Raw genomic sequence first — 57,671 nt, 5'->3', positions numbered from 1 at the left:
CGGAGTCTGCCGCTGGGAGGCGTCAAGCAGAGAGCGGTGCTCGGACTGCTGCTCCTGCGTGCCAACCAGGTGGTCGCCACCAGTCAGCTCCTCGACGCACTGTGGCCCGAGGAGTCGCGGCCCGTCACGGCACGCAAGATGGTGCAGAACGCGGTGTGGGGGCTGCGCGCCCTGCTGGAGACCGGTGACGGGGAGCGGCCCGACGGTTCGATGCCGCCGCAACTGCTCACCCGGGCGCCGGGCTATGTCCTGCGCGTCGATCCCGAGCGGCTCGACGCGACCCGTTTCGAGCGCGCAGTCACCGCGGGCCGGGCGCGCCTCGACGCGGGTGAACCGGCCGAGGCCGCCGTGCTGCTGGGTGAGGCCCTCGCGGAGTGGCGTGGCTCCGCCCTGTCGGATCTGGCCGAAGAGGGCATGGAGTGGGCCGAGCTGACCGCGCTGCGGCAGCTGCGACTGGACGCGATGGAGGACCGCTTCGAGGCCGAGCTGGCGTGCGGCCGGCACCATGCGGTGCTGGGCGAACTCACCTCCCTGGCCGAGGCCGAGCCGCTGCGGGAGCGTCTGTGCGGGCAGTTGATGCTCGCCCTGTACCGCTGCGGTCGGCAGGCGGAGGCGCTGAGCGTGTTCAGCAGGGTGCGTCTGGCGCTGGTGGAGGAGTACGGACTTGAGCCGTCCGCCGGCCTGCAGACCCTGCAGCATCGCATCCTGCGGCACGATCAGACGCTGGCCTCTCCGGCCGGGGGCCGCGCGGAGCCGGGCGGTACGGAGGTGCGGGCGCCTCGGCGGCATACGGTCGCGGAGACGGGCCGCGTGGAGACGCCCGTACGTATCACCGCGGCGCACACCGCGGCACCGGGAACGGGCGTGACGGAAGTCGCCGGGCCGGGCACCGTGTCGGTCCCCGAGTTCGTGCCGGAGTTCGCGCCGGAGTTTGCGCCGGCCGAGGAGGAGCCGCGCACCCCGCGTCCCCTGGGTGTCGCCGAGGCGGGCGCGGTCGCCGAGCGCCGGGACGTGTGCGTGCTCGTCGTGTGCACCGAGTCCGCCGTGGACGCGGCGGCGATGGAGAGCGAGCAGCTGGACGCCTCCCTGCACGACGCGGTCACCGTGCTCACCGAGAGCGTCGAGGCGCGCTCCGGCACGGTCGTCGGATCGATGGGCGGGCTGTGCGCGGCCCTGTTCGGTCTGCGGTCCGAGCGCCCCGAGGCATCCCTGAACGCGGTGCGCGCGGCCTTCGCGGCCCGCGAACGGCTGACGTCCGGGATGGGCATGGTGATGCGTGCCGTGGTGATCTCGGGCAAGGCGATCGTGCGGCACGATCCGCACGACCCCCGGGCCGCCGTCTCCGTGGTGGGCACGCTGCTCGACAGGGCGCACGGGCTGCTCACCGGAGTCCCCGCGGGCGAGCTGTACGTCAGCGAGGAAGTCGCGGGTGACACCGATGCCTGGGTCCGGTACGGCGAGACCACGTACGCCGCGGACGGGGTGGCCGGCATCCGGTCGGCGCAGGCCCTGCGCGCGGGCGCGGCGACGGTGCGCGGCACCGACACCCGCGGGCAACGCCGGCACGAACTCGCGCTGCTGGAAAGCTTTCTGGACTACTCGACCCACCATGACGTGCCCAGCATGCTGACGGTGCTCGGCGACCGAGGGGTCGGCAAGACGCGCCTTCTCGCCCAGTTCGAACGCAGGATCGCAGGCGACTTCGAGGAGGTGCGCGTCGTACGGCCACGTGTGCTGAAGGCAGGCCCGGACGCGGCCGGCCTGGCGGCCGCGCTGCTCGAGGCGTGGGCGCCGCGGGACCGGGCACTGCCCGAAACGCCGGAGCACCGGCTCAGGGCCGTGGTCCGCTCCGCGGTCGACTCCGACGTGGACGCCGTACGGCTGCTGCGTGCCCTGTCGTCGCCGCCGGACTCCGGCCGGTCAGGGCGCTGGGCCGATGTGCTCGCCGCCTGGGGGGAGGTGATCGAGCACGAGGCGCGCCACCGCCCCTTGGTGCTGTGTCTGGACGATCTGCATCTGGCCGACGAGGAGGTGCTCGACTGGGTGGAGGCCCTCGGCCGCGGCACCACCCGGTCCCCGCTGCTCGTCGTGGCCTGCGGTCACTCCGACCTGCTGGGCCGTCGCCCCTTCTGGGGCAGCGGCCGACAACACGCCGGCATGCTGACCCTGCCGCGGCTGTGGGAGCCCGCCCCGATGCCGCGACGCGTGGTGCCGATCCCGGAGTGCCGCCCCAAGCGGCCGGGGGAGCAGCCCTGGGCCGGCCGCTCCCACAGCGGGCACGGCGGGTTCCGGGGCAGGGCGGCCGAGCCGGTTGAGGCACGGCCCGGCCGGTGGGCCGTGTGATGACCGCCGGGGAGAGCCGCGAATGGGCGGCCGGTGTGCCGGGCTTGGTGTGCTGTTCCCATGGAAACCGCATCCGCACATGCCCGTCGTTCCACGCACGGATCGCCCCTGCCGGTGCGTGCCCCCGTCGCCGGTGAGATGGACGCGCCCCTGGCCGTCTTCGTCGGCAGACAGTTCGCCGAGGCCCTGTCCGAGGGGCTGCGGCGGTCCAGGGGCACCGGCCGGGCACGGCCGGATGCCACCGTGCCCGTCGCCCCCTCGGCAGGCTGTCCGACGACGACGGAAGGCGCCCTCCTCGCCGAGCACGCCGGGGAGATCCTGGCCCGTTTCGGCGCCCGGCTTCAAGGCGCGCCGGGCGTAACTGCCCCGGAACGGGGCCGCATCACCGAGTGGGTACGGCAGGTGCTCGGCGTGGTCAGGCCGGCGGGGCCGGTGCGCGTCGGCGCCACGGCCCCGTGGAAGGCCCTCGCGGGGTCCCTGCTCATCGAAACGGCCGTGGACGTCCTGCCGGCCGGATCCCCGGACGTCACGGAGGTCATCGGCGCGCTCGCCCGTGCCGTACGACTCACCGGCACGGGCGAGTCGCTCTCAGACGACCTCGGGCTCCCGGACCGGCGGAAGCAGGGACTCCAGTAGCCGGTTCAGGTCGTCGCCGGGCTCCGGGGTGAGACTGACGGTCACCGTGCGGGGGCGGCCGGTTGCCCAGCCGGGGCGCCGCCGGGGCAACCGGGCGTCCGCGCCGACGACGTTGAGCAGCGGCACGTTCGCATGCGTCTGCGTCAGCTGCTCCACCACGTCCAGCAGCGCGTCGTCGGCGAACTGCAGATCGTCCCAGATCACCACCAGCGGCTGTTCGCGTGCCGCCCGCGCGAGGAAGGCCGTCCACGCGCGGAGCAGATCGCCCGGCACCGCCGGCCCGAACGCCGTCCGCCCCTTCCGGAGCAGCGACGCGAGGGACGCGTACAGGTCCCCTCCGGTGCCCCGGTCGCCGCCGAGCCGGTCGAGCGTGGCCCGCAGCTGCGCCGTCGTGTGGGCTTCGGGGCCGCCCGGCTCGATGCCGCAGTACGCGGCCAGCATCTCCGCGGGCACCGACAGCGCGGAACCCGCCCCCGGCGGCGGGACCGTGCCGGCCAGCACCCGCACCCGTCCGCCGTGGCTCTCCTCGACCCGCCGCTGGAACTCCATGAGCAGCCGTGTCCTGGCCCGGCCGGAGTCGTCGATGAGTGTGATCAGATGCGCGGCCGAGCGCTGTTGCGTGCGCAGCAGCGTGTGCTGCGTGAGCTCCAGCTCACTGACCTGGTCGCCCGCGCCCGCCCAGCCGTGGGACAGCTCCGGGACATCGCCCTTGACCATGTGCAGTTCCCAGGGGGCGACGGCCGAGGCACAGGCACGACGGAACGTGGCCGCCCCCTCACTCTGCCGGCGGGTCTCCTCGCAGGCGTGGATCTCCCCGGCCTGTACATGGGACAGCATCGTCCGGCAGGTGTCGACGAGCCTGCCGCCGACCCATGGGGGCAGCACGTGCTCCGAGGGCAGGCGCGACAGCAGAGCCGCGCCGGAGGCCACGGCCGCGTGCACGGTGAGACCGCGCACGGCGGCCTGCGGCGGAGCGAGGGTGCCGGTGGGGACGCTGAGGCTGTCGCGGACGGCCGCAGCGGTGCGGACCGCATGCTCGGCGCCCTCGGCCGGGTCGGTCCCGGCGAACACGGCGAGGACCGTCGAGCCGAGCACGGCCGTGACCCGGCCGCCGTGCAGTTCGGCCTTCTCCCGGGCTACCTGCGTCAGGGCGTCGAGCACCCGGTCCCGGTCCTCGACCAGCACCCGGCCGAGTTCCTCGCCGAGGCGGAAGCGGAACATGACCACGCTGGCGGTGCGGGACTCGTGCGGGCCGGTGGGGCAGGGGTCCTCGGCGGCGGGGGAGTCGGCGGGCACGGCCGCGGACTCCGCGGGCGGGGCTGCGGGCGTGACGGTCACCGCGTCCCGGCCGCCCATCGCGTCCCGGCCGCCCATCGCGTCCCGGCCGCCCACCGCCCGCGGCGCCTCCAGCGACGGATCGTGGGTGAGGATCGCCTGCTGCAACCGGTGCAGTTCGCGTCCCGGCTCCAGCCCGAGCCCCTCCACGAGGGCGGCGCGCACCCGGCCGAACACCGCCAGCGCCTCGGCCTGCCGCCCGCACCGGTACAGGGCCACCATGAGCTGCCCGGACGCGCGTTCCCGCAGCGGTTCGGACGCCACGAGGTTCTCCAGGTCGCGCAGGATCAGCTGGTGCCGGCCACAGGCCAGGGCGGCCTCGAACAGATCCTCCATGACATTGAGCCGCCTGTTCTGCACGGCCGTCAGCTCCGGCCAGCAGATCCCCTCCTCCACCAGGTCGGCGAGCACCGGCCCGCGCCACAACGACAGCGCCTCACCGAGGGACTTGTGCGCGGACTCCACCTGTCCCGCCGTCAGGGCCGCCCTGCCGGCCGCCACCCGCTGCCGGTAGTCGAGCAGGTCGACGCGCTGCGGCGGTACGCGCAGCAGATAGCCGGGCGGGCGGGTCAGCAGCTCAGCGGTGTGCTCGGACCGCGGAGGCCGAGCCAGCACACCGCGCAGCTTCCAGACGGCGTTCTGCAGGATCTTGCGCGCGGTCATCGGCGCCGCGTCGTCGGCCCACAGGGCCGACAGCAACTGGCTGGTGGACACCACCTGGTTCGCGTGCAGCAGGAGATACGCCAACACCGCGCGCTGCCTGCGCCCGCCCAGGTCCACCACGCCCCCCTCGTTCTCGACTTCCAGTGGCCCCAGTAATCGGAACTGCATGAGATCCCCGTTTCCGCTCGCTCCGGCGTGCTGCGTTGCCGGGACCGGTGTTCCGCGTGACGGCGGCGCTGCCGGCGCGTTCCGTTTCCCGTACTGCTCCCGGTCGCACATGCCTGGCCTGGTCCTGGCCCGCACGTGTCCGAACTGCCCTGGGTCCGTCCGCCGGTGGGGGGAGGCGACGTACTCACCCAGGGGTAGGTCAGCGGCCCGCGGCGGTGAGCTCGTCGCCGGCCTGTTTCCTCAACAGTGTGCACACATCGCGAAGTCCGTCGTACAGCTGATCGAGTTCGGCATCCGTGACCTGGATCGACGGCTCGAACCGCAGCGTCCCGACCGCGCTGGCCGTCGGGAAGGTCCGTACCCGGTGCCGGCGCAGCAGATGGCCCGCCAGGAAGTAGCCGAACAGACCGCTGCCCGCGATCTCGCGCAGTTCGGGCGACGACGCGTCGGACTGGTCACGGAATTCCAGGCCCTGCATCAGCCCACGACCACGCACGTCCAGCACCACGTCCGGGAATTCCGCCCGCACCGCGTCGAGTTTGGCGCGCAGTGCCACACCGCGCTCCTCGGCCTGCCGGTACGCTGCTCCGCCGTCCCTTTCCAGAAGGTCCAGGACCCGTAGCGCGATGTGGCAGGAGAAGCTGTCCTTCGCGAAGGTCGAGCTGTGCACGACCTCGAAATCCCGGCGATAGCGCTTCTCGCGCACCAGCATCACGGACGCCTTCGCGATGCCTCCGCCGAGCGTCTTGGCGAGGGTGTAGTAGTCACCGCGCAGACCGATCCGGGAACTGGCGAGCAGCGTGCCCGTCCTGCCCATTCCGCTCTGGATCTCGTCGACGACGACCGGGCAGTCGATGGCGGCGCAGAACTCCTGGATTTCCCGGGCGAATTCGGGGGACAGGACACGAATTCCCCCCTCGCCCTGGATGGGTTCGACCAGGAAGGCGCAGAACACGGGGAACTCGTGTTCCGTCACCGTGATCCTTCCGCGCTCCGTGCTCAGACCGAGCAGTACCCGGCGCTCCTGTGCCCGTACGGCGCGCAGCGCCTCGGGCCGGTCCTGCGGAACGAACCGTGCCTGGGCCGCGAGGGACTTGAAGGGCAGCCGGTAGCTCTCGTTGTGGGTCAGCTGCACGCTGCCGGCCAGCTTGCCGTGGAAGCCGCCCTCAAGCGCGAGGAACAGCGGTGGTGCCGCGGCGGTCTCGCTGTTGCGGCGCTTGATCTCCGTCTCGAGGAGGCGGAAGGCATCGTTGTCGTCGGCCGCGAGCGCGACCCCGAGACGGGCGGCCGTCTCGCCGTGGACGGTGGCGGCTCCCGTCGAGACGGCGGTGCGCGCCGCGTCGAGTTCGGCTCCGACGGTGTCGAGCAGCGCGGAGATCCGCATGCCCCGGTCCAGTTCCGCGTGCTTGACGGCGGCTTCCACCGATTCCGCGCCACTGTTGCCGAAGATGGCGTAATAAGGCTCGTCGTCGGAGAGTTCACGCGCGATGATGCGGTTCAGTTCGGCGGCGAGTCGGTTTGCGTACGGGTGGCGCGAGAACTGGGCGTGGATCGGGGTCTGTTCGGCGAGCAGGTCCCGGGCGTATGCGTTGATTTCCGGGTGGTTGTGGCCGAGCAGCACCGAACCGTATCCGCCGGCGAAGTCCACGACCGGGATCTCGGTGCCGTCGTCGCCGCGCATGTACAGGGTGTTCGCCTCTGCCCGTACGTATTCGACGGCCAGTCCGGCCATGTCGAGTATCTGGCGCAGATAGGGCTCGGCGAGTTCGGGTTCGGCGAGTTCGGGTTCCGCGGCCGCGGTGGAGTTCTCATTCATGTCCTCAGGGTCCGGCGCCAAGGTCAACGTCCGGTCACTGGAAGGTCATTGGTCACCTCCCGGCACAGGTGTCACGGCGGTTACCCGGGCGTGGGAGAACCGCGAGACGCCACGGTTACGTTGATTGAGCCGGCTGCCCTTCCGCGCGGACGGCACTGACGTGTCCCGTGTGACCCATCGGAGAGTGGCATGAATTCCGCGTCCGTCGAACTCGATCACGCTGCCATGCGTACCGGTCACGGTCCGGTACGGCCAGACCGGCTTCGCGAGGTGATGTCCCGCTTCGCCACGGGCGTCACGGTCCTCACAGTGGGTGGAGAGCACCTCCACGCCATGACGGCGAACGCCTTCAGCTCGGTTTCCCTCGACCCGCCGGCCGTCCTGTGCGGCATCGGCCACAGCGCGGTCATGCACGACTCGCTGACCGATGCAGGGCACTTCGCCGTGAACATCCTCGGCGCTCACCAGGAGGCACTCGCCCGGCACTTCGCCGACAAGAGCCGCGTCCTGGGTGCCGCGCAGTTCGAGCAGGTGGACTGGCGGGCCGGCGAGCACACGGGGGCCCCGCTGCTCGACGACTCGGTGGCGTGGCTGGAGTGCGAGCTGACCGAGGCGCACTCGTTCGGCGACCACACCATCTTCATCGGTACGGTGCTGGCGGCGGGGCAGGGTGCGGCGGGCGAAGAGCTGCTGTTCGTCAACGGCCGCTTCGGGAAACCGGCCACCGCGTCCTGACCGGCGGGCGCGAAAGGGCGGCACCACCGTGCAGACCGGTGGTGCCGCCCTTTCGCGTGTTCCGGCCTGCCGCCGCCGGAGGGAACCCGCCGTCAGGGGAAGCACGTACGCGGCTCCATGCCGAGAGCAGGACGCGCCCCTGGGCGAGGAACAGCTCGTACGCGCCGCGCGCGATGCCGACGCCCGAGAGCACGTAGGCGAGCAGCCCGTGGTGCGTCCGGTGACTCCCGCGTCGGCGCGGTCACCGGTCGCGCTGACCATGGCCGCCGAATCAGCTCGATCGTGTGATCGTCCGCTTGCGGCGCACCAGGTGCGAGGTCCAGCCCGCCATGGGCCCGGGGGCATGCGGGGGTTTCCGGCACGGCGGAGCCCCCCTGGGGCACCAGGGGGACTCCGGTTGGGATCTAGTCGGCGACGAGACCGCTGGATGCCACCGGGCGGTCGATGGCCATCAGCCAGCGGCCGTCCTCGGTGCGGCGGAGCACGTCGGTGCAGTTGCCCTCAAGACGGACCGGCTCGCCGTCGGGGCCCGTGGTGTCGATGGCGTACTCGACACCGATCAGCGCCACGTCCCCGGCCACGTACGAGTGGGTGACGGTCGCCTTGAGGGTCGGCTTGGCAGCCAGGAACTCCTTGAAGAACGTCAGCCGGGCCTCGCCCGTCAGGGGCTCGCCGGAGAAGTTCGATATCGAGTCGTCGAGGTAAAGGCTGTTGAACAGTGCGCCGTCACCCGAGTTGAACACCTGGATGAAGATCTCGTTCTGGGTGTCGGTGTCGGCGGTGAGGTCGGGGCGTGCCGGGTCGAAGTCAACGGTGAAGGACGTGGCTGACGTGGTTGACATGGCTTTGTGCTTCCCTTCTGGAAGGTGGGTGGGTGACGCGTCGGTGGTCATTCCTCGCCCGCTGCCTGCCGGGCGGCACGCATACCGGACTCGATGGCGCCGTCGATGTAGCCGCTCCAGCCGTTGGCTATGTCACCGCTGGCGAAGGAGAGCCGCCCACTGGTGTAGGTGACATCGGGGTAGAGCTTGGTGAGCTGACCCGGCTTGCGGAACGCCCAGCCGCCACGCGCGAAGGGGTCGCGGCCCCAGTCGTGCACCTTGACCCCGATGACGTCCAGGTTCACGCCGAGTTTCTGTACGGCGCTCTTGACCTGGGAGGTGCTGGTGGGGTCGAAGGCGGGATCGGTGCTGAAGGCGATGTACAGCATGCCGTCGGCCGTCTCCTTGAACGGCAGCAGCATGGGGATCGGTGATCCCCCCTCGGCGCCCTGGCCGTAGACCCGGCCCGCCCCCTTGCGGGCGTGGATCCACAGCTTGACGGCGTTCTTGACGGCGACGCCCTGGTCCGAGGCGGTGGTGAGCACCGCGGGCAGGGCCGGGGCGAACTTGACCGTGTTCAGGGCGTTGACCGGCATCGCGACGACGACCGCCGAAGCGTTGTACTGCGTACCGGACTTGGTGGTGACGTACACCAGTGAGCCCGTGTCGGTGACGGAGGCGACGGGTGAACTGAGCTTGACGGTCGGTTTGGCCTCGTTGATCATCGCGTCGAGCAGCGCCTTGGTGCCCTTGGCGATGCGCCAGCGCATGGTGTCGTTCCAGCCCTGGTTGGAGTGGCCGGACAGCGCCCACCACTGCGCGAACATCGTGAACGCGCCCATCGCGCTGGTGCCGCCGGAGTAGACCGCCGTCTGCCCGTTGATGAGGAGCTCGTCCGCGGGCGTGAGGGAGAGCTGGTTCAGGCGGTCACGCAGCGACAGCTTGTCCAGGCTCGCCAGCAGATCGTTCCGGAGCAGCGGCTGGAGGGGCTTCTCGAAGTACGTCTGCGAGCCTTCGAACATGCGGTCGAAGATGGTGCCGATGCGGCCGAAGCCGTCCTCCGGCGTGAACTGCTTCGGGCCGCTGGGCGTCGGCAGCCAGGTGGTCGAGATCGGGTCGTCCTCCTCCAACGCCAGGGAGTAGCGCTTGAGTTCGGGGCCCAGGTAGGGCTGGGTCGGCTCGACCCAGGTGCCGCCGCGCTCGATCAGCTGCCCGCCGTAGGTGTCCGTCCAGGTGCGGCCGCCGATGCGGTCGCGGGCCTCCAGGACGAGCACCCGCTTGCCGCGGGCGCGCAGTTCACGGGCCGCGGTGACGCCGGCGAAGCCCGCGCCGATGACGATGACGTCCCAGTCCGCCGCGGCCGCCGGTGCCGCCGCGGTGCCGCGGGAGGCGGCCGAGGCGGCCGGGGCGAGGACGGGTACCGTCGCGGCCGCCGCGCCGGCCGCCTTGAGGAGGGTGCGGCGCGACGGCCGCTGCTGGCTGGTGGGTCCGGTGTACATGGTGCTGTGTGTCCCCCGTGTACTCGATGCCGGTCCGCCACGCGGACCTGACATGTCATTCATGATCGGATGTGCCTTCGGGTCCGGGTGTTGCTGCGTCGCGCCGGTCAGCTCTCCTGGCCGAACGGGTCGTCGATCGCGTAGCGCCACACCCCGTCCTCGCCCAGGGCCAGCACGTCCACGCCGACGCCCACCAGGTGCTCGGGGGCGCCGTCGGCGCCGACGGTGTCGATCGTCCAGTCGACGATCATCAGCGCGGTGTCCCCGGTGACGAATATCTGGCGGGGCTTGGCGGTCATATGCGGCTTGGCCGCCAGGAACTCACGCTGGTATTTCCGGCGCTCGTCACCGGTGAGCGGCTTGCCCGGTTCCCATACGGCGATGGCGTCGGCGGTGTAGAAACCGTCGACCGTCTCGAAGTCGCCTGTGTTGACGGCCTCGACGTAGCGTGCGGTGTGGTTTTCCAGTTCCGCGACGATCTGTGACATGGCGGGAATCGACCTGCCTTCTTGGCGAGGAACGTTCCGGTGAAAGGAACGTTCAGGACGGGTGCTTGTGCATTCCGTGGCCGACACTATTCGGGCAGGTTCAACGCCTCATCCATGCTGCGGTAATGCCGCGGTCTCCGGCCCGGGAAACGACAACGCCGGGCAAAAAGAAGAGTGCCGCCGGGCGACTCGCTCGAAGTCACCCGACGGCACGCCGGAGCGGTGTGGTGCGCGGCGGCCGGTTACCGGACCCGGCCGTCCCAGCGCCAGCCGGTACGGCGCGGCAGTCCCGGCAGTGCGATGCGTCCCGCGCACCACAGCAGGGTCTGGGCGGGGTCGTGGCCGGCCGGCGCGTCGGGGAAGAGACGCTCGACCACGGGCGCCGCGAGCTCGTCCGAGGGCGTGTACTCCACATCGAGCGCCTGCGCGATGTCCCGGCCGTGCACTACGAGTTCGAGCACGCCCATGGCGGCGAAACCGGCCGCGTCGGAGTGACCGTAGGGATGCCAGGCGCGGGCCTCGGGCGGGGTGTCACGGACGGTGCCAGCGAGCAGCGTGCCGGCGATACGGATGCCTTCGAGGGCGGCGGGGGCGGAGGCGTGCGAGTCGATCGAGGAGAACAGGGTGATGTAACGGTCGGTGGGGCGTGCGATGAGCAGGCCCGCGTAACCCACGACACCGAGGGCGATGTGGGAAAGGGTTTCGCGACAGTTCCAGTCCAGGTCACCGGCATTTCCGTGCCAGCCCTGGTCCGCTCCCTTTTCGAGTGCCGTGGTCGTGTCCTCGGCCGCCGTACGTACGAGTTCGGGCCATGAAAGAGTCATGCGGGAAATATTCCCACACATGACGTCGCGCGCACCGTCCGCACATTTTCCGGTCTCCGGTCGGTAAGTGCCCGGTAAGTGCTCGGTAATTGTGTGGTCCAGTCCGGCGACTCCATGGAAATGTGGGGGTGATGACCAGGCAATGGGCGGTCTCTTACTGCTTTTTCCAGCGCCTTCAGTAAGGTTTCGAACTGCCTGGAGGGCGTTGGTTTCTCGCGCCTCTCGACCGGCAGTAGGAATCGCACCTATCGAGGAGCCGGAAATGGCCACGAACGACGACCTGACAGCCGTACTGGAAGCCGTGCGCAGCATCGCCGGGACCCTTCGCGAGAACGGACGCGCCGCGGAGGACCGTGGCTGGCTGCTGGACGAGAGCATCGAACTCCTGGAGAAGGCCGGGGTGTTCCGCATGGCGGTGCCCCGCCGGTTCGGTGGCCTCGACCTGCCGCTGGCCGACCAGGCGAAGGTCATCACCGAGATCGGCCGCGCCTGCCCGGCCGCCGCGTGGGTGACCATGGTGTGGGTAACGAGCACCTGGACGGCCACGCTCTACCCCGACCGGACGCAGGAGGAGATCTTCGCCGCCGGTTCCGTCCGAATCTCCAGCGCGTTCGCGCCGACGGGTACCGCGACCCCCACCGACGGCGGGTACCGCCTCAACGGCACCTGGAAGTTCAACACCGGCTGCAAGGGCGCCGACTGGGACTTCACCGCCGCGATGGTCCAGAACCCGGACGGCACCCTGGGCGAGATCATGGCCGTCGTCCCCATGGACCAGCTCAAGATCGTCGACGACTGGGACGTCTCCGCCGGCTCCGCCACCGGCAGCGCCACCGCGGTCGCCGAGGACGTCTTCGTGCCGGCGCACCACACGGTGTCCTTCGAGGAGGTCATGGTCAGCGCGACCGGTGACCGCTCCAACACCGGTGCCACCGGCCGCAACTACGGCCTGCTCAGCTTCGTCATGGCGGAGGTCGCCGCCGTGTTCATCGGCGGCGCGCGCGGTGCGTACGAGTTGTTCCTCGACCGCCTGCCCGGTCGCGGCATCACGTACACCGACTGGACCGACCAGAAGCTGCACCCGCTCACCCAGATCCAGGTGGCCACCGCCGCCAACAAGATCGACGCCGCCGAGGCACTGTCGACGCGCTGGCTCACGGTGCTGCAGGAGCGCGCCGACGCGGGCGAGCAGCCCACCGACGAGGAGAAGGCGATCGTGCGCGGCCAGACCGCGTTCGCCGCCCAACTCGCCAAGGAGGCCGTGCAGATCCTCTTCAACGCCAGCGGCGGCTCCGTCATCAAGCGTGATGTCCACATACAGCGCTTCCACCGCGACATCCAGGGCTTCTCGCTGCACGCGCTCGCACAGATCGACGTGAACCTCGAAGTCCAGGGCCGGGTCCTGCTCGGCATGGAGCCCGGCACCTACTTCCTCTGAGCCGACCGCACCCCCGGGGGCTCTCCCCGGACTGTTTTCCCACCGGTGCGCCCCGCGCGCCGGTCTGTTCAGCACACCGCTTCGTACTGGAGGAAATGATTCATGGGTGACAACCACACCTCGGTGTCGGTGATCGGCCTGGGCCTGATGGGGCAGGCACTGGCCGCCGCCTTCCTGAAGGCGGGCCACGCCACCACCGTGTGGAACCGCTCGGCGGACAAGGCCGACGGGGTCGTCGCGGACGGCGCGGTCCTCGCCGCCGCGCCCGTCGACGCCGTGGCCGCGAGCGACCTCGTGGTCGTGTGCGTGTCGACGTACGACGTGATGCACGACGTGATCGGCTCGCTGGGTGACGCGCTGCGCGGCAAGACCGTGGTCAACCTGACCTCGGGCTCCTCCGAACAGGCCCGTCAGGCCGCCGAGTGGGCCGAGAAGAACGGCGCGCGGTACCTCGACGGCGCCATCATGATCACCCCGCCCGGTATCGGCACCGAGACCGCCGTCCTCTTCTACGCCGGCGACAAGGCCGTCTTCGACGCCCACGAGCCCGTGCTGAAGCTGCTCGGCGCCGGCACCACCTACCTCGGCACCGACCACGGCAAGCCCGCCCTGTTCGACGTGTCGCTGCTCGGCCTGATGTGGGGCGCCCTCAACAGCTTCCTGCACGGTGTCGCCATCGTGGAGACCGGCGGCGTCAAGGCGCAGGAGTTCCTGCCCTGGGCGCACATGTGGCTCGACGCCATCAAGATGTTCACGGCCGACTACGCCGCGCAGATCGACGCGGGCGACGAAAAGTTCCCGGCCAACGACGCCACCCTGGAGACGCACCTGGGCGCGCTCAAGCACCTCGTCGAGGAGAGCGAGGCGCTCGGCGTCGACGCCGAACTGCCCAAGTACTCCGAGGCGCTGATGGAGGGCATCATCGCGCAGGGCCACGCCAAGAACAGCTACGCCAGCGTCGTCAAGGCATACCGCCGCCCGGCCCGCTAGGGCCTGCGTCTCCGACATGATCCGCCGGACAGGCCCTAACCAGGTCCGAGTCACCCCCTGACGAAGGGGCCGGTTTCGAACCCCCGTCGGAACCGGCCCCTTCTCCATGCCCGGAAACAGGCGTCGTGAAAGGCGTTCCGGCGCCTGCCGGGCCATTTCCGCGTTCCTCCGCTCCCTTTATTTGTTCAGTTCCGAACTCTTTCCGTTCCGCATTTTTCCGTACGTGATTCACGCTCTTCATGAAAGGTGTTTTCGATGACCGAGAACGGCGACAGCACGGCCACCCGTGCCGACGGCCGCGTCACCAGAAGAACCCTTCTGAAGGCGGCGGGCGCGACCACGCTCACCGCCGGTGTCGTCACCGCCACGGCACCCTCCGCCGCAGCCAACGCCGGGCCCTTCGACGCCATCGTCGTCGGCGCCGGCTACGCGGGCGGCACCGTCGCCCGCGAACTGAGCGCGCGCGGCATGAACGTCCTGGTCCTGGAGGCGCGCGACCGCATCGGCGGCCGCATCGAGCCCGGGACCCTGGCCGGGCAGCACGTCGAACTGGGCGGCGGCTGGTTCGGCCCCGGCCAGAACCTCGTGGCCCGCGAACTGAGCCGGTACTCGCTGACCACCAGGGAGGACATCCACGCCACCCGCATGGTCATGCCGGGCCCGGGCGGCGGCTTCCAGAGCCACTCCCCGCACGAGGCGGGCGCCAAGCTCAACACCCTGTTCGCGGACTTCTACGCCGGCTCCGAACGGTACTTCGAGCGACCCTACGAGCCGCTGCACCGCAAGGACCTGCTCGCGTCCGTGGACTCGCTGTCGCTCGCCGACCGGATCGCTCAACTCCCCCTGTCAGCGCTCGAACACGACTGGGTGAGCGGCGCCACCTCGGTGTTCGCCGGCGGCAACCGAGTCGGCTCCCTGACCGGCATGGCCCAGTGGTACCAGCTCGCGGGCGGCACCTACGACGAGTTCCTGTCGGTGATGAGTCTGCTCCCCGAAGGCGGCATGATCGCCATCCTGGAGCGGATGCTGCGCGAGTCCGGGGCGACCGTGAGCCTCAACTCGCCCGTCACCGCGATCCGTGAACGCGGCGGCCTCACCCACGTCGAGGTGAGCGGTGGCCGCGTCTACAAGGCACCGGTCGTCGTGGTCGCCACGCCCGTCAACATGTGGTCCACCCTCACCTTCGAGCCGGGTCTGCCCAGGGTGTACGCGGACGCCGCCCGCGAGGGCGTCGGCGTCCCGCACGCCACCAAGCTGTGGCTGCGCGTGCGGGGCACCTCCGAAGCGGTCTCCGCGCAGGCACCCGAGGGTGCCCCCATCCTGCTGCTGATCCCGCAGACGCAACTGCCCGACGGGCGCCTCTTCGTCGCCTTCACCGGCCCCTCCCTCGACGTGTCCGACCCGGCGGCGGTGCGGGCCGCGGTACGCCAGTTGCTGCCGGAGGCCAGGGTCGTCGACTACCGCGCGAAGGAATGGCACAAGGACCCCTACGCGCGGGGCGGCTGGGGCCTGCGTCGGCCGGGACAGCTGCTGCGCCAGCTGCCGCGCATCCAGGAACCGTTCGGACGCGTCGTGTTCGCGGGCGGTGACACAGCGAGCGGCTGGCACGGCGCCTTCGTCGAGGGGGCCCTGGAGTCCGGCTTCCGGGCCGCGGAGCAGGCCGCATCCATCGCGGGCTGACCGACCGACGCGCCAATGACCGGGCGCTGACCGACCGAGGCGCCATGGCCGGGCGGATAAACACGGGCGTGCACCATTGCGCCCACCGCCCGGTCATGGCGCGTTTCCTTTTCCGCTTCCGCTCTCTTTTTTTGTCCGTACCGAATTACCGAGCCGAGGCCGGACACTGAGATGAGCGAGAGACCCCCCTGCCTACGATCGAGCCGAAGATTTTCCCCACTCATCCCCACCCAGAAGTCTTGCGGTAATTCGGCCGGAAAGGGCAGTCGAGCGCGATGACGAATCAGCACCAGTCCGAAACGATGGGGACGCGCCGTGCAGAAGGCGAGGCAATCGCGGTCGTCGGTCTTTCCTGCCGGCTGCCGGGAGCCGAGAACCCCGAGGCGTTCTGGGAACTGCTGAGCACCGGCTCGTCCGCGGTCACACCGGTGCCGCGGGGCCGTTGGGAGTCCGCGACCGGCGAGGCCGCGCCCGCCGGCACCGAGCCCGGCATGCGCCGTGGAGGCTTCCTGGAGCGCGTCGACACCTTCGACGCCGGCTTCTTCGGCATTGCCCCCCGCGAGGCACGGGTCATGGACCCGCAGCAGCGCCTCGTCCTCGAACTGGCCTGGGAGGCGCTGGAGAACGCCGGCATCGTCCCGGACACCCTGCGCGGCAGCCGCACCGCCGTCTTCGTCGGCACCCTGCGCGACGACTACGCCGCACTGCTCTACCAGCACGGCGCCCAGGCGATCACCCAGCACACCATGACGGGCGTCAACCGTGGCGTGATCGCGAACCGGGTCTCCTATCACCTCGGCCTGCACGGCCCCAGCCTCACCGTCGACTCGGCCCAGTCCTCGTCGCTCGTCGCGGTGCACCTGGCCTGCGAGTCCCTGCGCTCGGGCGAGTCCGACGCCGCGATCGTCGCCGGCGTCAACCTGAACATCCTCGCCGAGGCCGTTGTCACCGGGGAACGCTTCGGAGGACTGTCCCCGGACGGTACGACGTACACCTTCGACGCCCGCGCCAACGGGTTCGTACGCGGCGAAGGCGGCGGCGCCGTCGTCCTCAAGCCGCTGTCCCGGGCCCTCGCGGACGGCGACGACATCCACGGTGTGATCCACGCGAGCGCCGTGAACAACGACGGCGCGACCCCCGGCCTGACCGTGCCCGGCCGGGAGTCCCAGGAGCGTGCTCTGCGCGAGGCGTACGACAAGAGCGGCCTCGACACCACCGCGGTCCAGTACGTCGAACTGCACGGCACCGGAACACCGGTCGGCGACCCCGTCGAGGCCGCTGCGCTCGGCGCGGTGCTAGGCGCGGCCCGCACCGGCGCGGCCCCGCTGCGCGTCGGGTCCGCGAAGACCAACGTGGGCCACCTGGAAGGCGCCGCGGGCATCGTCGGCCTGATCAAGACCCTCCTCGCGCTGCGCCACCGCCGCCTGCCCGCGAGCCTCAACTTCGAAGCCGCGAACCCGGCGATCCCGCTGGCCGAGCTCGGCCTGGAGGTGCAGCGCGAGACGGGCGACTGGCCCGTGCCCGACCGGCCACTGATCGCCGGCGTCTCCTCGTTCGGCATGGGCGGCACCAACGCCCACGTCGTACTGGGCGAGGCGCCCGCAGGCTCCTCGGCAGTGCCGGAGTCCGGCGCCGCAGAGGCTGGGGTTGCCTTGTCGTCCGGGGTGGTTTCGGGTCGCGGTGCTGGCGTGCTCGCTGCCCGGGCTGGGGTGCTTGCGGGTCCCTCGGCAGTGCCGGAGTCCGGCGCCGCAGAGGCCGGGGTTGCCTTGTCGTCCGGGGTGGTTTCGGGTCGCGGTGCTGGCGTGCTCGCTGCCCGGGCTGGGGTGCTTGCGGGTCCCTCGGCAGTGCCGGAGCCCGGCGCCGCAGAGGCCGGGGCTGCCTTGTCGTCCGGGGTGGTTTCGGATCGTGGTGCTGCCGTGCTCGCTGCCCAGGCTGGGGTGCCTGCGGGTCCCTCGGCAGTGCTGGAGTCGGCTGCTGGGGAGGCTGGGGTTGCCTTGTCGTCCGGGGTGGTTTCGGGTCGTGGTGCTGCCGTGCTCGCCGCCCCAGCCGGGGTGCCTGCGGGCTCCTCGGCAGTTCCGGAGTCCGCCGCCGAGCAAACCGAAGCCGTCCTGCTGCCCTGGGTGGTCTCGGGGCGCGGTGCAGCCGCGCTCGTCGCCCAGGCCGACCGGTTGCGTGCCGCCGCGACGGCCGATCCCGGGTCCCGTCCGGTGGACATCGGGTGGTCCCTGGCGGCCACCCGTACCGTCTTCGACCACCGTGCGGTCGTCCTCGCCGACGACCACGCCGACATGGTCGCCGGCCTGACCGCCGTGGCTGAGGGAAGGGCCGCCGGGCAGGTCGTCACGGGTGCCGTCCGGCCCGGCACGACGGCCTTCCTGTTCACCGGGCAGGGCGCCCAGCGCATCGGCATGGGCCGGGAACTGCGAGCCGCCTTCCCGGTGTTCGCCGCCGCCTTCGACGAGGTGTGCGACGCCTTCGCCCCACTGCTCGACCGCCCCCTCGCCGACGTCATCGAATCCGGGACCGGCCTGGACGACACCGCCTACACGCAACCGGCGCTCTTCGCCGTCGAGGTCGCCCTGTACCGCCTGGTGACCTCCTGGGGCGTCACCGCCGACCATGTGGCCGGGCACTCCGTCGGTGAGATCTCCGCCGCCCACGTCGCCGGCGTGCTGTCCCTCGACGACGCCGTCGAGCTCGTCGCCGCACGCGGCCGGCTGATGCAGGAACTGCCCGTCGGCGGGGCCATGGTCGCCGTGCAGGCCACCGAGGACGAGGTGGCGCCCCTGCTCGCCGGGCAGGAGGACGAGGTGGCGATCGCCGCTGTCAACGGACCGCGCTCGGTGGTGCTTTCCGGTGCGCACGACACCGTCGTGGCCGTCGCGGAGCGCCTCGCCGCGCAGGGCCGCAAGACCCGCCGCCTCACCGTCAGCCACGCCTTCCACTCACCGCTCATGGACCCGATGCTGGACGCGTTCCGCGCCGTCGTGGACCGACTGACCTTCCACGAACCGGAGATCGCCGCCGTGTCCACGGTGACCGGCGCCGCCGTCGAGCCGGGCCAGTGGACGTCGCCCGCCTACTGGGTGGAGCAGGTGCGCCGCCCGGTGCGCTTCCTCGACGCCGTACGCACCCTGCAGACCCAGCACGCCGCGACCCTGCTGGAGCTGGGCCCCGACGGGGTCTGCGCCGCGCTGGCCGCCGACTGCCTGGACGACACCGACGCCACCGCGCCGATCGCCACGCTGCGCGCGGGGCGCCCCGAGGTGCGCTCCCTCCTCACCGGCCTCGCGGCCGCTTTCGTGCGCGGCACGCCGGTGGACTGGGCGGCCGTGCACGCCGACGGCCCGGGACGCCGTATCGCGCTGCCCACCTACGCCTTCCAGCGCGAACGCCACTGGATCGACGGCTCGGCCGCCCCCGCCGCCTCTCTCCCGACCGCCCCCGAGCCCCGGGACACCACGCGAGCGGCCCCCCGCGCCACGGCGGCGCGCGTCGACGCCACCGCCCTCGTGCTGGAGCAGATCGCCGCCGTCCTCGAACACACCGACGTCCAGCGCGTCGACCCGCACGCAGCCTTCAAGGACCTCGGCCTCGACTCCCTCATGTCGGTCGAGCTGCGCGACGCGCTCGGCGCCGCGACCGGCCTGAAGCTGCCCAGCGGTCTCCTCTTCGACCACCCCACCCCGGCCGCCCTCAGCGCACACCTCACCACCCTGCTGGCCGGCCCGGACACGCACACCCCGGCCCAGGACCACAACGGCACCGCCTCCGCCTCCGCCTCCGATCTCGCGAACGAACCGATCGCCATCGTCGGCATGGCGTGCCGCTACCCGGGCGGCGTCACATCGCCCGAGGACCTGTGGCGGCTGGTCGCCGACGGCCAGGACGCCATATCCGGCTTCCCCACCGACCGGGGCTGGGACGCCGACCTGTACGACAGCGACCCCACACGCGGCGGCCACAGCACCGTCCACGAGGGCGGCTTCCTGCACGAAGCGGCCCTGTTCGACAACGAGTTCTTCGGGATCTCACCCCGCGAGGCCCTGGCCATGGATCCGCAGCAGCGTCTCCTCCTGGAGACCGCCTGGGAGGCCGTCGAGCGCGCGGGCCTGGACACCGCAGCCCTCAAGGGCAGCCGCACCGGCGTGTTCGTCGGCGCCACCACCCTCGACTACGGGCCCCGGATGCACGAGGCCCCCGACACGGTCGAGGGGCATCTCCTCACCGGCACCACGCCGAGCGTTCTGTCTGGGCGTATCGCCTACCAGCTCGGGCTGATCGGCCCGGCGGTCACCGTCGACACGGCCTGCTCGTCCTCGCTGGTCGCCCTGCACATGGCGGTACGTTCGCTGCGTACCGGCGAGACCAGCCTGGCCATCGCGGGCGGTGCCACCGTCATGTCGTCGCCCGGCATGTTCGTGGAGTTCTCGCGCCAGCGCGGCCTGGCCGCCGACGGGCGCTCCAAGTCGTTCGCCGCCACCGCCGACGGCACCTCCTGGGCGGAGGGCGTGGGCCTCCTCGTGGTCGAGCGTCTGTCGGACGCCCGCAGGAACGGACACCGCGTCCTCGCCGTCGTCCGGGGCAGCGCGATCAACCAGGACGGTACGGGCAACGGACTGACCGCTCCGGTCGGCCCGTCCCAGCAACGAGTCATCCGCGACGCCCTGGCGGACTCACGTCTCACCTCTGCCGATGTGGATGTGGTGGAGGCGCATGGTACGGGGACGCGGTTGGGGGATCCGATCGAGGCGCAGGCGTTGCTGGCGACGTACGGTCAGGATCGTGAACGGCCGTTGTATTTGGGGTCGTTGAAGTCGAACATCGGGCATGCGCAGGCTGCTGCGGGTGTCGGTGGTGTGATCAAGATGGTGCAGGCGATGCGGCACGGTGTGCTGCCCAGGACCCTGCACGTCGACGAGCCGTCGCCGTTCGTGGAGTGGGACGCGGGCGCAGTGGAGTTGCTGACCGAGCCGCGTGAGTGGCCGGTACGGGAGCAGGCACCGCGCCGGGCCGGCATCTCCTCGTTCGGTATCAGTGGCACCAACGCCCATGTGGTTATCGAGGAGTTCACGGCGGCGGCGGAGACCGGTAGCGTCGCGCGGCCGGAGTTGACGGGTCCCGTCCCGTTCGTCCTGTCCGCGCACGACGAGCCCGCCCTGCGCGCCCAGGCCCAGCGCCTGCACGGCTTCGTCACCGAGAGCGGCGCCCACCCCGCCGACGTCGGGGCGTCACTGGCCGTCACCCGCACCGCCCTGTCCCGGCGCGCCGTGATCACCGCCGAGGACGCCGACACCCTCCTCGCCGGGCTGGACGCCCTGGCCCGGGGCGAGGAGACGGCACAGGTCGTCACCGGCAGCGCGGCGGGCGCGGGCCGCACCGCGTTTCTCTTCACCGGGCAGGGCGCACAACGCGCCGGTATGGGCCGCGAACTGTACGCGGCGTCCCCGGTGTTCGCGGCAGCCCTCGACGAGGTGTGCGCGGCACTCGACGAACACCTCGAACTGCCCCTGCGCGAAGTGATGTTCGCCGACGAGGACAGCGAGCCGGGGCGACTGCTGCACCGCACCGCCTACACCCAGCCCGCCCTGTTCGCCGTCGAGGTCGCCCTGTTCCGGCTGCTCGTCCACCACGGTATGACGCCCGACCTGCTCGCCGGGCACTCCATCGGCGAACTCGCCGCCGCTCACGTCGCGGGCGTGCTCTCCCTCGACGACGCGGCCCGGCTGGTCACAGCGCGCGGCCGTCTCATGGAGGCGGCACGAGCGGGCGGCGCGATGATCGCCGTAGAGGCGACCGAGGCCGAACTCGCCGCCGATCTGGAGAAGTCGGCGGGCCACGTCGCCCTCGCCGCCGTCAACGGCCCCGACTCCCTGGTGATCTCCGGCGACGAGGACGCGGCCGAGCTGCTGGCCGGACAGTGGCGCGCCAAGGGCCGCCGCACCCGCAGGCTCCAGGTCAGCCACGCCTTCCACTCGCCGCACATGGACGACGTGCTGGACGAGTTCCGCACAGTCGCCGAAAGCCTCACCTTCCACGAGCCGCGCATCCCGATCGTCTCGACGGTCACCGGTGAACTCGCCGGCGCGGACGAACTGACCTCGCCCGACTACTGGGCGCACCAGATCCGCAGGCCCGTGCGGTTCCTGGACGCCGTCCGCGGCCTTCAGCGGCACGGTGCCACCGTGTTCGTCGAGACCGGCCCCGACGCCGTGCTCACCCCCCTGACCCGCGCCGCCCTGGCCGACACGGACGCGGACGCCGTTGTCGTGTCACTGCTGCAAGCCGCACGCCCCGAGGACGAGACCCTCCTCGCCGGGATCGCCGCGGCCTGGGCGGGCGGTGCGCCGCTGGCAGCCGAGACGTTCCATCCCGGCGCCCGCCTCGTCGACCTGCCCACGTACCCCTTCCAGCGCGAGCACTACTGGCTCGCACCCGGGCGGCCCCTGGACGCACGGGGGCTGGGCCTCGACCCGGCCGAACACCCCTTGCTGCACGCCTCGGTGGAGCTGGCCGGACGGGACGACATGGTGCTCACCGGCCGGCTCGCCGTCGCCGAGCAGCCCTGGCTCGCCGACCACGCCATCGCCGGCACCGTTCTCGTGCCCGCCACCGCGTTCCTGGAGCTCGCTCTGGTCGCGGCAGGCCACTTCGGCGTCGACCGCATCGACGAACTGACCCTGGAGGCGCCCCTGGAGCTGCCCGCGCAGGGCGCCGTACGCGTCCAGGTCGCCGTCGGCGCGCCGGACGCCTCCGGCATCCGCCCCGTCGAGATCCACGCGTGCCCCGACAGCGGTTCGGAACCCGGTGCGGACGCCGAGCGGGTCTGGACGCGGCACGCCTCCGGCACCCTCGGCGGTACGGCCCCGACCGGGCCCGATCTGCGGCAGTGGCCGCCCGCGAACGCCGACGAGGCAGCACTGGAGGACGTCTACGAGCGTCTCGCCGGAATCGGTTACGAGTACGGCCCGGCCTTCCAGGGCCTGACGCGGCTGTGGCACGCGGGCGACGAACTGTACGCCGAGGTCGCCCTGCCCGCCCCGCACAAGGACGGGGCCGACCGGTTCGGACTGCACCCCGCCCTCTTCGACGCGCTCCTGCACCCGGTGGTGCTGCACGCCGCAGGGGACGACACCGCGGCGACGGACACCATCAGACTGCCGTTCGCCTGGTCCGGCACGACCCTGGGCGCCGGTGGTGCCGAAACACTCCGGGTACGGATCGTGCCGAGCGGGCCCGACACCTTCGCCCTGCACGCGGCGGACGCCGTCGGCGAACCCGTCCTGAGCGTGGAGTCCCTCGCCCTGCGCCCGGTCGCCAAGGACCGGCTGGTCTCCGCGACGCAGCCGCGGCACGATGCCCCGTACGCCGTGGAGTGGACGCCGGTCGCGGCGCCCGAGACCGATGCCCCACGCGTCGTGGAGGCGACCGGACCCGATCTCGCGGACGTGGACCCCGCCGCCGACGTGGTGCTCGTGCGCGCCACCGCGGGCGACGGGCAGAGTGACATCCCGGCCGCCGCCCACCACACCGCGGCCGTCTTCCTGCGTCTCGTACAGAACTTCCTCGCCGACGAGCGTCTGACCAATGCCCGCCTCGTGGTGCTCACCCGGGGCGCCGTCGCCGCCGCTCCCGGCGACCCGGTCCCAGGACTGGCCCAGGCCCCGCTGTGGGGGCTGGTGCGCGCGGTGCAGTCGGAGCACCCGGACCGCGTGGTCCTGGTCGACACGGACGCCGACCTGCCGACCGACGCCCCGCTTCTCATGGCGGCTGTGGCGTTGGGTGAGGCGCAGGTGGTGGTGCGGTCGGGTGGGTTGTCGGTGCCTCGTCTGCGGCGGGTTGTGCAGGGTGAGGGGGTGGTGTCGTGGGGTGCGGGTGTGGGGCCGGTTCTGATCACGGGTGGTACGGGTGGTCTGGGTGCGGTGTTGGCGCGGCATCTGGTGGTGGTGCACGGCGTGCGGTCGCTGGTGTTGGTGAGCCGGCGTGGTCCGGACGCTCCGGGCGCTGCTCAGTTGCGTACGGAGTTGGAGGCGTCGGGTGCTTCGGTGACGGTGGCTGCGTGTGATGTGGCCGACCGGGCTGCTCTGGCTGAACTGCTGGGCAGTGTCGGCGAGTTGTCGGGTGTGGTGCACACGGCGGGTGTGCTGGACGACGCGACGGTGGAGGGGCTGACCGCTGACCGGCTCCAGGCGGTGTTGCGTCCGAAGGTGGATGCGGCCTGGCATCTGCATGAGCTGACGCGCGAGATGGACCTCAAGGCCTTCGTCCTCTACTCGTCGGTCTCAGGTCTGCTGGGCATGGCGGGGCAGGCGAACTATGCGGCGGCCAATACGTTCCTGGACGCGTTGGCGGCGCACCGGCGGGCCGCTGGGCTGCCGGCCACCTCCCTGGCCTGGGGCCTGTGGGACGGAACGCACGGCATGGGCGGCACGCTGGGAGACGCCGACCTGGCCCGCTGGACGCGCCTCGGCATCCGAACCCTCTCTCCCGCACAGGGGCTCGCCCTGTTCGACACCGCCGTAGCCTCCGGGGAGGCACTGCGCGTCCCCGTGGCCTTTGAACCGAGGGCTCTGCGCGCGGGCGGTGCCGAGGCCTCGCCTCTGCTGCGTGACCTGGTTCCCGTCCGCTCCCGGCGCGTCGCCGCACGTGCGGCCACCGCGAGCGCCGAGGGCGCCACGTGGGCGCAGCGGATCGCCGCGCTGCCGCAGGAGCGGCGCCACGAGACGGTTCTCGACCTCGTCCGCGGCATCGTGGCCGGTGTCCTCGGCCACACCGATCCGCAACGCCTCGACCCGAAGCGCGCCTTCAAGGACGTCGGTTTCGACTCGCTCGCGGGCGTCGAACTGCGCAACCGTCTGAACGCGGCCACCGGTCTGCGGCTGTCCGCGACCATCGTCTTCGACCACCCGACGCCCGCCTCCGTCGTCGACCACCTGCTGACCCGGATCGCCGACACCGCCGCTCCGGCACCCGCCCGCACCGTCCGGTCCACCGCGGATCAGGACGAGCCGATCGCCATCGTGGGCATGGCGTGCCGCTTCCCGGGCGGCGTCGCGTCACCGGACGACCTGTGGCGCCTGGTTTCCGAGGGCACCGACGCGATCAGCGGGTTCCCCACGAACCGGGGCTGGGACCTGGACGCCCTCTACGACGAGGACCCCGACCACACCGGCACCTCCTATGTCCGCCACGGTGGCTTCCTGCACGACGCGGACCGGTTCGACCCCGCGTTCTTCGGCATCCCGCCACGCGAGGCCACCGCCATCGACCCCCAGCACCGGCTCCTGCTGGAGACGGCGTGGGAGGCGTTCGAGCACGCCGGTATCGACCCCACGGCAATGCACGGCTCGGACACCGGCGTCTTCACCGGCGCCATGTACGACGACTACGCGTCCCGTCTCGCCGCGAGCCCCGAGGAGTACGAGGGCTTCCTGCTCGCGGGCAACCTCTCCAGCGTCGTGTCGGGCCGGCTCTCGTACACCTACGGCTTCGAGGGCCCGGCGGTCACCGTCGACACCGCGTGCTCCTCCTCCCTGGTCGCGCTGCACCTGGCGGCGAACGCGCTGCGCAACGGCGAGTGCTCGCTCGCCCTCGCCGGCGGCGTGACCCTCATGGCCAGTCCGCACGTCTTCGTCGAGTTCTCCCGGCAGCGCGGTCTGTCGCCCGACGGGCGCTCGAAGTCGTTCGCCGGAGCGGCGGACGGTGTGGCGTGGTCGGAGGGTGTGGGGCTGTTGTTGGTGGAGCGGTTGTCGGATGCGCGGCGGAACGGGCATCAGGTCCTGGCCGTCATGCGCGGCAGCGCGGTCAATCAGGACGGTGCGAGCAATGGGTTGACGGCGCCGAACGGTCCGTCGCAGGAGCGGGTGATCCGGCAGGCGCTGGAGAGCGCCCGTCTCACCCCTGCTGATGTGGATGTGGTGGAGGCGCATGGTACGGGGACGCGGTTGGGGGATCCGATCGAGGCGCAGGCGTTGTTGGCGACGTACGGTCAGGATCGTGAACATCCGTTGTATTTGGGGTCGTTGAAGTCGAACATCGGGCATGCGCAGGCTGCTGCGGGTGTCGGTGGTGTGATCAAGATGGTGCAGGCGATGCGGCACGGTGTGCTGCCCAGGACCCTGCATGTGGATGAGCCGTCGCCGTTCGTGGAGTGGGACGCGGGGGCGGTGGAGTTGCTGACCGAGGCGCGTGAGTGGCCGGTACGGGAGCAGGCGCCGCGCCGGGCCGGGGTGTCCTCGTTCGGTATCAGTGGCACCAACGCCCATGTGGTCATTGAGGAGTTCACGGCGGCGGCGGAGACCGGTACCGTCGCGCGGCCGGAGTTGACGGGTCCCGTCCCGTTCGTCCTGTCCGCGCACGACGAGCCCGCCCTGCGCGCCCAGGCCCAGCGCCTGCACGAGCACCTGAGCGCGCACCCCGGACAGTCCCTCGCGGACACCGGCTGGTCCCTCGCCATCACACGCGCCCGGCACGACCACCGAGCCGTGGCGATCGCCGAGCACCGCGACGAACTGCTGGACGCGCTCACGGCGTTGAGCCGCGGCGAGTCCTCGCCGACAGTGCTGCACCCCGCCTCCACGCGGCGCGGCAAGACCGCGTTCCTGCTCACCGGGCAGGGCGCCCAACGCGTCGGCATGGGCCGCGAACTGTACGCGGCGTCCCCGGTGTTCGCGGCAGCCCTCGACGAGGTGTGCACCCACCTGGACCGCGAACTCCTGCGGCCGCTGAAGTCGGTGCTCTTCGCCGCCGAAGGAACCCCGGAGGCGGCGCTCCTCGACCAGACGGCGTTCGCGCAGGCCGCCCTGTTCGCCCTGGAGACCGCGCTGTTCCGCCTCGCCGAACACCACGGCCTCACCCCGGACTTCCTGCTCGGCCACTCGGTCGGCGAGGTCACCGCCGCTCACCTCGCGGGCGTGCTCGACCTGCCGGACGCCTGTGTCCTCGTGGCCGAGCGCGGCCGGTTGATGCAGGCGGCCCGGGAGGACGGAGCCATGGCCGCCGTAGAGGCCGGCGAGGACGAGACGCGCGCCGCCATCGCCCCGTACGGCGACCGGGTGGCGATCGCCGGCGTCAACGGCCCGCGCGCCACGGTGATCTCCGGCGACTCCGACGCCGTGGACGAACTCGCCGCCCGGTTCAAGGAGCAGGGCGCCCGGGCCAAGCGGCTGTCCGTCAGCCACGCATTCCACTCGCCGCACATGGACGACGTACTGGACGAGTTCCGTTCGATCGTCGCGGACCTCACCTTCCACGAACCACGCATCCCGATCGTCTCCAACGTCACCGGCGAGCCGGCCACGGCCGACGACCTGGCCTCCGCCGACTACTGGGCGCGCCACATCCGCGAGGCCGTCCGATTCTTCGACGGCGTACGTCTCCTGGAGGCGCGCGGGGTCACCGAGTGGCTGGAACTGGGTCCCGACGGGGTGCTGAGCGCCCTGGTCACCGAGTCCCTGGCGGCGGACCCCGGCGTTGTGACGCCGGTCCTGCGCAGGGGCCGTCCCGAGGCGGGGGCGTTCGCGTCCGCACTCGGGCTGCTCGCCGCGCGCGGGGCCGACATGCGCTGGGACAGCGTCTTCCCCGGCGCCCGCGAGACCGCCCTCCCGTTCTACGCGTTCCAGCGGCAGCGCTACTGGCTCGACGCCCCCGCGACGGTCTCGGACGCCGCCGGCTTCGGACTCGTGCCGACCGACCACCCGCTGCTCGGTGCCGCCGTCTCGCTGGCCGACCGTGACGAGCACGTCCTCACCGGCCGTCTGTCGCGCGGTACGCATCCCTGGCTGACGGAGCACACCGTCGCCGGCACCACGCTCGTGCCAGGCACCGGACTGCTCGAACTCGCCCTCCGGGCGGGCGAACAGCTCGGCGCCACCGCGGTCGAAGAGCTCACCCTGGCCGCCCCGTTGGTACTGCCCGAACACGGGGGCGTCCACCTCCAGGTGTCCGTCGGCGCCGAGGACACCGACGGCACCCGCCCGCTGCGCGTCCACGCCCGGCCCGACGACGACCCGGACCATGACACGGCCTGGACCCTGCACGCCCACGGCACCCTGCGCGCCGACAGCGACAGCGACGCCGATGCCACGGACGGCGCCGCCCTCACCGTCTGGCCCCCCGCCGGAGCACACGAAATCGACCTCACCGGGGTCTACGAGCGCCTGGCCGAGCGGGGCTACGACTACGGGCCGGCGTTCCGCAATCTGCGCAGGCTGTGGACGGCGGACGACGATCTCTTCGCCGAGGTCGCCGTCACCGACGACCAGCGCGCCGAAGCGGGCCGGTTCACCCTCCACCCCGCGCTGCTCGACGCCGCGCTGCATCCGCTGCTGCCCGGTGTCGTCAGTGACGAGGGGCAGCCGCTGCTCCCCTTCACCTGGGCGGGCGCGAGCGTGTACGCCGGCGGCGCGTCGGTCCTCCGGGTCCGGCTCGCGGGCGCCACGGCGACCCGGGCCGCGAACGGCGGCTCGACGTCGGTCGCGCTCACGGTGGCCGACGCCTCGGGCGCACCGGTCGCCACCGTGGCGGAGCTGACCCTGCGGCCGCTGACCGCCGAGTCGCTGCGCTCGGCGGGCGCCACCTCCACCGACGGACTGCTGCGGGTCGACTGGAGCCGACTTCCCGCAGGTGACACGAGCGCCGACCTCTCGACCTGGGCGGTCCTCGGCTCGGCGCAGGATCTCGGTCTGCCGGCCGGTCGGATCCGTTCCTACGCGGACCTCGGCGAGGCGGCGCGCGCCATCGACGAGGGCGCGTCCGCGCCCAGGGTCCTCCTCGCCCCCCACATCTCAGCGCCCGTCGGCGACACGCTGCCGACCGTGGCGCGTGAGGCGGCACACCGTGCGCTGGCCCAGGTGCAGACATGGCTCGGAGACGACCGCTTCACGGGCACCCGCCTTGTGGTCACCACGCGGGGCGCCGTGCCCACCGCACCCGGCGAGGACGTGACCGACCTGGCGCACGCCCCGCTCTGGGGCATGCTGCGCTCGGCGCAGACCGAGAGCCCGGACCGCATCCAGCTCCTGGACCTCGGCGACACGGATCTAGCGACGAACGCCCCGCTTCTCACATCCGCTGTGGCGTTGGGTGAGGCGCAGGTGGTGGTGCGGTCGGGTGGGTTGTCGGTGCCTCGTCTGCGGCGGGTTGTGCCGGGTGAGGGGGTGGTGTCGTGGGGTGCGGGTCCGGTGCTCGTCACAGGTGGTACGGGTGGTCTGGGCGCGGTGTTGGCGCGGCATCTGGTGGTGGTGCACGGCGTACGGTCGCTGGTGTTGGTGAGCCGGCGTGGTCCGGACGCTCCGGGCGCTGCTCAGTTGCGTACGGAGCTGGAGGCGTCGGGTGCTTCGGTGACGGTGGCTGCATGTGATGTGGCGGACCGGGCTGCTCTGGCGGAACTGCTGGGCACTGTCGGCGAGTTGTCGGGTGTGGTGCACACGGCGGGTGTGCTGGACGACGCGACGGTGGAGGGGCTGACCGCTGACCGGCTGGATGCGGTGTTGCGTCCGAAGGTGGACGCGGCCTGGCATCTGCACGAGCTGACGCGCGAGATGGACCTCAAGGCCTTCGTCCTCTACTCGTCCGTCGCCGGCCTGCTGGGTACGGCGGGGCAGGCGAACTATGCGGCGGCCAATACGTTCCTGGACGCGCTGGCGGCGCACCGGCAGGCCGCTGGGCTCCCGGCCACCTCCCTCGCCTGGGGCCTGTGGGCGGAGACCAGCGCCATCACCGGCCACCTCGCCGACGCCGACCTGCGCCGCCTGGCCCGCTCCGGCCTGCTGCCGCTGGCGACCGACGACGCGATGGCCCTCTTCGACGCGGCGCCGGCCACCGGCGAGAGCGTCCTCGCCGTCACCCGGCTCGACACCCGGGCGATCCGCGCCATGGGCGACGGCGTACCGCCACTCCTCGCCGGTCTCGTTCGCGGGAACACGGCCCGCCGCCCCGCCGCGGCAGCGAGCGCCGCCCACTCCGGCCGAAGCGGAGGCCAGGGACTCGCCGAGCGGCTCGCCGTCCTGTCCGCGACCGACCGGGAACGGACCCTGCTGGACCTGGTGCGCGGCCGGGTGGCCGCCGTACTCGGCCACACCGACCACACGGCGATCGACGCCGACCGGGCGGTCCAGGAACTCGGCTTCGACTCGCTGACCGCGGTCGAGCTGCGCAACCAGCTCGGTACGGAGACGGGCCTGCGGCTGCCGAGCACGCTGGTCTTCGACCACCCCACCCCCAGGGCGCTCGCGAAGTACCTGGCCGAACAACTCGCCGTGGAGGAGACAGCCCCCGATGAGCCGGTGCTCGCGGAACTGGCCCGCCTCAAGGCCGCCATCGAGGCGGTCGCCACCGACGAGTCGGCCCACGGCCGGATCACCACGCGCCTGCGGGAACTCCTCGACGCCGCCGACAGCGCGGCCAGGACCACCGGCCCCGACGGGGACGACGACCTGGAGTCGGCCACCGACGAGGAACTGTTCGCCCTCGTCGACGAGCTGAACTGAGCCACAACCGCCCACGACGACGACACCGATCACCACACAAGACACGGGAGTTGACCCACCATGGCGGGCGAGGACAAGCTTCGCGACTACCTGAAGAAGGCCGTCGCCGATGGCCGTGAGGCACGTCGGCAGCTGCGTGACCTCGAGGAGAAGCGGCGCGAGCCGATCGCGATCGTGGGCATGGCGTGCCGCTATCCCGGCGGCGTCGCCTCGCCCGACGACCTCTGGCGTTTGGTGGCCGACGGCAAGGACGCCATCGGCGGGTTCCCCACCAACCGGGGCTGGGATCTGGACGACCTCTACGACCCCGACCCCGAACGCACCGGTACCACGTACACCCGTGAGGCCGGATTCCTGTACGACGCCGACGGGTTCGACCCCGAGTTCTTCGGGATGTCCCCGCGTGAGGCCACCGCCATCGACCCGCAGCAGCGACTCCTGCTGGAGACGGCGTGGGAGGCGTTCGAGCATGCCGGCATCGACCCGACCGCACTGCGCGGCTCAGGCACCGGCGTGTTCACGGGCCTGATGTACAACGACTACGGCTCACGGCCCCACCTGCCTCCGGAGGACTTCGAGGGCTATCTGTTCAGCGGCAGCGCCGCAAGCATCGCCGCGGGCCGGCTCTCGTACACCTACGGCTTCGAGGGGCCCGCCGTGTCCGTCGACACCGCGTGCTCCTCCTCCCTGGTCGCCCTCCACCTGGCGGCGAACGCGCTGCGCAACGGCGAGTGCTCGCTCGCCCTCGCGGGCGGCGTCACGGTGATGTCATCACCGGTCGCCTTCCTCGAGTTCTCCCGCCTCCGGGGTCTGTCGCCCGACGGGCGCTCGAAGTCGTTCGCGGGGGCGGCGGACGGTGTGGCGTGGTCGGAGGGTGTGGGGCTGTTGTTGGTGGAGCGGTTGTCGGATGCCCGGCGGAACGGGCATCAGGTCCTGGCCGTCATGCGCGGCAGCGCGGTCAATCAGGACGGTGCGAGCAATGGGTTGACGGCGCCGAACGGTCCGTCGCAGGAGCGGGTGATCCGGCAGGCGCTGGCGTCAGCCGGTCTGACTCCTGCTGATGTGGATGTGGTGGAGGCGCATGGTACGGGGACGCGGTTGGGGGATCCGATCGAGGCGCAGGCGTTGTTGGCGACGTATGGTCAGGATCGTGAACGGCCTTTGTATTTGGGGTCGTTGAAGTCGAACATCGGGCATGCGCAGGCTGCTGCGGGTGTCGGTGGTGTGATCAAGATGGTGCAGGCGATGCGGCACGGTGTGCTGCCCAGGACCCTGCACGTCGACGAGCCGTCGCCGTTCGTGGAGTGGGATTCGGGTGCGGTGGAGTTGCTGACCGAGGCGCGTGAGTGGCCGGTACGGGAGCAGGCACCGCGCCGGGCAGGAGTGTCCTCCTTCGGATTCGGCGGCACCAACGCCCACGTGATCATCGAGGAAGCCCCCGCCGAGACGCCCGCCGAGACGCCCGCCGAGACGCCCGCCGAGGACGCCGAGACGCGCACCCTGCCCGTACTGCCGTGGGTCCTGTCCGCACGCACCCCCCAGGCGCTCACCGCTCAGGCCGAGCGCCTCCGCGCTTTCGCCGGCCGGCCCGACGCTCCCGACCCGCTGGACATCGCCTACTCCCTGGCCACCACCCGAACCACCTTCGAGCACCGCGCGGTGGTCGTGGGCACCGGGGGCACCGAACTCCTCGACGAACTCGGCCGGTTGAGCCCCGTCACCCCGTCAAGCGGTGGGTTGGCTGTGGTGTTTTCGGGTCAGGGTGCTCAGCGGGTGGGGATGGGTCGTGAGTTGTATTCGGCGTTTCCGGTGTTTGCGGGGGCGTTGGATGAGGTGTGTGGGGTGTTGGATCCGTTGTTGGGTGGGTCGTTGAGGGGGTGTTGTTCGCGGCGGAGGGTTCTGCTGAGGCGGTTTCGCTGGGGGAGACGGGGTGGACGCAGCCGGCGTTGTTCGCGTTCGAGGTGGCGTTGTTCCGGTTGGTGGAGTCGTGGGGTGTGCGGCCGGATTTTGTGGCGGGGCATTCGGTGGGGGAGTTGGCGGCTGCGCATGTGGCGGGGGTGATGGATCTTGCTGAGGCGGGGCGGTTGGTTGCTGCTCGTGCGGGGTTGATGCAGGGGTTGCCGGGTGGCGGTGTGATGGTCGCGGTGGAGGCCTCCGAGGCGGAGGTGGTGGCCGCGGTCGGTGATCGTGGTGACGTGGTGGGGGTGGCGGCGGTGAACGGGCCGTCGGCGGTGGTGGTGTCCGGGGCCGCGGATGCCGTGGAGGAAGTGGTGGGGGCGTTGGCCCGGGAGGGCCGGCGGGTGCGGCGGCTGGAGGTGTCGCACGCGTTCCACTCGCCGTTGATGGACGGGATGCTGGAGGAGTTCCGTACGGTGGCGAAGGAGATCCGTTACCGGGCGCCGCGGCTGCCGGTGGTCTCGACGGTGACGGGGAAGGTGGCCTCGGGTGAGGATCTGCGCTCGGCGGACTACTGGGTGGACCAGGTCCGTCAGGCAGTCCGCTACGCCGATGCCGTCACCACCCTGGAAGCCGAAGGCGTCACCACGCTCCTGGAGATCGGCCCCGGCGGAGTCCTCGCAGCCCTGGCCGCCCAGACCGTACGTGACCCCGACGCCCTGACCGCCACCGTCGCGACCCGCGCGGGCCGTCCCGAGCCGGAGACCCTGGTCGAAGCGCTCGGCACGCTCCACGCCCGGGGCGTGGCCGTCGACTGGGAGGCGTTCTTCACCGGCACCCGGGCCCGCCGGACCCCGCTGCCCACCTACGCCTTCCGCCACCAGCGGTACTGGCTCGACGCGCTGCCCCCGTCGGACGGCGACCGCGCGCCACGCCCCGTCCCGACGCCGTCGGCCGCGCCCGTCGGCCCCGAGGAGACGAGCGGCACCGTCCCCCTGGCCGAGCGGCTCGCGCCGCTGAGCGAGGCGCAACAGGAGCAGTACCTCCTGACCGTCGTGACGGAACTGGTGGCGAAGGTGCTCAAGCACCCCGACACCTCCGGCATCGTGCCCGACCGTCCCTTCCAGGAGCTCGGCTTCGACTCCCTCACCGGCGTCGAACTGCGCAACCGACTGGGTGCCGAGACCGGCCTGCCGCTGCCCGCCACCGTCGTCTTCGACTATCCGTCACCCGCCGCGCTCGCGGCCTACGTACGCGCTGAGGCGGTGGCCGTCCCCGGTGTGCCGGCCCGTTCCGTGACCGCGGAACTCGACCGGCTGGAGGCCTCCCTCGAAGCCCTGGCGGCGGACGGTTCAGGAACCGACGACACGCGGGCGGCACTCTCCGCACGGCTGAGGACCCTCGCCGACCGCCTCGCAGGTCCGGCCGACGGACCGCTCCCGTCCGCTGCCGCCGCCGATGTGGCGGACCTGATGGCAGCCTCGTCCGCCGACGAGATCTTCGACTTCATCGACAGCCGGCTCGGCCGGGCCGCGGACTGACGCCTCACACCCCGCCGCCCAGAACCGCTGCCCAGAACCGCCACTTCCGGTACCGAGGAGAGACTGATCCCGCATGTCCGCTGACGTGTCCCGTGAGCAGAAGCAGGCCCAGACCGCCCAGACCAAGGAACAGAAGCTCGTCGACTACCTGAAGTGGGTGACAGCCGACCTGCAGAAGGCGCGCGAGCGGATCGAGACGCTCGAATCGGCCGCCACCGAACCCGTCGCCATCGTGGGCATGGCCTGCCGCTTTCCCGGCGGCGTCGCGTCACCGGACGACCTGTGGCGCCTCGCCGCCGAAGGCAGGGACGCGATCAGCGAGTTCCCCACCGACCGGGGCTGGGACCTGGACGCCCTGTACAGCACCGACCGCGACGAGCCCGGCACCTCGTACACCCGGGAGGGCGGATTCCTCGACGGGGCCGCCCTGTTCGACGCCGACTTCTTCGGCATCTCGCCCCGCGAGGCACGCGCCATGGACCCCCAGCAGCGCGTCCTCCTGGAGACGGCGTGGGAGGCCTTCGAAGACGCCGGGATCGATCCGGGAACGCTCCGGGGCAGCCGTACCGCCGTGTTCGCCGGCGTGATCGAGCAGAGCTACCTCGGCCTCGAAGGCCCCGCCGAACTTGAGGGCCACCTCATGACCGGCAAGCTCAGCAGCGTGGCCTCCGGGCGCATCGCCTACACCTTCGGCCTCGAAGGCCCGGCCGTGTCCATCGACACCGCGTGCTCCTCCTCACTGGTCGCCCTCCACCTGGCGGTCGAATCGGTACGCCGAGGAGAGTCGACCCTCGCTCTCGTGGGCGGCGCGACGGTCACCGCGACCCCGGGCGGATTCGTCGACTTCTCCCGGCAGGGCGGACTGGCCCCTGACGGGCGGATCAAGTCCTTCGCCGCGGCGGCCGACGGCACCTCCTGGTCGGAGGGTGTGGGGCTGCTGGTGGTGGAGCGGCTGTCGGATGCCCGCAGGAACAGGCATCGGGTGCTGGCTGTCGTACGCGGCAGCGCGGTCAATCAGGACGGTGCGAGCAATGGGTTGACGGCGCCGAACGGTCCGTCGCAGGAGCGGGTGATCCGGCAGGCGCTGGAAAGCGCCCGTCTCACCCCTGCCGACGTGGACGCGGTGGAGGCACACGGTACGGGGACGCGGCTGGGGGATCCGATCGAGGCGCAGGCGTTGCTGGCGACCTACGGACGGGACCGTGAACGTCCTTTGTGGCTGGGCTCGTTGAAGTCGAACATCGGACACACGGTCGCGGCAGCCGGCGTCGGCGGCGTGATCAAGATGGTGCAGGCGATGCGCCACGGGGTGCTCCCCAAGACCCTGCACGTCGACCGGCCCACCCCCATGGTCGACTGGAGTTCCGGTCCGGTCCAACTGCTCACCGAGGCACGCGACTGGCCTGCCCGCGAGTCGGGCCCACGCCGCGCCGCCGTCTCGGCGTTCGGTGTGAGCGGCACCAACGCCCACGTCATCCTTGAGGAAGCGCCGGAACCGGAAACGGACGCCACCTCCCCGGAACCGGGCCCGGACCGTACGCTCCCTGCAGTGCCCTGGTTCCTCTCCGCGCCGGACGCGGACGCCCTGCGCGCACAGGCCGAGCGACTGCGGGACCACCTGGCCGCCCACCCCGAGCAGTCCGCCACCGACATCGCCCGCTCCCTGGCGACCACGCGCACCCGGCACCACCGCCGCGCCGTCCTGACCGGAGCCGATCGCGAGGAACTCACCCAGTCCCTAGGGCAGTTGACCGAGACCGAACCGGGCGTGGCGTCTCCGATCGTCGAGGCCCCCACCCGTCCCGGTGGGTTGGCTGTGGTGTTTTCGGGTCAGGGTGCTCAGCGGGTGGGGATGGGTCGTGAGTTGTATTCGGCGTTTCCGGTGTTTGCGGGGGCGTTGGATGAGGTGTGTGGGGTGTTGGATCCGTTGTTGGGTGGGTCGTTGAGGGGGGTGTTGTTCGCGGCGGAGGGTTCTGCTGAGGCGGTTTCGCTGGGGGAGACGGGGTGGACGCAGCCGGCGTTGTTCGCGTTCGAGGTGGCGTTGTTCCGGTTGGTGGAGTCGTGGGGTGTGCGGCCGGATTTTGTGGCGGGGCATTCGGTGGGGGAGTTGGCGGCTGCGCATGTGGCGGGGGTGATGGATCTTGCTGAGGCGGGGCGGTTGGTTGCTGCTCGTGCGGGGTTGATGCAGGGGTTGCCGGGTGGCGGTGTGATGGTCGCGGTGGAGGCCTCGGAAGACGAGGTGGCGCCCTGGCTCGTCGGACACGAGGACGAGATGGCCGTCGCCGCCGTCAACGGACCGCGCTCGGTGGTGCTCTCCGGTGCGCACGACGCCGTCGTCGCCGTCGGGGAAGGCCTTGCCGCGCAAGGCCACCGGGTGCGGCGGCTAAAGGTGTCGCACGCGTTCCACTCGCCGTTGATGGACGGGATGCTGGAGGAGTTCCGCACGGTGGCGAAGGAGATCCGTTACCGGGCGCCGCGGCTGCCGGTGGTCTCGACGGTGACGGGGAAGGTGGCCTCGGGTGAGGACCTGCGGTCGGCGGACTACTGGGTGGACCAGGTCCATCAGCCCGTCCGCTACGCCGACGCCATCACCACCCTCCACGACAACGGCGTGCGGGCCTTCGCCGAGATCGGCCCCGGCGGCGTACTCACCGCCCTCGCCCAGACCGTCCTGGCAGACGACAGGGCGGACACCACCGTCCAGGCCCTCCAGCGCCACGACAGGACCGAGCCGCACGCGCTGGTGGAGGGCATCGGCACTCTCTACGCCCGGGGCGTCCCCGTCGACTGGGAGGCGTTTTTCGCCGGCACCGGAGCCCGTCGGATACCGCTGCCCACCTACGCCTTCCGCCACCAGCGGTACTGGGTCGAGGCGAGCGGAGGCAGCGGCCGGGATGCCGGCGGCCTCGGCCTCGACACCACCGGCCATCCCCTGATCGGTACCGCGCTGTTCCCCGGCGACCGCGACGAGGCGTTGTTCACGGCCCGCCTGTCGGCCCGCACCGCCGGTCCCCTCACCGCGCACACCGTCGCCGGCGAGACCGTCGTACCGAACACGGTCCTGGCCGAACTGGCCATCCGGGCCGGCGACGAGACCGGCTGCACGGCGGTCGACCAACTCACCGTCGACACACCGCTGGTGCTGCCCCGCACCGGTGCCGTGCAGCTCCAGGTCCGCGTCGGCGAACCGGACACTGCGGGCCGACGCGTCCTCACCGTCCAGGCCCGGCCCGACGACGCCGGCGCGTCCTGGACGCGCCACGCGCACGGAGTGCTGAGCGAGGCACCGCTCGTCCCGCCGACGGCCACCGAGCCGGCGGCACAGTGGCCGCCGGCCGGCGCCGAACCGGTCACCGGCGATGACAACGAGCCGGACGGCGCGTCCGGCGCGTCCGCGATGTACGAGCGCTTCGCCGCCGCCGGTTCGGTGTACGGGCCCCCGTACCAGGGGCTCACCCGGATGTGGCGGCGCGCGGACGAACTGTTCGCCGAAGTGTCCCTGCCCGCCGAAGCCGACGCGCGGGGCGACGGCTTCGGTCTCCACCCGGCCCTGCTGGAAGCGGCCCTGCAACCGCTGTACGCGACCGGCCTGCCGGGCCTGCCGGGCCTGCCGGGCCTGCCGGGCCTGCCGCCCACCGCGACCCAGTGGCGCGGCCTGCGCCTCCACGCCACCGGCGCCGACACCCTGCGCGTCCACCTCGCCCCGGTCCCCGGCGCCGCCGACTCCTATGCGGTGCACCTCACCGACCCGGCCGGGCAGATCGTCGCGGTGGTCGACGCCGTGACCGTCGCCCCCGTCCACGCGGAAGCACTGCGGGCCGCCCGCTCGCGCCACCACGACGCGCTCCACCACGTCGAGTGGCTCGCGCGGCCCCTGCCCACCACCACCGCCCTGCGATGGATCACCCTCGGCTCGGACACGTACCCGGAGGTGCCCTCCGTGGCCGCCGCCGTGGCCGCAGGCGAGCGGATCGACGCCGTACGCCTGGACCTGACCACCCCTGCCGGGCTCGTCGCCGAGGCCGCCGTCAGGGACACCGTCGGCCGGGCCCTGGAATGGGCCCAGCAGTGGCTCGCCCAGGACACCCTGTCCGCGACGCCGCTGGTCGTCGTGACCCGTGGTGCCGTGGCCGTCACCGAGGACGAGGACATCACCGACCCGGCCGCGGCCGCCGCCTGGGGCCTGCTGCGCTCGGCGCAGTCCGAGGTACCGGGACGGATCGTCCTGGTGGACGCGGACGCACATGCGGGCGCCGGTTCGGACGCCCTGTCCGCAGTGGTCGCCTCCGGCGAAGCGCAGGCCGCGGTACGCGTCACCGGCACGGGCAGCGGTGCCCCCGAGATCCGCGTACCGCGCCTGCTGCGTACGCCGAGGCAGACAGCCCTCACGCCCGTCGGCCCGCGCGCCGACTGGGACTCCGACGGCACCGTCCTGGTCACGGGTGGTACCGGCTCGCTCGGTGCGCACTTCGCGCGTCACCTGGTCACCGAGCACGGTGTGCGCCACCTGCTGCTGGCCGGCCGGCGCGGCCCGAACGCCCCGGGCGCCGAGGCGCTGCGAGCCGAACTCGTCGCCCTGGGCGCGTCGGTGACCGTGGCCGCGTGCGACGTGGCCGACCGCACGGCCCTCGCACAGCTGCTGGCGTCGGTGCCGGCCGAGCACCCGCTGCGGGCTGTCGTCCACACCGCCGGCGTACTCGACGACGGGGTCATCGCGGCGCAGACCCCGCAGCGGCTCGACGCCGTGCTGCGGCCCAAGGCCGACGCGGCCTGGGCCCTGCACGAGCTGACCCGGGACGCAGACCTGACGGCGTTCGTCCTGTTCTCGTCCGTCGCCGCGGCCATCGGCGGCCCCGGCCAGTCCACCTACGCCGCGGCCAACGCCCACCTGGACGCACTCGCCCGGCACCGTACCGCGCTGGGCCTGCCCGCCACGTCCATCGCCTGGGGCCTGTGGGAGCAGGCGACCGGCCTGACGGGCGGCCTGACCGAGACGGACCTCAAGCGGATCGCCCGCAGCGGATTCCTCCCGGTCCGCCAGGAGCAGGGCACGGCCCTGTTCGACCTGGCTCTGCGGACCGGCCGCCCGTACACCGTGGCGACCCCGCTCGACACCTCGGCCCTGCGCCGACAGCCACAGGTTCCGACGCTGCTCAGGTCCCTGGTACGGGTGCCGGCCCGCGCCACGGCGCGTGGCGCGGTCGACGCGGGGCCCGCCCTCGCCGACCGGCTCGGCGGACTCGACGAGCAGGAGCAGCACACGATCGTCCTCGAAGCCGTGACGGCGGAGATCGCCCGGGTTCTCGGCCGCACCGACACCGCGGGCATCGACCCCGAACGCCCGCTGCAGAGCAGCGGCTTCGACTCGCTGACCTCCGTGGAACTGCGCAACCGGCTCGCCGCCGTCACCGCTCTGCGGCTGCCGGCGACCCTGGTCTTCGACCACCCGACCCCCCAGGCCCTGGCAGCGCACCTGCGCACCGCGCTTCTCGCGTCCCGGGACGAGAGCGCGGCGTCCGCCGAGGACACGGCCGTCGACTACGGCGCCGACATCGCCCTGCCCGACGACATCCAGCCGGCCGAGCAGGTCGTCCGCACCGTCGTCGCTCCGGCCGATGTCCTGCTGACCGGCGCGAGCGGGTTCCTCGGCGCGTTCCTGCTGCGGGACCTCATGCGCACCACGACCGCCCGCGTCCACTGCCTGGTGCGCGGCACGGACGACAGGGCGGCGTACGAGCGGCTGCGGGACAGCCTGGTCTGGTACCGCGTCTGGGACGAGATCGACGAGAGCAGGCTGCGCGTACTCGCCGGCGACCTGGCGAGCGAGCAACTCGGCCTGACCGAGGAAACGTTCGACGACCTGGCCCGCACCGTCGACGTGGTCTACCACGCCGGCGCCACCGTGCACTGGCTGCACCCCTACGAGGCGCTGCGGACCGCCAACGTCGCCGGCACCCGGGAGATCCTGCGGCTGGCGGCCCGCCACCGCACGGTTCCGGTGCACTACATCTCGACGGTCGGTGTGTTCAACGGGCCGGTCACACCCGGCGTTCCCCTGAAGGTGACCGACCCGACCGGCCCCGCCGAAGCGTTGCCGAGCGGGTATCTGCAGTCCAAGTGGGTCGCCGAACAGATAGTGGGCATCGCCCGGGACCGGGGCCTGCCGGTGTCCGTGCACCGCGTCGACGTCATCTCCGGCGACACCCGCAACGGGGCCTGCCAGACCCGCGACTTCGTCTGGCTCAGCCTCAAGGGCCTGCTCCAGGCGCAGTCCGCGCCCGCGGGAGTCGGCGGACGTTTCCATCTGCTGCCGGTCGACTACGTCAGTGCGGCCGTCGTCGGCATCTCGCTGCGGAGGGAGGCCGGCGGCACCTTCCACCTGTTCAACCGCAGCTCGCTGAGCCTCGCGGACTGTGTGTCGTACCTGCGCGAACTCGGCTACCGGCTCGACGAGTCGGACTGGGAGCGGTGGAGCGCGGCGGTGCGGGCCGACCGGGACAACGCCCTGCTCCCGCTGCTGCACGCGTTCGAGATGATGACCTCGGACACGGACGGCTTCTATCCGCCCATCGACACGACGGAGACCGAGGCGGCTCTCGCCGGCACGGACATCTCCTGCCCGCCCCTGACCCGTGAACTCTTCGCCCGGTACGTGGACTTCTTCGTCGAGGAAGGGCACTTCCCGCCCACCCGGTGACCGCCCACGACCGCCGATCGCACCATCTCGGCCGGCCGCCCGGCTCCTCCCAGGGAGCAGCCGGGCGGCCGGCCCCTTTCCCTCCCTCCGCCCCCGAATCCGAGGTTCCGCCATGGGCGCTGCACAGGTGTGTTCGTTCTCCGAGATCGAGGCCGCCTTCGTCGAGTACGTCCAGCAGGTCGTCTACTGCACGATGATCACCGTCGACCGTGAGAACCGCCCCCGGGCCCGGATCGTCCTGCCCGTCTGGGAGGTGGTCGACGCGCGGCCCGTGGGCTGGCTGGCCGCTTACCGGACCCCGGTCAAAGCGGCCCACCTGGCGAACAACCCCCACACGACGTACTCGTACTGGCATCCGTGCCAGAACGCGGTGTTCGTCGACAGCGTCTCCGCCTGGGTGCACGACCCGGACACCAAACTGCGAGCCTGGGAGCTGTACCGCCACAACAGCCCCCCGGGCGTCGGCTACGACCCGCACACCTTCTGGAGCGACGGCCCCACCAGCTCCGACTACCAGCTCCTGCGCATCGACCCCTGGCGCGTCCAGGTCCTGCGCGGCTCGGACCTGGCCAGCCGCATCTGGGCCGACAAGCCACCGGAATGAGGAGCGTGCCACCGCAGAGGCAGACCGCAGACCGCACAGTGATCTGTGCAGCCCCGTCCCGCGACCCCACGACGGTTCTAGCCTTCCAGCACCACGTAGTCGTACGAGATCTTGCTTCCGTCGATCTTGGTCACGGACACCGTGATCGCCTGCTTCTTTCCGTCCTCGGACGTCACCGTGCAGTCCACGTTGGCCATCGCCCGCGCCTTCAGGTCTCCGGCGCAGCTGACCGCCTTCGGCTTCCCCTGCACGATCGGCAGGGGGGCGTAGTTCTCGCGGACCTGCTTCTCGACCTCGGTCCGGGGCACGTTCGTCGCCGCGGAGGCGACGGTGCTGGTGGACTCGGTGCTCAGCAGCCGGGGAACGGCCACCACGGCCAAGCCCCCGCAGACGATCACGGCGGTCGCGGTCACGGATACGGCGATGTACTTCACGGTCTCTCCTCGGGGTGCCTGTGCTTCTTCGAAGCTGTCCTGAGGAGAGTGGCCCTGGAGGTGACGCCCCCGCTTCGGCCCGGAGGCCGACAACGGCCGGCGGGCATCGGCCCGGAGGCCGACTCGCGGGTCAGGGGGCTTGGCGTTCCCGTACCAGGCCGGTGTCCCAGGCCCAGGCGGCGATCTCGACACGGTTGCGGACGCCCAACTTGTCCTTGATGTTGGCCAGATGGGTCTTGACCGTGCCCAGGGACAGGTACAGCTCGTCGCAGAGCTCCTGGTTGGTGCGCCCGACCGCCAGCAGCCGTACGACGTCCAGCTCCCGCTCGGAGAGCGGATGGGCGAGCGGGGCCGCCGGCGGCTGCTGTGCGGCGAGATGCTTGAGCAGCCGGATGGTGACGGCGGGGGAGACCAGGGCGTCGCCGCGGGCGGCGGACCGTACGGCCTCGATCAGCAGGTTGGAGGCGGCGTCCTTGAGGAGGAAGCCGCAGGCGCCGTTGCGCAGGGCGGTGTACGCGTAGTCGTCCTGGTCGAAGGTGGTGACCACGACGACGCGCAGGGGATCGGTGACGCCCGGGCCGGCCAGGGCGCGGGTGACCTCCAGGCCGTCCAGCCTGGGCATGCGGATGTCGACTAGGCAGACGTCCGGGCGCAGCCGGCGGGCGAGTTCGACGCACTCGGCGCCGTCCGCCGCCTCGCCGATGACCTCCAGGTCGGGCTGGGTGCCCAGGATCAGCCGGAAGCCGGTACGGATCATCTCCTGGTCGTCGGCGATCAGTACCCGCGTCCGGGCCCCGTTCCCACTGCCGGCACCGCTGCCACCGTTCATGCCGATGATCCTTCCACAGCCGCCAGGACGGGGAAGACGGCACTCACGCACCAGCCCCCGTCCGGTGTCCTGCCGCTGGTGAGGGAGCCCTCCACGGCCTCCACCCGTTCGCGCAGCCCGACGAGGCCGAAACCGCTCCTGCCGCCGGTCGGCACGGCGGCGTGCGCCACCGGCGCAGTGTTGCGCACCTCGACCCGGAGCCGGGGGCCGTCGGTGTGCCGGTCCAGATCGAGGCGGACGGCGACATCCGTGCCGTGCGCGTGGCGTCGTACGTTCGTCAGCGCCTCCTGCACCACGCGGTGGACGGAGGTCTCCACCTCGGGCGCCAGCCGCACTCCGCGCACCTCGGACGCGACGTCCAGCCTGGCCTCGGTGCCGTCGCCGGTGAACGCGGAGACCAGACGGTCCAGTTCGGTCAGCAGCTCACCCGGGCGGGCGGCCTGGTGGTCGTCCTCGCGCAGCACCCGCACCAGACGGCGCATGGAGTCCAACGTCTCCCCGCCGGCCCGCGAGATCCCCTCCAGCAGCGGCTTGATCTGCTCCGGCGAGCTCTCCTGGATCACCAGGGCCGCGTTGGCGTGCACGATGATGCCGGTGACGTGGTGGGCGACGAAGTCGTGGAGGTCGCGGGCGAGTTCGAGGCGCTCGTTGTGGCGTACGGAGGTCACGGCCTGGGCCCGGCGGGCGTCCAGGAGGCGCAGATAGCAACCGAGGGCCACGACGGGGGCGACGGCGATCATCAGCACGAAGGAGTACGTGAAGGAGCCGTGCTCCGTGCCCCCTCGCCAGGGCATGGAGATCACCGCGGCGGTCAGCGCCACCGACAGCGTCACGGCGGCGACCGGGCGGTTCACCCGCCGCACGGTCCGGGGGAGCAGCACGAGCAGGGCGACGGTTTCGAGCAGACCCCACGTGCCGCTGGTGAGCGGGGCATACACGCACAGGCCCACGGTCAGGGCCAAGGAGCCCAGCGCGGCGGTGCCGGCACGCCATTCGGGGCTCGGCCGACGGGCGGGAAGGAGCAGCGCGGCGGCGGCGACAGGGCCGGAGACCAGCGGCAGCCAGCTCGACCAGCGGCCCTGCGGTTCGTAGAAGGCCACCAGGTCGTACAGCCACACCAGGGCCAGGCCTGCGCAGAGGGAGACCGTGATGGCGCGCTGGACAGCCGGGGAGAGGGGGATATCGGATTCCACGCCGCAAAGAGTACGGAAGTACGGCCGAGCGGCGGGTCGGCCCGCAGGCCGATGGCGGCGACCTCGGACCGGCCCGGCGGCCGAGGACAGGCGCCCCTGTCCGGCGGGATGGTCGACGGCATGCAGATCCTTACCGTTCTCCAAATGGTCCTGGCGGCGCTCGCCGGACTGTGCCTCGTCCTGTGCGCCCTCGTCACCGTTCAGGCCGCCCGATGAGCCCTTACCGCACGACCACCGCCTCCCCCGTCCTGGCGGGCACCGGTCTCAGGAAGTCCTACGGCCTGACCCGCGCCCTGGCAGGTGTCGACGTGTCCGTCTCGGCGGGCGAGTCGCTGGCGATCATGGGCCCGTCGGGGTCGGGCAAGTCCACGTTGCTGCACTGTCTGGCCGGCATCGAACGGCCCGACGAGGGCCAGGTGCTGCTGGCCGGCGAGCGTGTGGACCAGCTGGGCGAGCCCGAGCGCAGCGAACTGCGCCGCACCCGCTTCGGCTTCGTCTTCCAGTCCGGCCAGCTGCTCCCGGAACTGCCCGCCGACGAGAACGTGGCCCTGCCGCTGATGCTCGGCGGCGTGCCGCGCCGCCAGGCGGTCCGCAAGGCCCGGGAGTGGTTCCCGGTGCTGGGCCTGTCCGGCAAGGAGGAGCGGCGGCCGGGGGAGCTGTCCGGCGGGCAGGCGCAGCGCGTCGCCATCGCACGGGCGCTGGTCGGCGACCCGCAGGTGATCTTCGCCGACGAGCCGACGGGCGCGCTGGACCAGACCACCGGCATGGAGGTCATGGGCCTGCTGGCCGACATCACCCACCGGCAGGGCGCCGCGCTCGTCGTGGTCACGCACGACGAGAACGTGGCGCACTGGTGCGATCGCACCGTCCGGGTCCGCGACGGCCGCCTGACCGAGGACGACCGGACCCGCGCCGCGGAGGCGGCGGGCGTCGCCGCCTGGCACACGCCCGGACAGCCTGTCGGCCACGACGCGGACGCGCGGTACGACCGATGAGGACACCGAACCTGATGACGGCACTCAACCCGATGAGGGCTCTGAACCCGATGAGGGCTCTGAACCCGATGAGGGCACTGGACCGCACCACCTGGACCCTGACCTGGCGGCTGACCCGCGCCGGCGGCCGCACCGGCCTGCTGGCCACCGGCCTCGCCGTCGCCGCGGCCGCCATCAGCACCGCGTTGCTGCTGGTCTGCGTGGCCGCCAACCTCGGCTTCCAGCAACGCGCCGACCGCATCGACTGGCGCAGCCCCATCAGGTCGGCGGCCCCAGCCGCGATCGAGGCCGTCGGCACCACGTTCAGCGGAAGCACCCCGGTCACCGTCGTGGACGTGGCACAGCTGCCGGGCAGGAAGGCCCCGGCCCCGCCCGGCATGACCCACTTCCCCGAGCCCGGCGAGATGTGGGTCTCCCCGGCCCTCGCCGACCTGCTCCACCGCCTCCCCACCGGCAGCCACCCCGTCCCCGGCACCCCGGCCGGCACCCTGGGCCGCGCCGCACTGGCGCACCCCGGCGAACTCGTCGCCGTCGTCGGCCACATACCGACCGCCCCCGCCGTCACCGCCCCGCGCGAGGACGACCCGCGCCGCCCCGGCGACACCGTCACCCCCACCAGGGTCGCCGACTTCACCGGACGGCGCTCGAGCGACGGCATCGGCAGCGGGTACGTGGTGCTCGCGGAGATCGCCGCCATTCTCGTCGCCGTACCGCTGCTGATCCTCGGCGCCTCCTCGGCGCGCCTGTCGGTCTCCCGCCGCGACCAGCGTCTCGCCGCACTGCGGCTCATCGGCGCCACGCCCGGCCGGATCGCCGGGATGACGGCGGCCGAGTCGGCCCTCACCGCCACGGTGGGCACGCTGCTGGGCGCTATCGGCTACGGGCTGCTGGTTCCCCTCGCCGCTCAGGTGTCCGTGGCGGGCGGCTCCTGGTACGCGGCCGACCTGTGGGTCGGGCTCCCGGTACTGCTCGCCGTACTCGCCGGAGTCGTTGCCATGGTGATCGTCAGCGCGCTCATCGGGCTGCGCCAGGTCGTGGTCGGCCCGCTGGGCGTGGCGCGGCGCTCGCGGCCACCTCGGATGAGCTTCGTCCGTGCCCTGGTCTTCGTCGCGGTGATCCTCGGCTACTCGTGGTACACCGAGCACCACAAGAGCGACATCAACGGCGTCCTGGGGTTCTTCGCCGTCGTCTTCCTCGCCCTGTCCGTGATCGGCCCGTGGGTGGTCGGCATCCTCGGCCGGATCGTCAGCGCCAGGGCCCGGCAGGCGGCGACCCTGCTGGCCGGGCGGCGACTGCTGGACGATCCGAAGAGCGCGTGGCGTACGGTCTCCGGGCTCACCCTCGCCGGATTCGTCGCCGGGTTCTTCGCCCTCTTCAGCTTCGGCGGAGGCTCCCCGTGGGGCCACCCCGACACCCTCGCCGTGGCCGTGCCGAAGAACCGGGTGGCCGTGGTCCAGCACGAGGCGCGGGACCGCCTGGAGCGCGCCGGCGTCACCGCCACCGTCGGCAGCGACACCGACTGGGTCGCCATGGGCGGCGGCGAGAACAGCGTCCAGGTCACGGTCACCGTGCCCGGCGGCACCCAGAACCTCGATCGCGCCCGCACCGCGCTGACCTCCCTCGTGCCCGGCCAGTACCCGATCACCGGCACCGACATCGACTGGTCCAACCGGCTGTTCGCCCGGGACTTCTCCACCGCCACCCGGATCGTCCTCGGCGTCACCTTCATCACCGCCATCGCCTCTGCCGGGATCACCGCGGCCTCCTCCGTCCTGGACCGCCGCCGCACCTACGCCCTGCTGAGGCTGGCGGGCACCCCGCTGCGGATCCTGGACGCGGCCCGCCGCAAGGAGACCCTCATCCCGGTGGCCGTGCTGGCCGGCGGCTCCGTCCTGACCGGCGTCTTCGCCGCCGCCCCGCTCACCCTCCTCGGCGGCGGATCGTCCTTCGACGCGGGCAGCGGCATCACGCTCGCCGCGTGTTTCGGTCTCGGCGTCGGCGGACTGCTGGCGGCGAGTGCGCTCAGCCGCCCCCTGCTGAGGTCGGTCACTCGGCGGGCGGGCCCACACGCGGAATGACCGCCGTCGGACACCCGACCCCGACGACCCCGACGACCCCGACGACCCTGACGACCCCGGCGTTCGCGGTCGTCGGTGGTCCCGGTTCCCGCGCGACTGAAGGTCTTCAGGCTGGCGAAGCCGTGCTCGGCCGGCGCCCGCAGGCTGCTGATCAGCCGGTTCACGACCTTCTTCGGTGACATCGCGAACCGGTGCCGCGAGCTGGTACCAAGAACTGGTTGCAGGGCTGTAGTTGCCGGAACCGCTCTCCGATAACGTACCGACCAGGCGGTACGGATAAGTGTGCCCCACGTGCCGTCGTGTGCTCGATGAACAGCAACGTTTCATCCACCACAGGACGGAGAGGCCCTCATGACGCAGAACCCGGACCGCGACAGCCTGGCCCTCGCACGCCAGACCTGGAGAACTCTCGAGCCCTACCACGGGGGTGTCTACTTCTCGCCCGAAGCCGCAGGCCAGTACGCCGAGTTGGGCGTGGACGCCAGGACGGGGTACTTCGCGTCCCGCTCCGCCGCACTCGGTGCCGCTCCGGCGGATCTGGTCATCGCCACGTTCTACAACTTCAATCCCCAGGTGGTGCGCAGAGCCATACCCGCGGCATGGGAAGCCGCCACGCCCCAGCGGTTCGCCGCCGCCCGGCTCGCCGGGATCGATACCACGCTCCGCCGCATCCTCGGCGCGGACGTCTCCTCACCGGCGCTGGTCCGCGCGGCGGAATTGGCCCGTACCGCGGCTGAAGCGACCGTCCGCCATCCACAAGGCCGCCCCCTCTTCGCCGCGCACGCCGCACTGCCGTGGCCGAGCGCACCCCACCTCGTGCTCTGGCACGCGCAGACTCTGCTGCGGGAGTTCCGTGGCGACGGTCACGTGGCGGCACTACTGACTGCCGGACTGAGCGGGCTCGAGGCTCTCGTCACGCACGCTGCCACAGGCGACATCGACGCAGGGGTGCTGCGCGACTCGCGGGCATGGACGCCGGAACAGTGGGGACAGGCCGTGCAGAGCCTGCGTGAGCGTGGATGGCTCGACGACGGACCTCACCTGGCCCTGACCGAGGACGGTACGCGGCGCAGGGCGGAGATCGAGTACACCACCGACAGGCTTGCCGCCCTCCCTTACCTCACACTCGGTCCTGTGGCCTGCGCCGAACTTCGTTCGCTGGTGAGGCCGTTCAGCCTGGCGGTGGCCAAGGAGCTCCTGCCGTGGGCAGCCGACCGCCTCGGCGAAGAGAGCACATGAGAGAAGAGAGCGAGTGCCGGGACCGGGCGGAGACTTGGCGGGTGAGGCGTCCGAGGCGGCTGCGGGTGACGTTCATGGCCGGGCCGTCGCCTGCACGGGCGATGGCCTCGTCCTGCTGGGCCCGGAGGGCGGCCAGGAGTTCGGTGCTGTTCGAGATCGGAGCCGGCCTCGGGCTCGGACAAGGAGAGGCGTTCGGCTTGTCCATGGAGGACATCGACTTCGACGAGGAAGTCGTCCACGTCCGGCGCCAGGTCAAGATGGTGCGGACCGGTCACCATGGCGTGGGACGACCCCCGCCCGGCCGAAACGCCGGTGGAGGCCAGGCACCGGCGGCCGAGGACGTACGACCTCCTGGTGACGGGGCGCGAGCGCAACGCGATCAACAGGAACTTCTTCAACTCCTCCGTGTGGAAGCCGGCCCTGGCCGGGGCCGGAGTGATCGCCACGCTGGAGAAGAGCGCCCTGAACGGGGCCCGAGTCCGGGAGCCGTCCCAGGAACACGGCTACATGCCCTGCGCCACTTCTAGCCTCCGAGCAACTGGAGGCCGGCGAGCCGCTCGCCCGGACGGCCGGGAGAAGCCCGGTCCTGGCCCAAAGTCCCAGAGAATTCCCACAGGCGCCGCCGCACCCCCGCCTCCCCCGTTCGTAAAGGTCAGACGGGGTGTGGCGGCACCCGCCCCTCAGATGTCCCGGAACTCCTATACAACGTATCTGACCTGCGCAAACGAACCCGTCCGAAGATCATCTTGCACGGTCGTTGCACAAGCCGAACGGTGCAGGAGTCACGCGGCCCTCGTGTAGGCGCTCTGGACCGCGATGCGGATCTTGGAACCGGCCCCCGCGATCCGGTGCACGTACTTACGCAGAGTAAACGCAGGATCGGCGTGTCCGAGCCGATCCGCGAGTGTGTACACGTCTACCCCGCCGTTGATCATCATCGACGCGTACAGGTGTCGGAGGGCGTGCATCATCATGTCGCGGGACTTCTCCCAGCGCCGTCCCTTCGTGTTGGGGTCAAGGGGCTTGATGAGGCCGGCCGCCGCAAGAGCAGGCTTCCAGCGGTAGGAGTTGAACCAATTCGACTGAATGGCGGTCTTCTCCCGAGTGTAGAAGATCAGCTGCAACGTGACCGGGTTGCCGCCTTTGCTGCCCCACGGTCGGGTCACCTCGACGGGCGGGTACTTCTCCATGTGTTCGCGCAGGGGGATGGCCACGTCGTCGGTCAGTTCGACCCACCGGTCCTTCGGGTCCTCGCCGTCTCCGCCCTTGGGGAGGTCGAATACCAGGAACGAGCCGTCGTGGACTACTTGCCGTTGCACGTGCACCATCGAGCCGTCCGGATGTGCCCAGTCGATGTCTTCTGGTGACAGGCCGAATATTTCTCCTTGACGAAGGCCCAGGCCGCGACCGCAGTCTACGAGCGCCTTGTAGCGGTCGGGAAGTTCGGCACGGATCTTCTGTGTGTCCTCCCATGTCAGGGTCAGCTCTGCCCGGCCGCCGTCTCCCCGCTTCGGCTTGGCGTCCTGCACCGATTTGGCGAGGCATGGATTTTTGGGTATCAGGCTGTCGTCCACGGCCAGGTCAAAGACAGCCCGAAGATTGTCGAAGACCAGGCGCAGCGTGGAACTTTCGAGCAGCCGACGACGGTCGTGCAGCCAGTCCAGCAAAGACGACGCGTTCACGTCCTTTACGCGCATCTTCCCAACTGTGGTAGGAACGATGTGTAGGAGAATCCGCTCCTTGTGGCGTCGGTATGTGCGCGGATTCTTGTGTTCGTGTCCCTTGAGCCACGTAAGGGCGAGTTCATCGACCCTGACCTCTCCGGCGCGAGGGTTGATGTATGACCCATCGTCCACTCCGGACCGCATCTTGGTCTCGTGCCTGCGGGCTTCGGCCTCGGTGCGGAACAACTCCGTCTGCTGGATACCTTCCCGGTTACGCCAACGGGCCTGCCACCGCTTCCCGACCCCGTGATCCGCCGTCGGAACCTTGCCGTGTTCCCTACAGGCCGACTCTCCGGCTTTCGGGCGTGACTTGTGCCAACGGTCGTACGGCATGGACTTAACTCCTAATTGTCGGGCGGCCTTGATGTTGTTGGTGGGGTTCTCTCGTATCAGGGTCGTCATCGACGGTGAGATCGCGTGACCGTTCATCTCGGCTGAGTGAATGGAATGTTGATCCAGGGAAACGGAAATGTCAAACGTATTTTCTGGGTCATTGCGACATGGGGATCCAGAGTGGGGAAGAGTCTCGCCCTAGCTGAATCCTCGCTGAGGTATCGGCGAGGGTTCGCTGCTGTCTTTCGAGAGTTCTGCAGAGTCTCAGGAATTTCGCCGCAAGTTCTTTTATTTGGCGCGGCTGGAATCTCATGTCACTGTTCCGTGCACCACCACAGTGGGCAACCACTCGCGTGGTTCTCCTGCCCGTTTCCGAGCCGTTACGGAGTACCCATGCGTCGAACCACTGCCCGTGCGGCAGAAGCCGCCAGTGACACGGGGGACCGCCGCCCGCTGATGAGCGCTGAGGAACTGGCTGACTTCCTCGGTGTGCCGCTGAACACGGTCTACGTATGGAATCACCGACGCCAGGGTCCGCGAGCCCACAAGGTCGGCCGCTATTTGCGCTACCGCTGGCCGGAGGTGGAGGCATGGCTGGAAGCTCAGGCAGTGGATCGCGCGGTCTGAATTGGCGGAGTACGCCTGTGCCTTTGTGTCGGGAGGGCGACAGTACCCGGCGTGCAGCCCGACTCGTCTGCCGCCACCTGCGGCTTTGCCTTGAAAAGGGCCTCTGATCTGCGATGGAGGCCCTTTCCGATCTTTCGGGGGCTTGCCGTGTAAGGCGGCGAAACGTCCCTCGAAAGTCCCTGGGACAGAGCTGAAAGTCCCTGAAAAGTCCCAGGAGCGCAGTACGGCGTCCAGGGTGCTGAGAGCTCGTAACACGATCATGCGCCCCAGTCTCAGAGGGCGGTATGCGAGCTGATGTCTGTTCTGCCGTGGCCTGAGCGCGTGGCGTCGGCCGTACTCGCTGCGATCCTGCCCCCTCTGATACCGCGACGATCGTGCGATCCTCGGCTGACCACCTGATGACGGACACGTCCCTCGCAGAGGCCTCCGCCCCCGCTGCTACACGGCTCACCCCTCCGGCAACGCCCGCATCGCGGCCTCGGCGAGACGGCTGGCCGCCTTGCAGTTCTTCGCGTCGTCGAAACCGTCCGCCGGGCCCAGGAACCAGACGCGGAGGGCGGGGTCGGCCTTCCCGGACTCGCCGGCCGGATCGGTCGCTCCCGTCGTGTCGACGGAGATCTCGCAGGCAGTGGACTGTACGGCGCGGCGCGCGCGTAGACCACCGACAGTCGTCTGCTCGCCCACTTCCATCACGTAATAGCTGTTCATCTGGAGCTTGCCGTCGGCGGATCCGTCAACCGGCGCCGTCCACTCGCAGTCGTCACTCGCGCCCGCCGCCGAATCGCTCTCCAGCTTCTTCACACCCAGCAGCTTGGCCATGGTGTCCTCGGACAGGAGCGTGCACAGATTCGTTCCGTCCAGTTGTCTCGCGCCGATGGGACCCGAGTCGTCGCTGGATGAGCCCGAGTCGCCGCACGACACGGCTGCCGCGAGGCACAGCAGCGTGGGCAGGACGAAAACGAGGGGACGAAGACGCACGGCAGCTCCCTTGAACAGACCTGCTTTTCAGGTCGGTTGATCTCTGCATCGCAGCTTGCCGATCATAGGTGCGATATGACGGGAACGCCCCGACTCTTCGACTACCGGGCAGGGAAGGCCAGTTCGGAGTGCTACACCACGTGACCACGGCCTTGCCGCGGCCGTGTGGCCCTGTTTCACATGGCGTACGCCCTCGGCCGTGTCGGCGGCCAGGGAGTAGGTCCGGTCGACCACCGCTGCGACACTCGCACGCAGAGTCCTCCTGGACGTCCCCCTCCGATCCGCCCTTGCCCCCTGAGCGGGCGGTATGGCTTGATTCTGATTTGCTGCTGCGTCGAGGGTGAGTGGGCAGGTCGAGGCTACGCAGGTTGGCTTACGGCTGCGGATGGGTGAACAAGCCCTGCTCGATCTCCGCCAGGATCCCGCGTTCGACGAGCCGCTTGAGCTTCAGGCGGGTGTTGTTGATGGTGTTGGGCGCGATCTCCAGGTCCATCGCCTCACACACCTGCCGCGCCCGCAGCGGGGCCTCGGCCGCGGCGAACACCGCCATGATCTGCTGGTAGGCCGGATGGTCCGGCAGCTTCGGGGCCGGCGGCGCAGGCGGCTGCGGATCGGGCAGCTCCAGCAGCGTCTTGCGGGTGATCCGGACTTCCTCGGCGGCCCGGTCGAGTTCGTCGAGCTGTGCGGTCAGCTGCGTGATCTGTTCCCTTGTCGTCTCGGCCTGTGCGGTGATCTCTCTTTCCCGCTCCTCCAGCCGCGCCAGCACCGCGCCGAGCGTCAACTCCCCGCCGGTCATGCGGTGCGCCAGGCCGGCGCGGTCGCCCCGGTCAGCCGGCGCAGTATCACCGCGGTCATCGCCCAGTACACCCGCGACTCCGAACTGCGGGGCCGGTGTTCGTAGTCGCGCACCAGCCTGCGGGACAACACCAAGATCCCAAAGGCGCGCTCCACGACCCACCGCTTGGCCTGGGGAACGAACCCGGTCTGCGCGGGGTTGCGCTCCACGACCTCCACCGCGATGCCCACCTTCTGCCCGTGCGCGACGACCGCGTTCTTGAGGCCCTGGTCGACCAGGGCCTTCTCCACGGCGTCCGTGTCGGCGGCGACCTTGTCCAGCAGCGCGATCCCGACGGCGTTCTCGTGCGCCGACGCGGCCGCCACGACCACCGCGATCACCAGCCCCAACACGTCAACGGCCAGGCCGCGCTTGCGGCCCGGTACTTTTTTTGCCGCATCACGTCCCGTCGACTGCGCGGGCACTCCGGCCGCGGCGTGCACGCTCTGGGTGTCGAGCACCACCAGGCTCGGGTCCGCCTTCCGGCCCATCTTCTCCCGCACCTGCCAGCGCAGCAGGTCGTGGATGGTCTGGTCGATGCCGTCGTCGCGCCAGGTGTAGAAGTAGTACTTCACCGCGCCGGGCGGCGGGAAGTCGTGTGGGAGCAGGTCCCACTGACAGCCTGAACGGCCTTGGTAGAGCAGCGCGTTGACGATCTCCCGCATCATGTACCGGCCCTGATGGCCGCTGACCGAGGGATGCGCGGCCTTCCACGCGGTGATCACCGGCTCGACCAGCGCCCACTGCTCATCGCTCAGGTCGGTCTTGTAGGGCTTGCGCTCGCTCACGGTGACCAGCCCCGCATGCCCATGGTCGCAGACCGGCCGGGATGCCGCATTACTACACGTTCAGGTGACGACAAAACATCTATGCACTCACATACCGCCCTCTGAGACCTACTGGCACGACGAGAAGGCAGTGCGCCTACTGGTCGAGTACTTCACCCGACGACGCTCAAGCGGTGACCCGTTCTATTCCGGTGCGCACTTCGAGCGCCTGGGTGGGGGAGGGGACACCGAGCACGTCGCGGACTGCTTCGACAGCAACGACCTGGTCGTCATCACTACGCTCAGTGTCTCCCTCAAGCCGCACGGGGCGATGAGCTTGCTGTCCGACCCCGACGGGCACTGGGCGCGCCTGCTGTCGCTCACCCCTCGTGACGCGCGCTTGGAGAATCCTGGAAGCGATGCGCTTATGGAGGAGGGCGGACCCGCGTGGGAGTTGTGGGAACGCCTGGCCGGCAGCAAGCAGTACCCCCGCAAGCCCGACGGCAGCGGCCCGGTTGTCGCAGGCAAATTGCTGGCCCGCAAGCGTCCCCACCCCATCCCCATCTACGACATCCGCATCAAGCAGCTGTTCGAGCGACCGAAGGTGGACCACTCCTTCTGGCCCGCACTGGCTGCCGCCCTGCGGGCGGACAACTGCTCCTTCCGCGATCAGGTGGTCTGTCTCCGCGACAAGGGCCGGTATCGGTGAGGACATCGGCGTCCTGCGTGTGTTCGACGTCATCGCCTGGACGTATCAACGCTGGCAGGGACAGATCGCGACGAGCTGAGCTGTATGGGAGTTCACCGAGGCCGCCGGTCCGAACCCCTGTCCTCGAATTGATCTGTTTCCGATGACGCACCATGTGGAGTGTGTCGCGATCCTTGAACCGGTCACTAAGGGCGCCTGACCTGCGGTTTTGTCGATGCGCATTATGTGCGGTGTGGGCGTTACGGGCGATATCTTGACGCTGAAATGACGCTCATTTGACGCTCGTCCTGATGGTGTGTCAGGCGCATTGTTGGGCAGGCCAGACCCTGTCACAGCGCCGCCTGTGGGCCACCCGCAAATTCGGCCCGGCACGCATCGGCCCCATCCTGGGGCTTCCCGCTTCGACCGTGTACCGGATCCTGGTCCGGCACGGCCTGAACTGCCTAGCCTGGCGCGACCGGCCCACCGGCGAACCGATCCGCCGCTTCGAACGCGCCCGGCCGTGCGAACTGGTCCACGTCGACATCAAGAAGCTCGGCAACATGAGGTTCCCCCGCTGCGCGGGAGTGGCTGACTAGCAGGTCAGGGCGGGTTGACGTGGTTTCAGGTTCACTGGTTCGGCCGCTGCCTGGTCGGCGTAGTGCTTCTCTTCGAACTCGATGGGGCTGAGGTAGCCGAGGCGCTTCTGGATGCGGCGGGGGTTATAGAAGCCGTCGATGTACTCGAAGAGCGCGAGATTCGCCTCGGCCCTGGTCGCGAAGACGCGGCCGCGGATGCACTCGGTCTTGATCAGCATCCACAGGTTCTCCGCCAGGGCATTGTCGAAGGAGTCGCCGACCGAGCCCATGGACGCTTGAACACCTGCTCTGACCAGGCGGGTTGTGAGCTTGGTGGACGTGTATTGGGCGTGCCGTGATCCGCATGGTGGACGAGTTCGCCAGGGGCGACCTCGCGGCTGGCCAGCGCGTACTCGAGGGAGGTGAGGACCAGGTCGGCGTCCGCGCGGGCGGAGGTCTCCCAGGCCACGACTCTGCGGGAGAAGGCATCGCGGATCGCCGACAGCCACAGGGGCCCCTCCAGGGTGGGGATCATGGTCAGGTCGGTGACCCACAGCCGGTTCGGCGCGTGTGCCGTGAAGTCGCGTTGCACCAGGTCAGGGGCGAGGTCGGCGTCCGGGTCTCGGCGGTGAAACCCTTGCTCCTGAGGGGGCTGATCCCGGCCAGGCCGGCCTGGCGCATGAGCCGCTCGACCCGCTTGCGGCCGACGTGGACACCCTCGCGCTTCAGGACGGCATGGATCCTGGGCGATCCGTAGATCCCGCCGGAGTCCTGGTGGATCTGCCGGATCTGCCCGGTCAGCTCGGTGTCCTGGCGGATCCGTTCGCAGGGGTCCTTCTCGGCCTGGCGCCAGCGGTAGTAGGTGGAGGAGGGGATGTGCAGTTCCCGCAGTACGGGCTCGACCCCCAGGTGCGGGTGCTCGTCGAGGAGCGCGGTCACCTGGGCCGGGTCGGGTCGAGCTGCGCGGCGAAAAAAGCCGAGGCCGTCCGCAGGACCTCGTTCGCCCGGCGCAGGTCCCGCACCTCGCGCCGCAGCTGGGCGAGCTCGTTCTTCTCTTCGGTGGTGAGCAGGTCGTCCCGCTCGCCGGCGTCGGCCTCGGCCTGCCGGATCCAGTTCCGCAGGGCTTCGTGATGCACGCCGAGTTCCTCGGCCATGCGGCGGATCACCGGCTTCGGCTCGGCGGTCCGGTACATCCGCACCGCACGCTCACGCAACTCCAGCGGGTACTTCCTCGGGGCAGGCATCGTCTGGGTTCCTCTCATGAGACCCATCTGATCTGCTGTCACCTTTCCCCGCATCTCGGGGGAACCTCAGACATGGCGAGCATCGCCTGGTGGTAACGCTCCAGCACCTCGTGGGGCGAGCGGTCGGCGGGCTGCACGGCGGACAGGGCGGTTACGGCTCCGTTCGTCTGCTTCCGGTATGTGTTCCGGGAGCCGAGTCTGCCGAAGTCGCCGTGGTGCGGGCGGTGATGAGCCTCGTCCTGGGCCTACTTCACCCCTGCGAGTGGACCGGGTGGCCCGAGCCGTCCGGACCGTCGTGTCCGCCTCGCGTTGGTGTCCGGTGGCGCGCTCGCGGAGGAGGCAGCCGGGGCCCGGACGTCCCGGTCAGCGGTGCATGGGGAGCGGGCCAGGCCGGAAGGTGCCGTAGCGGCCGCTGTGGAAGAGCAACGGGGCATCGCTCTCGCCGACTGCCAAGTGGTGAACGTGGCACAGTGCGATCACATGGTCGCCGGCCCAGTACTCGTCCTGCAGGGAACATTCGAGCCAGCCGATCGCGCCCGCCACGAGCGGCGCTCCGCCGGGGGAGAGGTGCCACTCTGTGCCATGCAGCTTGTCCGGGCCGCTGGCGGCCAGCCGGTCGCAGACGGGCAGCTGGTGGTCGGCGAGGATGCTCACCCCGATCCGCTCGGTCGGCCGGATCCGTGGCCAGCTGCTGCTCGTCTCCGCCACGCAGAAGGAGACCAACGGCGGCCGGAGGGAGACCGAGGCGAAGGAGTTCACCGCCAGCGCGGCGGGTCGGCCGACGGCGTCCAGGGCCGCGACGGCGACGATGCCTGTGGCGAACCTGCCGAGAACCCGACGGAACTCTCCGGACGTGACGGTATCTGCCTCGCGCGACGCCGGTATCGGGTCGGGCACCTGGGGCGCCTCGCTTCCTGCTCGGAACCAGGTCCCCGGAGCGGGCTCTTGGGCCGCGCCGGGGACCGTGGTCGCGTCGACGGTCAGAGCATGGCCTCGAGGAGCAGTCGACGGCGCGCGCTGCTGCTGCGGGTGATCTGGTGACGGTTCACCAGCTCATGCTGGGCGACCAGCTTCAGGCCCTCGGCCGCCAGTTCCTTCTCCAGGGCACCGAGCGGAGCCAGATGCGTCCAGGCGGTGTACATGGCCGTGTCGACGACCTCACCGTTCTGCACACGGTTGGCGAGGATGCTGGTGGAGCGCAGGCCGTCCGGTTCGATCCGGTCGATGAAGGTGCACAGCACCGGCGAGCGGTCGTCCTTGGTCGGGAAGACCGAGGTGTACTCGAAGGCGGCGGACGCGCTCTCGAACCCGGCGATGTCCAGCACCGTCAGCAGGAAGCGGCCGTCCTCGGCGAGGTGCTCGCGCACACCCCGGAACAGCTGTGCGCGCTGCTCCTGCGTGAGGTTCCACACCGCCGTCGCGCCGAGCACGATCAGGCCGAACTTGCGGTCCAGCGCGAAGTCCGTCATGTCGCCCTCGACGGTGCTCAGCCGGTCCGCGTATTCCTGGTACTCCGGCTCCCGCATCCGCTCGTCGAGGAGCTCCAGCATCGACGGCGAGTTGTCGAGCCCGACCACCTCGAAGCCCTGCTCCAGGAACGGCAGGGTCAGTCGGCCGGAGCCGCAGCACAGCTCCAGCACCGGGCCCGGCCGCCCCTCCGCGGAGCTCAGCAGCTCCTCCACTTCGGCGTTGTCCCGCAGGGTGAACGAGTGGTAAAAGGCGGCACCTTCCGAGTCGTACATGCCGTGCTGGTGGATCTTCCCGGCGAACAGCTCCACCAGAGCTGCGGCGGTGCCCTTGAGCTGGTATTCGGTCATGCTTTCCTCCGGTCGCCCATCGTTGATCGAGACCCTAGGCCGCGGTTCTTACCGGCGGCTTGGGCCTCGCTTAAGCCACCCCGGCCAGGGGATTCAGAGCCTGGAACGGGCTGGCAGCACACGTGGATCCATGCTCAGCAGGACACCCCGGCTGCCCCCGTCGACGGGGAGCGAGACCCCGGTGGTCGAGCCCGCGGCCGGGCCGGCGAGATAGCAGATCGCTGTGGCCACCTCCTCCGGTGTGACCAGCCGCCCGTTCGGCTGCCGCCCGCTGACCGCGGCGAAAGCGGCTTCCGGGTCGCTCGCGGCATCCACGAGCCGGCGTACCCACGGGGTATCGACCGGGGCCGGGGTCACACAGTTGACCCTGATGCCCTCGTGCAGGTGATCGGCGGCCATGGCCGTGGTCAGGGCGAGCACCGCTCCCTTCGAGGAGCAGTACACCGCCGCGTTGGGCAGCCCGACGGTGGCACCCAGCGAGCACATGTTCACGATGGACGCGTGCTCCGAGCGCCTCAGATACGGCAGCGCGGCACGGGCGACCCGCACCATGCCGAACACGTTGACGTCGAAGACCCGCTTCCACTCGGCGAGTTCACCCGACTCCACGGTTCCCCGGCCGAGGATGCCCGCGTTGTTGACCAGGATG

The 57,671-nt window shown here is 71.0% G+C and carries 35 protein-coding genes and 2 pseudogenes (2 of these 37 running past the window's edge); 17 read left to right on the top strand and 20 right to left on the bottom strand.

The genetic code is table 11. The features are described from left to right. Both OG734_RS10455 and OG734_RS10450 read left to right on the top strand, forming a co-directional pair. On the top strand, positions 1-2,343 hold the 3' portion of the coding sequence (locus OG734_RS10455) for a BTAD domain-containing putative transcriptional regulator (RefSeq protein ID WP_330287215.1). Its footprint begins 45 nt before the window's first position; only the last 2,343 of its 2,388 coding nucleotides appear in the window; its start codon lies off the left edge, out of view; it ends in the stop codon at positions 2,341-2,343. Between the two features lie 60 nt (positions 2,344-2,403). Continuing rightward, complete coding sequence (locus OG734_RS10450; protein ID WP_330287214.1) at positions 2,404-2,979, top strand: hypothetical protein; 576 nt, start codon at positions 2,404-2,406, stop codon at positions 2,977-2,979. Here OG734_RS10450 and OG734_RS10445 read toward each other — a convergent pair. Together OG734_RS10445 and OG734_RS10440 are read right to left on the bottom strand one after the other, a co-directional pair. Beyond that, a complete protein-coding gene (locus tag OG734_RS10445; RefSeq protein WP_330287213.1) occupies positions 2,932-5,145 on the bottom strand; it encodes a BTAD domain-containing putative transcriptional regulator in 2,214 nt (737 codons plus the stop codon). The two genes, OG734_RS10450 and OG734_RS10445, sit on opposite strands and share 48 nt — an antisense overlap. A gap of 199 nt (positions 5,146-5,344) precedes the next feature. Further along, complete coding sequence (locus OG734_RS10440) at positions 5,345-6,961, bottom strand: aspartate aminotransferase family protein (RefSeq protein WP_330287212.1); 1,617 nt, start codon at positions 6,959-6,961, stop codon at positions 5,345-5,347. Positions 6,962-7,150: 189 nt separating this feature from the next. Here OG734_RS10440 and OG734_RS10435 point away from each other — a divergent pair, with 189 nt between their 5' ends. Further along, on the top strand, positions 7,151-7,696 hold the full coding sequence (locus OG734_RS10435; protein WP_330287211.1) for a flavin reductase family protein: 546 nt from the start codon (positions 7,151-7,153) through the stop codon (positions 7,694-7,696). 404 nt (positions 7,697-8,100) lie between these two features. Here the strand turns inward: OG734_RS10435 and OG734_RS10430 are convergent, their stop codons facing one another. The 4 genes from OG734_RS10430 to OG734_RS10415 all read right to left on the bottom strand — a co-directional run bounded on the left by OG734_RS10430 (position 8,101) and on the right by OG734_RS10415 (position 11,328). Then, entirely contained in the window at positions 8,101-8,538 is a 438-nt protein-coding gene (locus tag OG734_RS10430) for a YybH family protein (RefSeq protein WP_330287210.1), read from the bottom strand. A 47-nt stretch (positions 8,539-8,585) separates the two neighbouring features. Beyond that, positions 8,586-10,016: a flavin monoamine oxidase family protein gene (locus OG734_RS10425; RefSeq protein ID WP_330287209.1), complete on the bottom strand. Its 1,431-nt coding sequence runs from the start codon at positions 10,014-10,016 to the stop codon at positions 8,586-8,588. Positions 10,017-10,123: 107 nt separating this feature from the next. After that, positions 10,124-10,504: a YybH family protein gene (locus OG734_RS10420; protein ID WP_330287208.1), complete on the bottom strand. Its 381-nt coding sequence runs from the start codon at positions 10,502-10,504 to the stop codon at positions 10,124-10,126. Positions 10,505-10,746: 242 nt separating this feature from the next. Then, the gene (locus OG734_RS10415; protein ID WP_330287207.1) at positions 10,747-11,328 is read right to left on the bottom strand and encodes a maleylpyruvate isomerase N-terminal domain-containing protein; all 582 of its coding nucleotides are present in this window, start codon (positions 11,326-11,328) and stop codon (positions 10,747-10,749) included. A 262-nt stretch (positions 11,329-11,590) separates the two neighbouring features. On the opposite strand from OG734_RS10415, the gene OG734_RS10410 reads away from it, so the two are divergent. From OG734_RS10410 to OG734_RS10380, 7 genes and pseudogenes are all read left to right on the top strand, one after another. After that, complete coding sequence (locus OG734_RS10410) at positions 11,591-12,766, top strand: acyl-CoA dehydrogenase family protein (RefSeq protein ID WP_330287206.1); 1,176 nt, start codon at positions 11,591-11,593, stop codon at positions 12,764-12,766. 102 nt (positions 12,767-12,868) lie between these two features. Continuing rightward, positions 12,869-13,756, top strand: a complete 888-nt coding sequence (locus tag OG734_RS10405; RefSeq protein ID WP_330287205.1) for an NAD(P)-dependent oxidoreductase — start codon at positions 12,869-12,871, stop codon at positions 13,754-13,756. Between the two features lie 255 nt (positions 13,757-14,011). Continuing rightward, the gene (locus tag OG734_RS10400; protein ID WP_330287204.1) at positions 14,012-15,436 is read left to right on the top strand and encodes a flavin monoamine oxidase family protein; all 1,425 of its coding nucleotides are present in this window, start codon (positions 14,012-14,014) and stop codon (positions 15,434-15,436) included. 275 nt (positions 15,437-15,711) lie between these two features. After that, positions 15,712-29,925, top strand: coding sequence for an SDR family NAD(P)-dependent oxidoreductase (locus OG734_RS10395; protein WP_330287203.1), 14,214 nt, complete (start codon positions 15,712-15,714; stop codon positions 29,923-29,925). A gap of 90 nt (positions 29,926-30,015) precedes the next feature. Next, positions 30,016-33,362, top strand: a pseudogene (locus OG734_RS10390) (type I polyketide synthase). A gap of 73 nt (positions 33,363-33,435) precedes the next feature. Then, the gene (locus tag OG734_RS10385; RefSeq protein ID WP_330287202.1) at positions 33,436-40,059 is read left to right on the top strand and encodes a type I polyketide synthase; all 6,624 of its coding nucleotides are present in this window, start codon (positions 33,436-33,438) and stop codon (positions 40,057-40,059) included. Between the two features lie 112 nt (positions 40,060-40,171). Next, positions 40,172-40,663 carry a pyridoxamine 5'-phosphate oxidase family protein gene (locus tag OG734_RS10380; protein ID WP_330287201.1) on the top strand — a complete coding sequence of 164 codons (492 nt, stop codon included), beginning with the start codon at positions 40,172-40,174 and terminating at the stop codon, positions 40,661-40,663. Positions 40,664-40,740: 77 nt separating this feature from the next. Here the strand turns inward: OG734_RS10380 and OG734_RS10375 are convergent, their stop codons facing one another. The 3 genes from OG734_RS10375 to OG734_RS10365 all read right to left on the bottom strand — a co-directional run bounded on the left by OG734_RS10375 (position 40,741) and on the right by OG734_RS10365 (position 43,119). Next, complete coding sequence (locus OG734_RS10375) at positions 40,741-41,097, bottom strand: DUF4333 domain-containing protein (RefSeq protein ID WP_330287200.1); 357 nt, start codon at positions 41,095-41,097, stop codon at positions 40,741-40,743. 130 nt (positions 41,098-41,227) lie between these two features. Continuing rightward, a complete protein-coding gene (locus OG734_RS10370) occupies positions 41,228-41,926 on the bottom strand; it encodes a response regulator transcription factor (RefSeq protein WP_330287199.1) in 699 nt (232 codons plus the stop codon). Next, positions 41,923-43,119, bottom strand: coding sequence for a sensor histidine kinase (locus OG734_RS10365; RefSeq protein ID WP_330287198.1), 1,197 nt, complete (start codon positions 43,117-43,119; stop codon positions 41,923-41,925). Before OG734_RS10365 ends, OG734_RS10370 begins: the two co-directional genes overlap by 4 nt. Positions 43,120-43,170: 51 nt before the next feature. On the opposite strand from OG734_RS10365, the gene OG734_RS10360 reads away from it, so the two are divergent. From OG734_RS10360 to OG734_RS10345, 4 genes are all read left to right on the top strand, one after another. After that, positions 43,171-43,335, top strand: coding sequence for a hypothetical protein (locus OG734_RS10360; RefSeq protein WP_330287197.1), 165 nt, complete (start codon positions 43,171-43,173; stop codon positions 43,333-43,335). After that, positions 43,332-44,114 carry an ABC transporter ATP-binding protein gene (locus tag OG734_RS10355; RefSeq protein ID WP_330287196.1) on the top strand — a complete coding sequence of 261 codons (783 nt, stop codon included), beginning with the start codon at positions 43,332-43,334 and terminating at the stop codon, positions 44,112-44,114. The genes OG734_RS10360 and OG734_RS10355 overlap by 4 nt, the downstream gene beginning before the upstream one ends. A gap of 14 nt (positions 44,115-44,128) precedes the next feature. Further along, a complete protein-coding gene (locus tag OG734_RS10350; RefSeq protein WP_330287195.1) occupies positions 44,129-46,192 on the top strand; it encodes an ABC transporter permease in 2,064 nt (687 codons plus the stop codon). A gap of 351 nt (positions 46,193-46,543) precedes the next feature. Next, the gene (locus OG734_RS10345) at positions 46,544-47,431 is read left to right on the top strand and encodes an SCO6745 family protein (protein ID WP_330287194.1); all 888 of its coding nucleotides are present in this window, start codon (positions 46,544-46,546) and stop codon (positions 47,429-47,431) included. 782 nt (positions 47,432-48,213) lie between these two features. Here OG734_RS10345 and OG734_RS10340 read toward each other — a convergent pair. Further along, positions 48,214-49,128, bottom strand: coding sequence for a tyrosine-type recombinase/integrase (locus OG734_RS10340; RefSeq protein WP_330287193.1), 915 nt, complete (start codon positions 49,126-49,128; stop codon positions 48,214-48,216). 753 nt (positions 49,129-49,881) lie between these two features. Here OG734_RS10340 and OG734_RS10335 point away from each other — a divergent pair. Further along, complete coding sequence (locus tag OG734_RS10335; protein ID WP_330287192.1) at positions 49,882-50,115, top strand: helix-turn-helix transcriptional regulator; 234 nt, start codon at positions 49,882-49,884, stop codon at positions 50,113-50,115. A 447-nt stretch (positions 50,116-50,562) separates the two neighbouring features. Here OG734_RS10335 and OG734_RS10330 read toward each other — a convergent pair whose 3' ends face one another. The 3 genes from OG734_RS10330 to OG734_RS10320 all read right to left on the bottom strand — a co-directional run bounded on the left by OG734_RS10330 (position 50,563) and on the right by OG734_RS10320 (position 52,716). Then, positions 50,563-51,093: a hypothetical protein gene (locus OG734_RS10330; protein ID WP_328785513.1), complete on the bottom strand. Its 531-nt coding sequence runs from the start codon at positions 51,091-51,093 to the stop codon at positions 50,563-50,565. A gap of 373 nt (positions 51,094-51,466) precedes the next feature. Continuing rightward, complete coding sequence (locus tag OG734_RS10325; RefSeq protein WP_330287191.1) at positions 51,467-51,889, bottom strand: hypothetical protein; 423 nt, start codon at positions 51,887-51,889, stop codon at positions 51,467-51,469. Further along, a complete protein-coding gene (locus OG734_RS10320; protein WP_330287190.1) occupies positions 51,886-52,716 on the bottom strand; it encodes an IS5 family transposase in 831 nt (276 codons plus the stop codon). Before OG734_RS10320 ends, OG734_RS10325 begins: the two co-directional genes overlap by 4 nt. 130 nt (positions 52,717-52,846) lie before the next feature. Between OG734_RS10320 and OG734_RS10315 the strand changes: the two genes are divergently transcribed. Then, positions 52,847-53,404, top strand: coding sequence for a DUF6308 family protein (locus OG734_RS10315; protein ID WP_330287189.1), 558 nt, complete (start codon positions 52,847-52,849; stop codon positions 53,402-53,404). 353 nt (positions 53,405-53,757) lie between these two features. Beyond that, positions 53,758-53,949, top strand: a pseudogene (locus OG734_RS10310) (IS481 family transposase); the annotation flags it as partial. Between the two features lie 29 nt (positions 53,950-53,978). Here OG734_RS10310 and OG734_RS47950 read toward each other — a convergent pair. From OG734_RS47950 to OG734_RS10280, 7 genes are all read right to left on the bottom strand, one after another. Then, positions 53,979-54,278: an IS3 family transposase gene (locus OG734_RS47950; RefSeq protein WP_443065076.1), complete on the bottom strand. Its 300-nt coding sequence runs from the start codon at positions 54,276-54,278 to the stop codon at positions 53,979-53,981. Continuing rightward, positions 54,194-54,496 (bottom strand): DDE-type integrase/transposase/recombinase, encoded by a 303-nt coding sequence (locus OG734_RS47945; RefSeq protein ID WP_443064848.1) that lies wholly within the window; start codon positions 54,494-54,496, stop codon positions 54,194-54,196. The genes OG734_RS47950 and OG734_RS47945 overlap by 85 nt, the downstream gene beginning before the upstream one ends. Positions 54,497-54,498: 2 nt before the next feature. After that, positions 54,499-54,900 carry an IS3 family transposase gene (locus tag OG734_RS10300; RefSeq protein ID WP_330287187.1) on the bottom strand — a complete coding sequence of 134 codons (402 nt, stop codon included), beginning with the start codon at positions 54,898-54,900 and terminating at the stop codon, positions 54,499-54,501. Further along, the gene (locus OG734_RS10295; RefSeq protein WP_030053558.1) at positions 54,897-55,205 is read right to left on the bottom strand and encodes a transposase; all 309 of its coding nucleotides are present in this window, start codon (positions 55,203-55,205) and stop codon (positions 54,897-54,899) included. Before OG734_RS10295 ends, OG734_RS10300 begins: the two co-directional genes overlap by 4 nt. A gap of 363 nt (positions 55,206-55,568) precedes the next feature. Next, on the bottom strand, positions 55,569-56,102 hold the full coding sequence (locus OG734_RS10290; protein ID WP_330287186.1) for a flavin reductase family protein: 534 nt from the start codon (positions 56,100-56,102) through the stop codon (positions 55,569-55,571). Positions 56,103-56,185: 83 nt separating this feature from the next. Further along, complete coding sequence (gene mpaM, locus OG734_RS10285) at positions 56,186-57,022, bottom strand: daptide-type RiPP biosynthesis methyltransferase (protein ID WP_330287185.1); 837 nt, start codon at positions 57,020-57,022, stop codon at positions 56,186-56,188. A 93-nt stretch (positions 57,023-57,115) separates the two neighbouring features. After that, positions 57,116-57,671, bottom strand: partial view of an SDR family NAD(P)-dependent oxidoreductase gene (locus tag OG734_RS10280; protein WP_330287184.1) — the 3' portion only. 248 nt of this gene lie beyond the right edge of the window; 556 of the gene's 804 nt are visible here — the last part of the coding sequence; its start codon lies beyond the right edge, outside the window; the stop codon is at positions 57,116-57,118.

Source organism: Streptomyces sp. NBC_00576 (assembly GCF_036345175.1).
Lineage (GTDB): Bacteria > Actinomycetota > Actinomycetes > Streptomycetales > Streptomycetaceae > Streptomyces.
The sequence above is the reverse complement of the archived record's forward strand: the minus strand, read 5'-3'. Positions and strand labels throughout refer to the sequence as shown.

Bases quoted from the DNA above. Each gene is read 5' to 3' on its own strand.
- OG734_RS10450 (WP_330287214.1), top strand. From the start codon at position 2,404: ATGGAAACCGCATCCGCACATGCCCGTCGTTCCACGCACGGATCGCCC.
- OG734_RS10445 (WP_330287213.1), bottom strand. From the start codon at position 5,145: ATGCAGTTCCGATTACTGGGGCCACTGGAAGTCGAGAACGAGGGGGGC.
- OG734_RS10440 (WP_330287212.1), bottom strand. From the start codon at position 6,961: ATGAATGAGAACTCCACCGCGGCCGCGGAACCCGAACTCGCCGAACCC.
- OG734_RS10435 (WP_330287211.1), top strand. From the start codon at position 7,151: ATGAATTCCGCGTCCGTCGAACTCGATCACGCTGCCATGCGTACCGGT.
- OG734_RS10430 (WP_330287210.1), bottom strand. From the start codon at position 8,538: ATGTCAACCACGTCAGCCACGTCCTTCACCGTTGACTTCGACCCGGCA.
- OG734_RS10425 (WP_330287209.1), bottom strand. From the start codon at position 10,016: ATGTACACCGGACCCACCAGCCAGCAGCGGCCGTCGCGCCGCACCCTC.
- OG734_RS10420 (WP_330287208.1), bottom strand. From the start codon at position 10,504: ATGTCACAGATCGTCGCGGAACTGGAAAACCACACCGCACGCTACGTC.
- OG734_RS10415 (WP_330287207.1), bottom strand. From the start codon at position 11,328: ATGACTCTTTCATGGCCCGAACTCGTACGTACGGCGGCCGAGGACACG.
- OG734_RS10410 (WP_330287206.1), top strand. From the start codon at position 11,591: ATGGCCACGAACGACGACCTGACAGCCGTACTGGAAGCCGTGCGCAGC.
- OG734_RS10405 (WP_330287205.1), top strand. From the start codon at position 12,869: ATGGGTGACAACCACACCTCGGTGTCGGTGATCGGCCTGGGCCTGATG.
- OG734_RS10400 (WP_330287204.1), top strand. From the start codon at position 14,012: ATGACCGAGAACGGCGACAGCACGGCCACCCGTGCCGACGGCCGCGTC.
- OG734_RS10395 (WP_330287203.1), top strand. From the start codon at position 15,712: ATGACGAATCAGCACCAGTCCGAAACGATGGGGACGCGCCGTGCAGAA.
- OG734_RS10385 (WP_330287202.1), top strand. From the start codon at position 33,436: ATGTCCGCTGACGTGTCCCGTGAGCAGAAGCAGGCCCAGACCGCCCAG.
- OG734_RS10380 (WP_330287201.1), top strand. From the start codon at position 40,172: ATGGGCGCTGCACAGGTGTGTTCGTTCTCCGAGATCGAGGCCGCCTTC.
- OG734_RS10370 (WP_330287199.1), bottom strand. From the start codon at position 41,926: ATGAACGGTGGCAGCGGTGCCGGCAGTGGGAACGGGGCCCGGACGCGG.
- OG734_RS10360 (WP_330287197.1), top strand. From the start codon at position 43,171: ATGGCGGCGACCTCGGACCGGCCCGGCGGCCGAGGACAGGCGCCCCTG.
- OG734_RS10355 (WP_330287196.1), top strand. From the start codon at position 43,332: ATGAGCCCTTACCGCACGACCACCGCCTCCCCCGTCCTGGCGGGCACC.
- OG734_RS10350 (WP_330287195.1), top strand. From the start codon at position 44,129: ATGACGGCACTCAACCCGATGAGGGCTCTGAACCCGATGAGGGCTCTG.
- OG734_RS10345 (WP_330287194.1), top strand. From the start codon at position 46,544: ATGACGCAGAACCCGGACCGCGACAGCCTGGCCCTCGCACGCCAGACC.
- OG734_RS10340 (WP_330287193.1), bottom strand. From the start codon at position 49,128: ATGCGCGTAAAGGACGTGAACGCGTCGTCTTTGCTGGACTGGCTGCAC.
- OG734_RS10335 (WP_330287192.1), top strand. From the start codon at position 49,882: ATGCGTCGAACCACTGCCCGTGCGGCAGAAGCCGCCAGTGACACGGGG.
- OG734_RS10325 (WP_330287191.1), bottom strand. From the start codon at position 51,889: ATGACCGGCGGGGAGTTGACGCTCGGCGCGGTGCTGGCGCGGCTGGAG.
- OG734_RS47945 (WP_443064848.1), bottom strand. From the start codon at position 54,496: ATGATCCCCACCCTGGAGGGGCCCCTGTGGCTGTCGGCGATCCGCGAT.
- OG734_RS10295 (WP_030053558.1), bottom strand. From the start codon at position 55,205: ATGCCTGCCCCGAGGAAGTACCCGCTGGAGTTGCGTGAGCGTGCGGTG.
- mpaM (WP_330287185.1), bottom strand. From the start codon at position 57,022: ATGACCGAATACCAGCTCAAGGGCACCGCCGCAGCTCTGGTGGAGCTG.